At 60.9% G+C, this 56,613-nt stretch carries 53 protein-coding genes and 2 tRNA genes (2 of these 55 only partly in view); 26 read left to right on the top strand and 29 right to left on the bottom strand.

Annotation, left to right across the window (positions count from 1 at the left end):
• From FQ320_RS06505 to FQ320_RS06495, 3 genes are all read right to left on the bottom strand, one after another.
• A protein-coding gene (locus FQ320_RS06505) for a polymer-forming cytoskeletal protein (RefSeq protein WP_148470903.1) crosses the window boundary here: on the bottom strand, positions 1–59 show its start. It extends 457 nt beyond the left edge of the window; only the first 59 of its 516 coding nucleotides appear in the window; it begins with the start codon at positions 57–59; its stop codon lies off the left edge, out of view.
• Positions 49–1,383, bottom strand: coding sequence for a M23 family metallopeptidase (locus tag FQ320_RS06500; RefSeq protein WP_187393794.1), 1,335 nt, complete (start codon positions 1,381–1,383; stop codon positions 49–51). Before FQ320_RS06500 ends, FQ320_RS06505 begins: the two co-directional genes overlap by 11 nt.
• Positions 1,384–1,699: 316 nt before the next feature.
• Positions 1,700–2,173 carry a peroxiredoxin gene (locus tag FQ320_RS06495; RefSeq protein WP_148470902.1) on the bottom strand — a complete coding sequence of 158 codons (474 nt, stop codon included), beginning with the start codon at positions 2,171–2,173 and terminating at the stop codon, positions 1,700–1,702.
• Positions 2,174–2,364: 191 nt separating this feature from the next.
• Between FQ320_RS06495 and FQ320_RS06490 the strand changes: the two genes are divergently transcribed.
• The 6 genes from FQ320_RS06490 to uvrA all read left to right on the top strand — a co-directional run bounded on the left by FQ320_RS06490 (position 2,365) and on the right by uvrA (position 13,865).
• The gene (locus tag FQ320_RS06490; protein ID WP_148470901.1) at positions 2,365–5,691 is read left to right on the top strand and encodes a DUF3971 domain-containing protein; all 3,327 of its coding nucleotides are present in this window, start codon (positions 2,365–2,367) and stop codon (positions 5,689–5,691) included.
• Between the two features lie 120 nt (positions 5,692–5,811).
• A complete protein-coding gene (queA, locus tag FQ320_RS06485; RefSeq protein ID WP_148471105.1) occupies positions 5,812–6,909 on the top strand; it encodes a tRNA preQ1(34) S-adenosylmethionine ribosyltransferase-isomerase QueA in 1,098 nt (365 codons plus the stop codon).
• A 27-nt stretch (positions 6,910–6,936) separates the two neighbouring features.
• A complete protein-coding gene (locus FQ320_RS06480) occupies positions 6,937–8,202 on the top strand; it encodes an MFS transporter (protein ID WP_148470900.1) in 1,266 nt (421 codons plus the stop codon).
• Positions 8,203–8,278: 76 nt separating this feature from the next.
• Complete coding sequence (locus tag FQ320_RS06475; RefSeq protein WP_148470898.1) at positions 8,279–8,851, top strand: DUF924 family protein; 573 nt, start codon at positions 8,279–8,281, stop codon at positions 8,849–8,851.
• A 123-nt stretch (positions 8,852–8,974) separates the two neighbouring features.
• Positions 8,975–10,369, top strand: a complete 1,395-nt coding sequence (gene lpdA / locus FQ320_RS06470) for a dihydrolipoyl dehydrogenase (RefSeq protein WP_148470896.1) — start codon at positions 8,975–8,977, stop codon at positions 10,367–10,369.
• 637 nt (positions 10,370–11,006) lie between these two features.
• On the top strand, positions 11,007–13,865 hold the full coding sequence (gene uvrA / locus FQ320_RS06465; RefSeq protein ID WP_148470893.1) for an excinuclease ABC subunit UvrA: 2,859 nt from the start codon (positions 11,007–11,009) through the stop codon (positions 13,863–13,865).
• Between the two features lie 5 nt (positions 13,866–13,870).
• Here the strand turns inward: uvrA and xth are convergent, their stop codons facing one another.
• Together xth and FQ320_RS06455 are read right to left on the bottom strand one after the other, a co-directional pair.
• On the bottom strand, positions 13,871–14,650 hold the full coding sequence (gene xth / locus FQ320_RS06460) for an exodeoxyribonuclease III (protein ID WP_148470891.1): 780 nt from the start codon (positions 14,648–14,650) through the stop codon (positions 13,871–13,873).
• 232 nt (positions 14,651–14,882) lie between these two features.
• Positions 14,883–15,212: an iron-sulfur cluster assembly accessory protein gene (locus tag FQ320_RS06455; protein WP_148471104.1), complete on the bottom strand. Its 330-nt coding sequence runs from the start codon at positions 15,210–15,212 to the stop codon at positions 14,883–14,885.
• A gap of 86 nt (positions 15,213–15,298) precedes the next feature.
• Here FQ320_RS06455 and FQ320_RS06450 point away from each other — a divergent pair, with 86 nt between their 5' ends.
• The 8 genes from FQ320_RS06450 to FQ320_RS06415 all read left to right on the top strand — a co-directional run bounded on the left by FQ320_RS06450 (position 15,299) and on the right by FQ320_RS06415 (position 24,141).
• Complete coding sequence (locus FQ320_RS06450) at positions 15,299–16,522, top strand: deoxyguanosinetriphosphate triphosphohydrolase (RefSeq protein WP_148471103.1); 1,224 nt, start codon at positions 15,299–15,301, stop codon at positions 16,520–16,522.
• A gap of 31 nt (positions 16,523–16,553) precedes the next feature.
• The gene (locus tag FQ320_RS06445; RefSeq protein ID WP_148470889.1) at positions 16,554–18,518 is read left to right on the top strand and encodes a sodium:proton antiporter; all 1,965 of its coding nucleotides are present in this window, start codon (positions 16,554–16,556) and stop codon (positions 18,516–18,518) included.
• 112 nt (positions 18,519–18,630) lie between these two features.
• Positions 18,631–20,352: an arginine--tRNA ligase gene (gene argS, locus FQ320_RS06440; RefSeq protein WP_148470887.1), complete on the top strand. Its 1,722-nt coding sequence runs from the start codon at positions 18,631–18,633 to the stop codon at positions 20,350–20,352.
• A gap of 102 nt (positions 20,353–20,454) precedes the next feature.
• Entirely contained in the window at positions 20,455–21,462 is a 1,008-nt protein-coding gene (locus tag FQ320_RS06435; RefSeq protein ID WP_148470885.1) for an SPOR domain-containing protein, read from the top strand.
• A 3-nt stretch (positions 21,463–21,465) separates the two neighbouring features.
• On the top strand, positions 21,466–22,458 hold the full coding sequence (gene nagZ / locus FQ320_RS06430; RefSeq protein WP_148470883.1) for a beta-N-acetylhexosaminidase: 993 nt from the start codon (positions 21,466–21,468) through the stop codon (positions 22,456–22,458).
• Between the two features lie 15 nt (positions 22,459–22,473).
• Positions 22,474–23,262, top strand: a complete 789-nt coding sequence (locus FQ320_RS06425; RefSeq protein WP_148470880.1) for a ScpA family protein — start codon at positions 22,474–22,476, stop codon at positions 23,260–23,262.
• Positions 23,262–23,912, top strand: a complete 651-nt coding sequence (gene scpB, locus FQ320_RS06420) for an SMC-Scp complex subunit ScpB (RefSeq protein ID WP_148470879.1) — start codon at positions 23,262–23,264, stop codon at positions 23,910–23,912. The genes FQ320_RS06425 and scpB overlap by 1 nt, the downstream gene beginning before the upstream one ends.
• Positions 23,913–23,931: 19 nt before the next feature.
• Positions 23,932–24,141, top strand: coding sequence for a hypothetical protein (locus tag FQ320_RS06415; protein ID WP_148470877.1), 210 nt, complete (start codon positions 23,932–23,934; stop codon positions 24,139–24,141).
• Between the two features lie 98 nt (positions 24,142–24,239).
• Here the strand turns inward: FQ320_RS06415 and FQ320_RS06410 are convergent, their stop codons facing one another.
• The 8 genes from FQ320_RS06410 to FQ320_RS06375 all read right to left on the bottom strand — a co-directional run bounded on the left by FQ320_RS06410 (position 24,240) and on the right by FQ320_RS06375 (position 29,907).
• Positions 24,240–25,316, bottom strand: a complete 1,077-nt coding sequence (locus FQ320_RS06410) for a 2'-deoxycytidine 5'-triphosphate deaminase (RefSeq protein WP_148470875.1) — start codon at positions 25,314–25,316, stop codon at positions 24,240–24,242.
• A 41-nt stretch (positions 25,317–25,357) separates the two neighbouring features.
• Positions 25,358–25,434: transfer RNA gene (locus tag FQ320_RS06405), tRNA-Pro, on the bottom strand.
• 75 nt (positions 25,435–25,509) lie between these two features.
• Positions 25,510–26,373 (bottom strand): MerR family transcriptional regulator, encoded by an 864-nt coding sequence (locus FQ320_RS26315; RefSeq protein ID WP_255509393.1) that lies wholly within the window; start codon positions 26,371–26,373, stop codon positions 25,510–25,512.
• A gap of 6 nt (positions 26,374–26,379) precedes the next feature.
• Positions 26,380–26,682, bottom strand: a complete 303-nt coding sequence (ihfA, locus tag FQ320_RS06395) for an integration host factor subunit alpha (RefSeq protein ID WP_148470873.1) — start codon at positions 26,680–26,682, stop codon at positions 26,380–26,382.
• A 159-nt stretch (positions 26,683–26,841) separates the two neighbouring features.
• Positions 26,842–27,813: a beta-ketoacyl-ACP synthase III gene (locus tag FQ320_RS06390; RefSeq protein ID WP_148470871.1), complete on the bottom strand. Its 972-nt coding sequence runs from the start codon at positions 27,811–27,813 to the stop codon at positions 26,842–26,844.
• Positions 27,810–28,931 carry a phosphate acyltransferase PlsX gene (gene plsX / locus FQ320_RS06385; protein WP_148470869.1) on the bottom strand — a complete coding sequence of 374 codons (1,122 nt, stop codon included), beginning with the start codon at positions 28,929–28,931 and terminating at the stop codon, positions 27,810–27,812. Before plsX ends, FQ320_RS06390 begins: the two co-directional genes overlap by 4 nt.
• Before the next feature lie 38 nt (positions 28,932–28,969).
• The gene (gene rpmF, locus FQ320_RS06380) at positions 28,970–29,176 is read right to left on the bottom strand and encodes a 50S ribosomal protein L32 (protein WP_148470867.1); all 207 of its coding nucleotides are present in this window, start codon (positions 29,174–29,176) and stop codon (positions 28,970–28,972) included.
• A gap of 173 nt (positions 29,177–29,349) precedes the next feature.
• Positions 29,350–29,907 (bottom strand): DUF177 domain-containing protein, encoded by a 558-nt coding sequence (locus FQ320_RS06375; RefSeq protein WP_148470865.1) that lies wholly within the window; start codon positions 29,905–29,907, stop codon positions 29,350–29,352.
• 80 nt (positions 29,908–29,987) lie between these two features.
• Between FQ320_RS06375 and FQ320_RS06370 the strand changes: the two genes are divergently transcribed.
• A complete protein-coding gene (locus FQ320_RS06370; RefSeq protein ID WP_255509392.1) occupies positions 29,988–30,488 on the top strand; it encodes an outer membrane protein assembly factor BamE in 501 nt (166 codons plus the stop codon).
• 506 nt (positions 30,489–30,994) lie between these two features.
• On the opposite strand, the gene msrB is transcribed toward FQ320_RS06370, so the two are convergent.
• Positions 30,995–31,387 carry a peptide-methionine (R)-S-oxide reductase MsrB gene (gene msrB, locus FQ320_RS06365; RefSeq protein ID WP_148471101.1) on the bottom strand — a complete coding sequence of 131 codons (393 nt, stop codon included), beginning with the start codon at positions 31,385–31,387 and terminating at the stop codon, positions 30,995–30,997.
• Between the two features lie 110 nt (positions 31,388–31,497).
• Between msrB and FQ320_RS06360 the strand changes: the two genes are divergently transcribed.
• Positions 31,498–32,277 carry a GNAT family N-acetyltransferase gene (locus tag FQ320_RS06360; RefSeq protein ID WP_148470863.1) on the top strand — a complete coding sequence of 260 codons (780 nt, stop codon included), beginning with the start codon at positions 31,498–31,500 and terminating at the stop codon, positions 32,275–32,277.
• A gap of 145 nt (positions 32,278–32,422) precedes the next feature.
• A complete protein-coding gene (locus tag FQ320_RS06355) occupies positions 32,423–34,234 on the top strand; it encodes an ABC-F family ATP-binding cassette domain-containing protein (RefSeq protein WP_148470861.1) in 1,812 nt (603 codons plus the stop codon).
• Between the two features lie 60 nt (positions 34,235–34,294).
• Here FQ320_RS06355 and FQ320_RS06350 read toward each other — a convergent pair whose 3' ends face one another.
• From FQ320_RS06350 to FQ320_RS06335, 4 genes are all read right to left on the bottom strand, one after another.
• A complete protein-coding gene (locus tag FQ320_RS06350) occupies positions 34,295–34,786 on the bottom strand; it encodes a hypothetical protein (RefSeq protein ID WP_148470859.1) in 492 nt (163 codons plus the stop codon).
• A 426-nt stretch (positions 34,787–35,212) separates the two neighbouring features.
• Positions 35,213–35,941, bottom strand: coding sequence for an RlmE family RNA methyltransferase (locus FQ320_RS06345; protein ID WP_148470857.1), 729 nt, complete (start codon positions 35,939–35,941; stop codon positions 35,213–35,215).
• 100 nt (positions 35,942–36,041) lie between these two features.
• Entirely contained in the window at positions 36,042–36,704 is a 663-nt protein-coding gene (locus FQ320_RS06340) for an N-acetylmuramoyl-L-alanine amidase (RefSeq protein ID WP_148470855.1), read from the bottom strand.
• A 325-nt stretch (positions 36,705–37,029) separates the two neighbouring features.
• The gene (locus FQ320_RS06335) at positions 37,030–38,349 is read right to left on the bottom strand and encodes an ATP-binding protein (RefSeq protein ID WP_148470853.1); all 1,320 of its coding nucleotides are present in this window, start codon (positions 38,347–38,349) and stop codon (positions 37,030–37,032) included.
• 42 nt (positions 38,350–38,391) lie between these two features.
• Here FQ320_RS06335 and FQ320_RS06330 point away from each other — a divergent pair, with 42 nt between their 5' ends.
• Together FQ320_RS06330 and FQ320_RS06325 are read left to right on the top strand one after the other, a co-directional pair.
• On the top strand, positions 38,392–39,309 hold the full coding sequence (locus tag FQ320_RS06330) for an MBL fold metallo-hydrolase (protein ID WP_148470851.1): 918 nt from the start codon (positions 38,392–38,394) through the stop codon (positions 39,307–39,309).
• 50 nt (positions 39,310–39,359) lie between these two features.
• Positions 39,360–39,434: transfer RNA gene (locus tag FQ320_RS06325), tRNA-Asn, on the top strand.
• 143 nt (positions 39,435–39,577) lie between these two features.
• Here the strand turns inward: FQ320_RS06325 and FQ320_RS06320 are convergent.
• From FQ320_RS06320 to FQ320_RS06290, 7 genes are all read right to left on the bottom strand, one after another.
• Positions 39,578–40,333, bottom strand: a complete 756-nt coding sequence (locus tag FQ320_RS06320) for a hypothetical protein (protein ID WP_148470849.1) — start codon at positions 40,331–40,333, stop codon at positions 39,578–39,580.
• Between the two features lie 385 nt (positions 40,334–40,718).
• The gene (locus FQ320_RS06315; RefSeq protein WP_187393793.1) at positions 40,719–41,804 is read right to left on the bottom strand and encodes an N-acetylglucosamine-6-phosphate deacetylase; all 1,086 of its coding nucleotides are present in this window, start codon (positions 41,802–41,804) and stop codon (positions 40,719–40,721) included.
• Entirely contained in the window at positions 41,804–41,962 is a 159-nt protein-coding gene (locus tag FQ320_RS25555; RefSeq protein WP_187393792.1) for a hypothetical protein, read from the bottom strand. Before FQ320_RS25555 ends, FQ320_RS06315 begins: the two co-directional genes overlap by 1 nt.
• 82 nt (positions 41,963–42,044) lie before the next feature.
• On the bottom strand, positions 42,045–42,983 hold the full coding sequence (locus tag FQ320_RS06305) for an ROK family protein (protein ID WP_148470843.1): 939 nt from the start codon (positions 42,981–42,983) through the stop codon (positions 42,045–42,047).
• Positions 42,976–43,407 carry a hypothetical protein gene (locus FQ320_RS06300; protein ID WP_148470841.1) on the bottom strand — a complete coding sequence of 144 codons (432 nt, stop codon included), beginning with the start codon at positions 43,405–43,407 and terminating at the stop codon, positions 42,976–42,978. Before FQ320_RS06300 ends, FQ320_RS06305 begins: the two co-directional genes overlap by 8 nt.
• A gap of 259 nt (positions 43,408–43,666) precedes the next feature.
• Positions 43,667–44,050, bottom strand: a complete 384-nt coding sequence (locus FQ320_RS06295) for a hypothetical protein (RefSeq protein ID WP_148470839.1) — start codon at positions 44,048–44,050, stop codon at positions 43,667–43,669.
• Positions 44,051–44,155: 105 nt separating this feature from the next.
• Complete coding sequence (locus FQ320_RS06290) at positions 44,156–44,776, bottom strand: TetR family transcriptional regulator C-terminal domain-containing protein (protein WP_370513037.1); 621 nt, start codon at positions 44,774–44,776, stop codon at positions 44,156–44,158.
• Between the two features lie 179 nt (positions 44,777–44,955).
• Between FQ320_RS06290 and FQ320_RS06285 the strand changes: the two genes are divergently transcribed.
• The 7 genes from FQ320_RS06285 (at position 44,956) to FQ320_RS06255 (ending at position 51,810) form a co-directional block, all read left to right on the top strand.
• A complete protein-coding gene (locus FQ320_RS06285; RefSeq protein WP_148470835.1) occupies positions 44,956–46,218 on the top strand; it encodes a Zn-dependent hydrolase in 1,263 nt (420 codons plus the stop codon).
• Positions 46,218–46,478, top strand: coding sequence for a hypothetical protein (locus FQ320_RS06280; protein WP_148470833.1), 261 nt, complete (start codon positions 46,218–46,220; stop codon positions 46,476–46,478). The genes FQ320_RS06285 and FQ320_RS06280 overlap by 1 nt, the downstream gene beginning before the upstream one ends.
• Positions 46,479–46,546: 68 nt before the next feature.
• Entirely contained in the window at positions 46,547–47,998 is a 1,452-nt protein-coding gene (gene hydA / locus FQ320_RS06275; protein ID WP_148470831.1) for a dihydropyrimidinase, read from the top strand.
• A complete protein-coding gene (locus FQ320_RS06270; RefSeq protein WP_148470829.1) occupies positions 47,995–48,816 on the top strand; it encodes an ABC transporter ATP-binding protein in 822 nt (273 codons plus the stop codon). The genes hydA and FQ320_RS06270 overlap by 4 nt, the downstream gene beginning before the upstream one ends.
• A 54-nt stretch (positions 48,817–48,870) precedes the next feature.
• Positions 48,871–49,791 (top strand): ABC transporter permease, encoded by a 921-nt coding sequence (locus tag FQ320_RS06265; protein WP_148470827.1) that lies wholly within the window; start codon positions 48,871–48,873, stop codon positions 49,789–49,791.
• An 82-nt stretch (positions 49,792–49,873) separates the two neighbouring features.
• Positions 49,874–50,806, top strand: a complete 933-nt coding sequence (locus tag FQ320_RS06260; RefSeq protein ID WP_148470826.1) for an ABC transporter permease — start codon at positions 49,874–49,876, stop codon at positions 50,804–50,806.
• A gap of 23 nt (positions 50,807–50,829) precedes the next feature.
• A complete protein-coding gene (locus tag FQ320_RS06255; RefSeq protein ID WP_148470824.1) occupies positions 50,830–51,810 on the top strand; it encodes an ABC transporter substrate-binding protein in 981 nt (326 codons plus the stop codon).
• Positions 51,811–52,172: 362 nt separating this feature from the next.
• Here the strand turns inward: FQ320_RS06255 and acs are convergent, their stop codons facing one another.
• The 4 genes from acs to FQ320_RS06235 form a co-directional block, all read right to left on the bottom strand.
• On the bottom strand, positions 52,173–54,122 hold the full coding sequence (gene acs / locus FQ320_RS06250; protein ID WP_148470822.1) for an acetate--CoA ligase: 1,950 nt from the start codon (positions 54,120–54,122) through the stop codon (positions 52,173–52,175).
• Between the two features lie 15 nt (positions 54,123–54,137).
• Positions 54,138–54,887, bottom strand: coding sequence for an ABC transporter ATP-binding protein (locus FQ320_RS06245; protein WP_148470820.1), 750 nt, complete (start codon positions 54,885–54,887; stop codon positions 54,138–54,140).
• 77 nt (positions 54,888–54,964) lie between these two features.
• Positions 54,965–55,723 carry an ABC transporter ATP-binding protein gene (locus FQ320_RS06240; protein ID WP_148470819.1) on the bottom strand — a complete coding sequence of 253 codons (759 nt, stop codon included), beginning with the start codon at positions 55,721–55,723 and terminating at the stop codon, positions 54,965–54,967.
• An 11-nt stretch (positions 55,724–55,734) separates the two neighbouring features.
• Positions 55,735–56,613 carry the 3' portion of a branched-chain amino acid ABC transporter permease gene (locus FQ320_RS06235; RefSeq protein WP_148470817.1) on the bottom strand. Its footprint extends 318 nt past the window's final position, so the window shows 879 of its 1,197 coding nt (coding positions 319–1,197); its start codon lies beyond the right edge, outside the window; its stop codon occupies positions 55,735–55,737.

Genomic DNA, 56,613 nt, shown 5'->3' with positions numbered 1-56,613 from the left:
GGCACGGATTCGCCTCCTTGTTTTGGTCCGGGCTCGTTGATTTTGCTCTTAGAAAACATCTTTGGCTGCCTTGATATAGGTCATCGGATTGACGGCCTTTCCGCCAACGCGCACCTCATAGTGCAGGTGTGTGCCGGTCGAACGTCCGGTATTCCCCATATCACCGATCTGCTCTCCGCGCGAGACTCTTTGTCCCACTTTTACCCGGATCTTGGACTGGTGCGCATAGAAAGTCTCGATTCCGAATTCGTGCTGAACTTTCACCAGTTTACCGTATCCCGACTGGGTTCCGGCATAAGTCACGACGCCATCAGCCGTAGAGTAGATCGGCGTCCCGTGAGCGGCGGCGAAATCGGTGCCCGAGTGCATCCGGCCCCAACGCGGACCAAAGCCACTGGTATAGCGGAATGCAGATTTCAGCGGCAGGGCGAACGGCGCTTTCTGTGCTGCGATACGGTAGAGGTTCATCCGGTCCAGACGGTCGATAATGCCGTTTGCACGCAGGCTGTCGGCATCGGGTTCCTGACCCTTGGTGGAGAACCGGATCGGGGTCAGCGGGCCACCCTGGCCGGAATATCCCTTGCGCACCGCATTTAGCAGGCTCTCGGTGTTCAGACCGGCCGAGCGGAACATTTTGTCCAGCGGCGTCACGGAGATCGTCAGCGCGTCTTCGAGCTGTTCGAAAATCTGATTGTTGCGCAGTTCGACCAGCTTGCGGTCGTTGATCGCGGCTTCGGCAAAGGCTTCGGCTTCGGCGGCTTCAGCGGCCATCATATCGCGCTGCTCGGCGGTGGTATCAAGCGCGGCGGCCAAGAAATCCATGGTCGATTCTGCGTCGTTCATCCGACCTTTTTCACGGTCGCTCAACCCGGTGTCGGCCAGTTTTTCGCCCAGTGTGGAAGCTTCGTCGCGGGCGTCATCACGTTCCTTGATCGTGCGGCGCAGGGTTTCCTGGGTCAGCCCGATTCCGGTCTCCAGTTCGGTGCGCCGCGCTTCGGATTCCAGCAGGCTTGACTGCATCGTCGAAACACGGACCAGCGCGCTGTTGAAACGATCGTGGGCGTCGCGGGCATCCTGGGCACGGGAATCACGCTCGACCGACAAGGCGTTCAGGCGCTGTTCATAAGTGGCCTGCTCGCGCACCGTTTGATCGCGGACATTGCCGGATCCGATGGTGTCCATAAGCAGGATCGCAGTCGCGATGATCGACCAGCCAACCAGAACGGCGCTGCCTGAAATCGCGATCAACTGGCTCCCCGAAGACAGCCGCAAAAAGCGGGTCTCCGATTCCGACCGCAGAAAAAGACGTTGTTCCGGAAAGGCCCGTTCGACCGCCGACTTGATGAAATTCGGTTTGATTGCTTTCACGTTTTCCTGTCCCATTGTCGCCATTCCCCATGGCAGCGCGCGGTCCCCAACCGATTGCTTAGAGGTGAGTAGCGGGACAGATTAGGGATCGCAACGTTTTTGGCCAAATTCGAATGGCTGAGCGGGTTTTGCGGGGTGACTCGGCGGATTTTCGCCGAAATTTTGGAAATACAGCGGGATTTCAACGGGATGCGCGTCCGTGCCTGAATGTGGAAAACAGCGACCAATACGAATCCCGGCAGAATTTGGGCGGCGGTCCGGGTTTCTGAGTCCCAGAACAGCACGATCCGGGCTTGTCGGTGAGGGTCATTCGGGGCGGTGGATCAGCCGGTCACGCGGTGATGGCGCGCACGGCCTCCAGCACTTCTTCCATATGGCCGGGCACCTTGACCTTGCGCCATTCGCGCAGGATTTCGCCCGTGCCCGAGATCAGAAAGGTCGACCGTTCGATGCCCATGGATGTCTTGCCATACATGTTTTTCTCGACCCAGACGCCATAGTCTTCGCAGGTTGTGCCGTCCTCGTCCGACAGGAGCGCCACTTTTAATCCGTATTTCTCGCGGAATTTGTCGTGTTTCGCCACGCTGTCCTTGCTGACGCCAAGAACCACGGCGCCCGCTCCGGCGAAAGCATCGGCCAGTTCGGTAAAGCCCTGCGCCTGAGTCGTGCAGCCCGGTGTGTCGTCCCGGGGATAGAAATACAGCACGACCGTCTGACCCCGAAGTTCGGACAGGGCGACAGTGCCGCCACCGTCGCGCGGCAGGGTGAAATCGGGGGCAGGGCGGGGCAGGGTGGTATCGCTCATCTGACTGTGATCCTGTGACCGGACGAATACAGGTTTCATTCTAGAGCAGAATGATTTTGAAATGAATCGAAATCCGCCACAGGATCTGGCGGCCTTCGGTCCGTCCGTTTCCAAGTAAATTCATCTTGCTTCAAGCTGTGCCGCGCAAGGATACAGACCAGAATCCAGCCCGGTCGCCCGACAAGGACAGAATGCCAGAGCCGACCATCATTCCAGAACAGCCCGGTCCCGAAGCTCCCGGCCCGAAAAAGCGCCGCCACCCGGTCGCGCGGGCGGGCCATGCCGGGGCCTGGCTGCTGTTGCTTGCGCTGATCTTCGCCATCCTGGCCGGGATCGCCGCACTGTCGCTGACTGAACGTGCGCTGACCCTGCCCGCCTGGGTGACCGCCCGGATCGAGACGCGGATCAACGCCAGCATGACACGCGGCGCGGTTGATCTGGGGCGGATCGGCCTGTTCGTCGATCGGCGCGGCGTGCCGCGGATCAGTCTGATCGATGTTGCGCTGACCGATTCCGACGGCACCGCCGTGGCGCGGCTGGACCGGGTGCAGGCGTCGTTCGATCCGATGGCGCTGTTGGAACGGCGCATCGTGCCGCGCCGTCTGACGCTGTCGGGGGCGCAGGTGACGCTGCGCCGCGACGCCGAGGGCGGGTTCCAGCTGTCCTTCGGTCAGGGCGAGACTGCGTTTCCGGGGTTGGCGGGGGTGCTGGATGAAATGGACGCGCTGTTTGCACAGGGCGTCTATGCGGGGATCGAACGGATTGTCATCGACGATCTGACCATCATCGTCGAAGATGCCCGCAGCGCCCGGGTCTGGACCATCAACGGCGGTGATCTGACGCTGACCCAAACCTCTGAAGGGATCGAAATCGCGCTGGCCGCCGAAGTGTTCAACGGCACCGACGATCTGGCCAGTGCCGAACTGTCGATCATCAGCCGCCGCGCGGACAGTCTCGCAGAACTGTCGGTCAAGATCGACAATGTGGCGGCGCAGGACGTCGCGCTGCAATCCCCTGCGCTGGCTGTTCTGGGAGTGCTGGACGCGCCGATATCGGGGGCGTTGCGCGCCACCCTTGCGGCGGACGGCGTGTTGGACGAATTGACCGGAAGGCTGGCCATCGGTGCTGGATCACTGCTGCCGCGCCCTGATCTTGCGCCGGTAAAGTTTGACAGCGCGCGGGCGATCTTTGCCTATCGTCCGGATCTCCAGAAGATCGAGTTTAGCCGGATCGCGGTTGAGAGTGACGACCTGACTGCCAGTATTTCCGGCCATGCCTATCTGCAAGACCTCGATTTGCGCGGTGTGCCCGGCTCGCTGGTGACGCAACTGAACTTCGATCTGCTGCGTCTTGCGCCGCTGGATCTTTTTGCATCGGGGGTGTCGTTTCGGCAGGGGGCGGTGGATGCGCGTCTGCGGCTGAACCCGTTCACTCTCGATCTGGGTCAGGTGGTGCTGAGCGAACCGGATGAGGAGTCGGGGCTGCGCAGCTTTGCGGCGCAGGGTCGGGTCAGTGCAGAGCGTGACGGCTGGAACGTCGCGCTTGACCTTGACGTGCCCGAGGTGCCGGTCGGTCGGGCCTTGTCGCTGTGGCCTGTGCCGATTGCCGCGAAAACCCGTGACTGGCTGGCGAAAAACATCACGTCCGGCGTGTTGTATAACGTGCACGGCGCGTTTCGCCGGCGTCCGGGAGAGCGGCCCGAGATCGGCGTGACCTTTGCCTATCGCGATGCGACGCTGCAATTTTTGCGTGACATGCCGCCACTGACCGGGGGGGCGGGCTATGCCTCGCTCAGTGCTGCGCGGTTTGCCATTGCGGTCGACAAGGGCACCGTCATGCCCGAGCAGGGTGGCGAGATCGACATGGCGGGATCGGTTCTGGTGGTGCCGGATACCCGGCAGAAACCGGCGCGCGGCGAATATGCCCTGACCTCGGACAGCACGCTGACGGCGTTGCTGTCGTTGCTGGGAAATCCGCCCCTGCGCCTGTTGAAGGACAGTCTGCACGGGCCTGATCTGGCGGAAGCGCGCGCAAAGATCACCACGACGCTGGCGATGGAGTTTCGCAAGGGGCTGACGCCAAAAGATATCGACTATGACGTTGCCGGGAAACTGACCGGGTTTCGCTCGGGCACATTGGTGCAGGGGCGCGATCTGACCGCCGAGGCGTTGGATATTGCCGTGTCTCCCGCGGGGGTTGTGGTGTCGGGCGCGGCCATGATCGACGGTGTTGCGGTCAACGGGCGCTGGCGGCAGGGGCTGGCCCCCGATGACCGGGGCGAAAGCCAGGTGCGCGGACAGGTGGCGCTGACGGCGGATACGCTGTCGCGTTTTGGCATCGCCTTGCCGCGCGGCATGGTGTCGGGACGCGGCACCGGGGATGTGACAGTCGATCTGGCGACGGGGCAGGCGCCGCGGGTGACAGTCACCTCGGATCTGAAAGGGCTGGGCCTGCGGATTGATGGGGTTGGTTGGGCGAAAGCGCCGGACACCGGCGGCGCGCTGACGCTGCGCGCGACCATGGGCAAGACACCGGCTGTTGAATCCCTGTCGGTGAAGGCTGCGGGGCTTGATACGGCTGGGCGGATCATCCTTGCGCCCGGCGGTGGTCTGGAGCGGGCGACCTTTGATCGGGTGCGTCTGGGGGGCTGGCTTGACGCGCCGGTCAGCCTGATCGGGCAGGGCAAGGGGCAGCCTGTGGCGATCCGCGTTGCGGGCGGGACGCTCGATTTTCGGAACGCCAAGTTTGGCAAGGACAGTGGCGGCAGTGGGGGCGGCGCTGCACGCGGTCCGGTCGACATCGCGCTGGACCGGTTGCAGGTCACCGAGGGGATCGCGCTGACCGCGTTCAACGGGCGGTTGGAGCCGGGGCGCACGACCAGCGGCAGGTTTACCGCGCGCGTCAATGGCGGAGCGACGGTGCAGGGTGATCTGGTGGGCGGATCGCGCGGCGTGTCCCTGCGCCTGCGGGCCGCCGACGCGGGCGGATTGTTGCGCAGCGCGGGCCTGATCCAGAACGGCCATGACGGACCATTCGAGGCGGTGCTGGTGCCGACGGGCATCCCGGGCACCTATGACGGAACGCTGAAGGTCGGGCGGTTCCGGCTGCGCGGCGCACCGGCCATCGCCGATCTGTTGGGCGCGATTTCGGTCGTCGGACTGCTGGAACAGCTGAATGGTGACGGGTTGGTCTTTGAGGAAACGCAGGCGTCGTTTCGTCTGACACCGCGCCAGTTGATCCTGTATCAGGGCAGCGCAACGGGGTCATCACTGGGCCTGTCGCTGGACGGGGTCTATGATCTTGCCACGCGCCAGATCAACATGCAGGGGGTCATTTCGCCGATCTATCTGCTGAACCGGATCGGATCGATCTTTACCCGGCGCGGCGAGGGGCTGTTCGGGTTCAACTTTCGCCTGACCGGGGCAGCGGCGAAACCGGCGGTATCGGTAAACCCCCTGTCGATTCTGACGCCGGGAATGTTTCGCGAGATTTTCCGCCGCGCGCCGCCCGAGCGGTAAGACGAGCGTCATGCGGGCCGTCGAGCGGCGCGTCCGGGATCGGCGGTGGATTTGAGTATTTTTGCAAAGAAGAAGCCGCAGGCGTTGACGGGCCAATCCGGTCAGCGCATGACGCAGGCCATGAAGCTGAGCGATTTTGATTTCGACCTGCCCGAGGCGCTGATTGCGACCCGGCCCGTCCGGCCGCGTTCATCCGCGCGGATGCTGGTTGCCGAAGGCGGGGCAATCGCCGACGCAGCGATGATCGATTTACCTGGTTGGTTGTTGCCGGGCGATCTTTTGGTGCTGAACGACACCCGGGTGATTCCGGCGCGTTTGTCCGGCCAGCGGTTTCGGGACGGCGCCGAAGGGCGCACCGCCGCGCGCATCGGCGTGACCCTGTTGGAGCCGCGCCCGGGGGGGCTGTGGTCGGCCTTGGTCAAGCCGCTGAAGAAGCTGCGCGACGGCGAGGAAATCCGGTTTTCCGACCAGCTGTCCGCGCGGTTGGAGGGGCGTGACGAGGGCACCGCGCTGTTGGCATTCAACGTGGCAGGGGCGAGCTTCGACGCAGCGCTGGCCGAAGCGGGGGAAATGCCGCTGCCGCCCTATATCGCTAACCGTCGCCCCGCCGATGACCGTGACCGCGAGGATTATCAGACGCTTTGGGCGCGGCATTCGGGGGCGGTGGCGGCGCCGACGGCATCGCTCCATTTTGACGACACGCTGATGGCGGGGCTGGCGGCGCGGGGGGTGACCACCACCCATGTGACGCTGCATGTTGGGGCGGGCACCTTTCTGCCGGTCAAGACCGACGATGTTTCGCAACACCGGATGCATGCCGAATGGGGCGAAGTGACTGTCGAAGCCGCCGATCAGATCAACGCAACCATTCGGGCGGGCGGGCGGATCGTGCCGGTCGGCACCACCGCGCTGCGCCTGATTGAAAGTGCCGCAACCGGCGATGGGGTGATCGCGCCCTGGCGTGGGGCGACGGACATTTTCATCACTCCCGGGTTCCGGTTTCGTCTGACCGACGCGCTGGTCACCAATTTCCATCTGCCGAAGTCGACTTTGATGATGTTGGTGTCGGCTTTGGTCGGTCAGGACGAGGTGCGGCGGATCTATGCTCATGCCATCTCCGAGAGGTATCGTTTCTTCTCTTACGGCGATGGATCGCTTCTGATACCGCCCCGGCAAAGGCGACATCAGATGGTCGCGAATGACACAACCGTTCCCTGAGCTTCAGGGGCGAAAGGAATCCCCGTCATGATGAAGGTCCTTGGCAGTTCCTGGGCACTGTTGCTTGGAATGTCGCTGTTGATGCTCGGCAACGGGCTTCAGGGCACATTGCTGGGGATACGCGGCCAGCTTGAAGGGTTTTCGACCTTTTCGATGTCGCTCATCATGTCGGGCTATTTCGTCGGGTTTCTTGGCGGCTCAAGGGTGGCGCCGGAAATGATCCGTCGGGTCGGGCATATCCGGGTTTTTGCGGCGCTGGCGTCTTTCATCTCGGCGATCCTGATCCTGTATCCGACAATCACCGATCCCTGGGTCTGGACCGGACTGCGCGTGCTGATCGGGTTCTGCTTTTCGGCGGTCTATGTCACCGCCGAAAGCTGGCTGAACAATGCGTCGACCAATGAAACCCGCGGGCAGGCGCTGTCGCTGTACATGATCGTGCAGATGCTGGGAATCATCGGCGCGCAGGGTATCGTTGCGCTTGGCGATCCGTCGGGATTCGTGTTGTTCATCATCCCTTCGGTTCTGGTGTCGATTTCCTTCGCGCCGATTTTGCTGTCGGTGAATCCGACACCCGCATTCGAGCGGACCAAGCCGATGCGCCTTGTGGATCTTTACCATTCGTCGCCTTTGGGTTGCGTTGGCATGTTTCTGCTTGGCGCGGTCTTTTCCGCGCAGTTCGGCATGGCGGCGGTTTACGGCTCGCAGGCGGGGCTGAGCGTGCAGCAGATTTCGCTGTTTATCGGCGTCATTTATGTCGGCGGCCTGACCCTGCAATTTCCCATAGGCTGGGCCTCTGACCGGATGGACCGGCGGGTGCTGATCTGTGGCGCTGCCTTTATCGGCGGAGGCGCCACGGTGGTCGGTGTGCTGCTGGGGCATAACTTCGTCGTGCTGCTGGGGGTGGCTTTCGTCATCGGCGGGATGACCAATCCGCTGTATGCCCTGCTCATCGCCTATACCAACGACTACCTTGAGGTCGAGGACATGGCCGCAGCATCCGGCGGGATGATGTTCATCAACGGCGTCGGGGCGGTTGCCGGGCCGCTGACGACCGGTTGGCTGATGGGTGTGTTCGGTCCGCCGGGGTTCTGGGTGTTCATGTCGGTCCTCATGTTGCTGATCGGGTCCTATGCGCTGTACCGGATGACCCGTCGCGCGGCTCCGGGGATCAGCGATACCTCGGCTTATGTCACGGTACTTGCCAGTTCATCGCAGGTCGCGGTGGGCGCGGCGCAGGAGTGGGCAGCCGACAACACCGCCGAGGAAAGCGACCCATCCCAGGGTGGCTGAGACTTGTATTGCGACGACAAGCGGCACACGATGGAAACATGCGCCCGAGGAGCGCATGAGCGAGGGAGGACGAGGGATGGTAAACCCTGATGATGTGCTGGCGTTCTGGCTGGACGAGGTCGGTGCAAAGGGCTGGTATGGCGGCGGCAAGGCGCTGGACGACAAGGTGCGTGACCGGTTTGGTGACATCTGGGCTGTTGCGCGCGACGGTGGGTTGTCGCTTTGGCTGACCAACGCGAGGAGCGCGCTGGCCTATATTATCCTGACCGACCAGTTTCCGCGCAATATGTTTCGCGACGATGGGCAAGCATTTTCAACCGATAGCGTCGCGTTGGCCGCGGCCAAAACCGCCATTGCCCGGGGCTGGGACATGCGGGTCGACCCGCCCGATCGACAGTTCTTTTACATGCCATTGATGCATTCCGAGAGCCTTTGCGATCAGGACCGGTGCGTACGGCTGTTTCTGACGCGTATGTCAGGGGCCGGCACCAACCTGTTGCATGCCCGCGCGCACCGCGAGGTCATTCGCCAGTTTGGCCGCTTTCCATACCGCAACGAGGCCCTGTCGCGGAAAACTCGGGCCGGCGAACAGGCGTTTATGGACGACGGCGGCTACGGCGCAATCCTGCGCACGCTTCAGGCGGCCTGACCTGAACAGTCGACCGCTGCGCGTCAGGCGCAGTCACCGGATTCGGGCGGATGCATTTTCGTTTCCGCGCAGCACGGTCTTGCCCTAGCTTTGATGGCATGGGGCCAGAAGGGAGCACAGGGCATGAGCGCACAGGCATTCGACATGATCGTGATCGGCGCGGGGCCGGGGGGATATGTTGCGGCGATCCGCGGGGCGCAACTGGGGCTGAAAGTGGCCATCGTCGAGCGTGAACACATGGGCGGCATCTGTCTTAACTGGGGCTGCATTCCGACCAAGGCATTGTTGCGCAGCGCTGAAGTGTTCCATTTGATGCAACGGGCGAAAGAGTTCGGTCTGTCCGCCGACGGAGTCGGGTTTGACCTGAACGCGGTCATCGAACGGTCGCGCAAGGTGGCAAAGCAGTTGAATGCGGGCGTCGGCCATTTGATGAAAAAGAACGGCGTCACGGTGATCATGGGCACGGCCAGCGTACCGGCGCCGGGCAGGGTGTCGGTCACCACCGAAGCGGGCGAGGAAACACTTGAGGCGCCTGCCATCGTTCTGGCCACCGGGGCGCGGGCGCGCAGCCTGCCGGGGATCGAGGCGGACGGCGATCTTGTCTGGTCCTACAAGCACGCGCTGGTGCCACCACATATGCCAAAGCGGCTTCTGGTGATCGGATCGGGTGCCATCGGTATCGAGTTTGCAAGCTTTTATAACACCTTGGGGGCCGATACCACTGTGATCGAGGTGATGGAACGCATCCTGCCCGTCGAAGATGCCGAGATCAGCGCCTTTGCCAGAAAGCAGTTTGTGAAACAGGGTATGACCATTCTGGAAGGCGCGACACTGACGTCTCTGGAGCGCGGCAACGGCCAGCTGACGGCAACGATTGAAGCAGAGGGCAAGGCGCAGACCCTGATCTTTGACGCGGCGATCAGTGCCGTCGGAATCGTCGGAAATACCGAAAACCTCGGACTTGAAGCTCTGGGTGTGACGGTTGAGCGCACCCATGTGGTGACGGATGAATACTGTCGTACCGGTGTTGATGGGCTGTTTGCCATCGGCGATCTGGCGGGGGCGCCGTGGCTTGCACATAAGGCCAGCCATGAGGGCGTGATGGTGGCTGAATTGATCGCGGGCGGGCATCCGCACCCTGTCGACCCCGACTCGATTGCCGGTTGCACCTATTGTCAGCCACAGATTGCCAGTGTTGGCCTGACCGAGGCTCAGGCGGTCGCGGCTGGATACAAGTTGCGCGTCGGACGGTTTCCTTTCATCGGCAACGGCAAGGCAATCGCTCTGGGCGAGGCCGAGGGGCTGGTCAAGACGGTATTTGATGCGCAGACCGGCGCGCTTCTCGGGGCGCATATGGTGGGGGCCGAAGTGACCGAGCTGATCCATGGCTATGTCATTGGTCGAACGCTGGAAACCACCGAGGTTGAGTTGATGAATAGTGTGTTTCCTCACCCGACCCTGAGCGAGATGATGCACGAATCGGTGCTCGATGCCTGGGACCGGGCGATTCATTTCTGACATCGGCGGCTTGCTGCCTCAGGCAGGCGGCAGCCCCGGCGGTCCTGTTCCTGTGGCATCCAATCACCTTTATGGCTTTGTTGACGCTTCTTCCGTTGCAATCGGCAAGCCCACCGGACTTCGTTCTGCCAATGCACGGCGCTTCGCTCCGCAAATCGTAACCCTTGCGGGGTTCTGCGGACCGCCGGACTGGCCGCTGCGATTTGGATTTTCCCGTTCATGCAACTGTTCTGCTCCTGATACTGTTTCCAATCATTGGCCTTGTTCCTAGCGCCTGTCTTACTGCCATTCCCGCCCTGAACGAGCGGCCCGGCGACCGGGCACGGCCAATGGCACCATTGCTCAACTGGGAAATCTGTGAACGGCCATAGGTGCCCCGATCTTCGCCCTGACACTGGGGGCCTGACTGATCGGATTGATGACGTTGGCAATGGTTCTGGCGCTGCGCGGTGCTGTTACTTCCTTTCTTGTCCCCAAGAGAATCGGGCTTCCCCGCAGAAAGATCGGGACCACTGTCTGATTAAATGGTAAATGTTCTGTTAATGTTCTAAAGCGGGGCTGGCGGATCGCCGAGTGTCGCCTATGTACTTGCGACACGTCCAAACCGGCCAGTCTGGCCGAAACCAGGGGATGGCCCATGCCCGAGCTAAAGATGATCGAAGTGCGCGGTGCGCGCGAACACAACCTGAAATCCATCGATGTGGACATTCCGCGCGATCAGCTTGTGGTGATCACCGGGCTGTCGGGGTCGGGGAAATCCTCGCTCGCCTTCGACACGATCTATGCGGAGGGGCAGCGGCGCTATGTCGAATCGCTGTCGGCCTATGCGCGGCAATTTCTCGACATGATGCAGAAACCCGATGTGGATCACATCAGCGGGCTGTCACCGGCGATCAGCATCGAACAAAAGACAACGAGCAAGAACCCCCGTTCGACCGTCGGCACCGTGACCGAAATCTATGACTATATGCGCTTGTTGTTTGCGCGCGCCGGAACGCCGTTTTCGCCCGCGACCGGTCTGCCGATCGAGGCGCAGCAGGTGCAGGACATGGTCGACCGCATCATGACGATGGAGGAGGGCACGCGGGGCTATCTTCTGGCCCCCATCGTGCGCGATCGCAAGGGGGAATACCGAAAAGAATTCATCGAGTTACGCAAGCAGGGGTTCCAGCGCGTCAAGGTCGATGGGCAGTTCTATGAGCTGGACGAACCGCCGACGCTGGACAAGAAATTCCGCCATGACATCGACGTTGTGGTCGACCGTCTGGTGGTGCGCGAAGGCCTGGAAACTCGCCTGGCGGATTCGTTTCGCACTGCGCTGGACCTGGCGGACGGAATCGCAGTGTTGGAAACCGCGCCGAACGAAGGCGAATCCGAACGGATCACGTTTTCCGAGAAGTTCGCTTGTCCGGTCAGCGGTTTCACGATCCCGGAAATCGAACCGCGGCTGTTTTCGTTCAACGCCCCATTCGGGGCTTGTCCGGTATGCGACGGTCTTGGGGTCGAGCTGTTTTTTGACGAAAGGCTGGTGGTGCCCGACCAGTCTCTGAAAATCTCCGACGGTGCGCTGGCGCCTTGGAGAAAAGGTAAGTCTCCCTACTTTCTCCAGACTATTCAATCTATTGCGAAGCATTATTCATTCGATCAGAATACCAAATGGAAAGACTTGTCCGAAAAGGTCCAGCAGGTGTTTCTGCGCGGATCGGGGGACGAGGAGATCTCATTCCGCTATGACGAGGGTGGGCGAGTGTATCAGGTTTCTCGTGCCTTCGAGGGGGTGATCCCCAATATGGAGCGGCGTTATCGCGAGACGGATTCGGCTTGGATTCGCGAAGAGTTCGAGCGGTTTCAGAACAATCGCCCCTGCGGAGCCTGTGGCGGTTTCCGGCTGCGCCCCGAGGCTCTGGCGGTGAAAATCGCCGGGCTGCATGCGGGTGAAGTGGTTCAGATGTCGATCCGCGACGCATTTGAATGGTGTCAGACCGTGCCCGACCATCTGACCAAACAGAAGAACGAGATTGCCCGCGCTATTCTTAAAGAGATCCGCGAACGTCTTGGTTTCCTTAACAATGTCGGGCTGGAGTATCTGACGCTGTCGCGCAATGCCGGCACGCTTTCTGGCGGTGAATCACAACGGATCAGACTTGCCAGTCAGATCGGTTCGGGGCTGACCGGCGTGCTCTATGTGCTCGACGAACCTTCCATCGGGCTGCACCAGCGCGACAACGACCGGTTGCTCGGGACGCTGAAAAACCTGCGCGATCAGGGCAATACCGTGATCGTGGTCGAACATGACGAAGAAGCGATCCGCGAGGCCGACTATGTTTTTGACATCGGTCCCGGCGCTGGTGTGCATGGTGGTCGGGTGGTGGCACAAGGTACGCCGGCCGAAATTATGGCGAATGATGCGAGCGTCACCGGGCAATATCTGACCGGCAAGCGCGAAATTGCGGTGCCCGAAAAGCGACGCAAGGGGAACAAGAAAAAGGTGACGGTGGTCGGCGCCAGTGGCAACAACCTGCATGATATAACGGCAGAATTCCCGTTGGGATTGTTCCTCTGTGTGACCGGCGTTTCGGGTGGTGGGAAGTCGACGCTGACCATTGAAACCTTATTCAAGACCGCCAGCATGCGTCTGAACGGCGCGCATCAGACTCCGGCACCTTGCGAAACGATCAAGGGGTTGGAGCATCTGGACAAGGTCATCGATATCGACCAGCGCGCGATCGGACGGACTCCTCGTTCGAATCCAGCGACTTACACCGGAGCCTTCACTCCGATCCGCGATTGGTTTTCGGGTCTGCCCGAGTCGAAAGCGCGGGGATACAAGCCCGGACGGTTCAGCTTTAATGTCAAGGGTGGGCGGTGCGAGGCTTGTCAGGGTGACGGGGTCATCAAGATTGAAATGCACTTTTTGCCGGATGTCTATGTCGAATGCGAGACGTGCAAGGGCAAGCGGTATAACCGCGAGACTTTGGAAATTCGGTTCAAGGGCAAGAGTATAGCAGACGTTCTTGATATGACGGTTGAAGAGGCTCAGGAGTTTTTCAAGGCCGTTCCCAGCATTCGGGAAAAGATGGATGCTCTGATGCGTGTCGGGCTTGGCTATATCAAGGTCGGCCAGCAGGCGACCACACTGTCCGGGGGCGAGGCGCAGCGCGTCAAACTGTCAAAGGAGCTTGCGAAACGGTCGACGGGTCGCACGCTGTATATTCTGGACGAGCCGACCACCGGACTGCATTTCGAGGATGTGCGCAAGCTGTTGGAAGTGCTGCACGAACTGGTGGATCAGGGCAATTCTGTCGTGGTGATCGAGCATAATCTCGACGTGATAAAAACCGCCGACTGGATTATCGACATCGGCCCCGAAGGCGGCGACGGCGGTGGCATGATTGTGGCGACCGGCACGCCCGAACAGGTGGCCGAGGCGCCCGAGAGTCATACCGGGCGGTACCTGAAGCCTATGTTGTTGTCGCGCAGGGTGGCGGCGGAGTAGCCGGTTCAGGCCGCGAGTTCGATCCAGACCGGAACATGGTCTGAGGGTTTCTCGCGGCCGCGCAATTCGGACTCAATCCAGCAATTTGCAAGCAGATCAGCGCATTGCGGGGTCAACAGGAAGTGGTCGATGCGGATACCATCGTTGCGGTTCCAGGCGCCTGCCTGATAGTCCCAGAATGAATAATGCCCGCCGCCTTGGGTTCTGGCGCGGAATGCTTCGGTGAACCCGAGGTTCAGAATGCGGCGATAGGCGTCGCGCGACGCAGGCAGGCCCAAAGCATCTTCGCGCCAGGCATCGGGGCGAGCAGCGTCTTCGTCTTGTGGGATAATGTTGTAATCGCCGCACATTAGGGCGGTTTCTTCATCTTGCAGAAGTTGTTCGGCCCGGGCGTGCAAACGCTCCATCCATGCCATTTTATAGTCGTACTTCGGCCCCGGTGCCGGATTGCCGTTGGGCAGGTACAACCCGCAGAGCTTGATGGGCTTTTCGCCGATCACCGTCGCTTCGATCCAGCGGGCCTGCTCGTCTTCGTTGTCGCCGGGCAGACCAGTGGTCACATCTTCAAGCGGCAGCTTCGATAGGATCGCCACACCGTTAAACGATTTCTGTCCATGCAGGTGAACAGAATATCCCATGTCTTCAAAGTGTTCTGTTGGGAAGTTCTCGTTGACTGATTTGATTTCCTGCAGGATCGCCACATCCGGCGCGCTTTCGGCCAGCCAATCGGAAAGGGCGCCGATCCGCGCCTTGATGCCGTTGATGTTGAAGGTGGCAATTCTCATGTTGGCTCCTGTTTTGCCCGCCTTGTTGCGCAGAGCACCGGGCAAATCAAGCATTCGTGCATCAGAACCATAAGCGTTTCGATTGTGACGGCCAAGGGCAGGCCGCTGGCCCAGACGACCGCAACCCGTTGTTATCAGGTCTGTCCGCATGGAATGATGACATTCAGGTCAAACTGACTCGATCCAGCGCCGACGGCGCCGCGCGGCCCGTCGCAAGCTGGGAAAACGCGGGTTACATTGAAAACGATGTGCCGCAACCGCAAGAGGATGTTGCATTGGGGTTGTTGATGACAAACCGCGCGCCGATCAGCTCTTCGGAGAAGTCGATCACCGCATTTGACAGGAACGGCAGCGAGATGGAATCGACAAACACGCGTTGCCCGTCCTTTTCCAACACCAGATCGTCGGCCTCGGGGGCGACATCCAGCCGGATCTCGTATTGAAAGCCCGAGCATCCGCCGCCGTCGACGGCGACGCGCAGGGCTTGAGGGGCATCGGCGGATTCGTTGATTTCGGCCAGCCGGGCAAAGGCGCGGTCGGTGACTTGTGGGGGTAGGGTCAGGTCCATCGCATGGCCTTTCGCGTTTTACTTGGGCTTGGCTTGCAATATATGCTCACCAACACTGGGTCACAAGAACGGGCATGACAATGAAAGCGGTCTTTGCAACACGGCCCGAAAACAGCCGGGGCAGGCTGTACCCAGAGGAAGAGTCGGCGTTCCGCAGCTGTTTTCAGCGCGACCGGGACAGGATCATCCATGCCAGCGCGTTTCGGCGGCTGAAACACAAGACACAGGTGTTCATCGAACACGAGGGTGACTATTTCCGCACCCGCCTGACCCATAGCATCGAGGTTGCGCAGGTTGCGCGCACGATTTCCGGTGTTCTGGGGCTGAACGGCGAATTGACCGAGGCGATTGCTCTGGCCCACGATCTGGGCCACCCCCCGTTTGGCCACACCGGTGAAGAGGCGCTGGCCGAACTGATGGCGCCCTATGGCGGGTTCGATCACAACGCACAGGCAATCCGCATCGTTACGTCATTGGAGCGGCACTATGCCGAATTCGACGGGCTGAACCTGACGTGGGAGACGTTGGAGGGGATCGCGAAACACAACGGTCCTGTTGCGCCCCGCCCGGGCGACGGCGTTGTGGGCGAGCCGGTTCCCTATGCGCTGGCCGGATATAACGAGCGCCACGATCTTGAGTTGCACAGTTTCGCAGGCCCCGAGGCGCAGGTCGCCGCACTTGCCGACGATATCGCTTATAACAACCACGATCTGCATGATGGTTTGCGCGCCGAGTTGTTTTCCACCGATGAACTGGCCGCAATGCCGCTGTTGGGTCCATGTTTTGAACGGGTCGATGCGCTGTATCCCGATCTGAATTACTATAGACGTCGGCACGAGGCGCTGCGCCGGTTCTTTGGCCTGTTGGTCGAGGATGTGATCGCGCAGGCGCGGCTGGTGCTGGAAGAGGTGTCGCCGCAAAGCGCACAGGCAGTGCGTGATGCCGGGCGGCCCGTGGTGCGGTTTTCCGATCCTGTCTGGCGCGATCTCAAGGTGATCCGGGATTTCCTGTTTCACCGCATGTACCGCGCACCGAAAGTGGTGGAAATGCGCACCGAGGTGACCGCAAAGATCAACGATCTTTTCCCGCTCTATATGTCCGATCCGTCGCAATTGCCCCGGCAGTGGAGAAAAGATGTCGCCGAAGCGACGACCGAGACGGAACTGGCACGCATCGTTGTGGATTACATCTCGGGAATGACCGACCGGTTCGCGATTCAGGCCCATGTTCGCCTGTGCGGCGGGAGTGATCTGGGCGCGGGCACGGCGACGCCGCATGTGCTGGGCGGGCGAATTGTGCCTTGATCGGGCCGCGAACAGATTGAAGGGATGATCAATGGCAACCGGCACCGAGGGCGCGATAAGCCCGGTACAGGCAATCGCTCTCGTCGGGGTGCTGGGCGTCGGCGCGCAATGGCTGGCGTGGAAGCTGCGCATGCCTGCCATCGTGTTCATGCTGGCGATTGGCGTTCTGGCCGGACCGGTCACCGGAATTTTCGATCCGATGCGCGATATCGGGCCACTGACCGGGCCGATGATTTCGCTTGCCGTTGCGGTGATCCTGTTCGAGGGCGGTCTGACCCTGAACTTTCAGTCCCTGCGTGACGCTGCCGAAGGGGTACGGCGGCTGGTGTTCATCGGAGCGCCGGTTGGCTGGCTGACCAGTACGCTTGCGCTGCGCTGGGGGGCGGGGCTGTCATGGGAAAGCGCTGCGGTGTTCGGTGGCATCATGATCGTTACCGGTCCGACGGTGATCGCCCCACTTTTACGCACGGCGCGTCTGTCGCGTCGCCCCGCCGCCCTGTTGCAATGGGAGGCGATCGTCAACGATCCGCTGGGCGCGCTGGCGGCGGTTCTGGCCTTTACCGTCGTTCTGGTGCTGAACACCGCTACGACGGCAGGCGATGCGGTTGGCGCATTCTTCTTTGGTATCGGCGTGGCGACGGCCTTGGGGCTGGCCGCAGGTTGGGGCCTTGCACGGTCTTATAAACGCGCCTGGGTGCCGGAATACATGAAGGTGCCGCTGCTTTTCGTGACGCTGTTGGGCACCTTTGCCGCATCGGATGCAGTGCTGCACGAAAGCGGGCTGTTGGCGGTGACGGTGATGGGGATCGTTATCGCAAATTCGGGGCTGGCCAGCTACGAAGAGCTGCGCCGCTTCAAGGAACATGCGACGGTTCTTTTGGTGTCCGGGGTGTTTATCCTGCTGGCCGCATCGCTGGATTTCGCAGCGCTGGGGCAGTTGACTTGGCGCGCGGGGCTGTTTGTGGCGCTGGTGGTGCTGGTGGCGCGGCCACTGACGGTGATGATCGCGCTGGCGTTTACCTCTCTGCCAATGAAGGAACGGTTGCTTGTGGCGCTGACCGGGCCGCGCGGCGTGGTTCTGGTGGCGGTGGCGGGGTTGTTCGGCACACGGCTGGCCGATCTGGGGGTCGCCGATGGCGCGCTGATCGGGCCGATGTCGTTTGTGCTGGTTGCGGTGACGGTGGTGTTGCACGGGTTCACGCTGGCGCCGATGGCGCGCTGGCTCGGGCTGGTTGCGTCGGAAAAGCCCGGGCTGTTGATCGTTGGCGGATCGCGCTGGTCGGTCGGTCTGGCCGAGGTGCTGGCCAAACATGACATTCCCGTGCTGATCGCCGATCCGAACCGCAGTCATCTGGCCCGCGCCCGGGCGGCGGATATCCCGACGTTCTTTGGCGATATTCTGTCAGAGGTCGCCGAGCACCGGGTCGAGATCAACCGGTTCGACACGGTGATCACGGCAACGGACAACGACGCTTATAACACGCTGGTTGCAACGGATCTTGCGCCTGAATTCGGGCGTGAAAAGGTCTGGCAACTGACCCGTGAGAAATCCGAATTCACCCGCAATCAACTTCCCGCCTCGCTTGGTGGGCAAGAGTTCAGTGGTGGCGAAACCTATAACGGCATGAGCCGGCTCATGTGGGAGGGGTGGAAATTCCGTGCCACGCGCCTGACCGAGGAATTTGGGCTGGACGACTGGCGCGCCCTGCGCCCCGAGGCAATCATTCTGGGTCACATCGACGACGCCGGGGAATTTCATCTGTTGTGGAAAAAGCTGACCAAGGATTTCTCGGGCAAGCCTGATATGCGGCTGATCACGATGGTCCCGCCGGGAACCGAAAACATCCAGACACAGGAAACCGAAGCCGACGGCGCGCCCGCCGATGAGCAGGTCGCGGTCAAAATTGCCCGCGCTGAAAAGGGCGACACCGCGCCAAGCGGTGCGCCGGGTGCGAAAAAGCGCAAGGAGACGGACGGGGGCACCGAACAGGGTTGAGATCCGGCGATCCGGTATAACCCGGTCGGCGCAGCGTGACGGCTGGTCCGGTGACGAGTTGACCCCGTGCCGTCGCGTGATAAACCGCCGTCAACCCCTGAGGACATGACCGATGAACCTGTTTGCCGATATCCGCGCGCTTGTGATCAACTCGCTTGAAGCCATGGTTGCCGAAGGCGCGCTGCCCGCGGGGCTTGAGATGGCGCAGGTCGCGGTCGAACCGCCGCGCGATGCGGCCCATGGCGACATGGCGACCAATGCGGCGATGGTGCTGGCCAAGCCCTCGGGAATGAAACCGCGTGACATAGCCATCGCGCTGGCCGCGCATCTGCTGGCCGATCCACGCATCGAAAGCGCCGATGTGGCGGGGCCGGGGTTTCTGAACCTGCGGCTGATGCCCGAGGTCTGGACCGGGGTGGTGACCGCGATCCTTGGTGATCCGGACTATGGCCGGTCGGATATGGGGGCAGGGCGTCGCGTGCTGGTGGAATACGTCAGCGCCAACCCCACCGGCCCGCTGCATGTGGGACACACAAGGGGCGCGGTGTTTGGCGATGCTCTGGCTTCGCTGCTGGATTATGCCGGTTGGGATGTGACGCGGGAATATTACATCAACGACGGCGGCGCGCAGGTCGATGTTCTGGCCCGGTCGGTGTACCTGCGGTATCTTGAGGCGCATGACCTGAGCGTTGACTGGCCCGAGGGCACCTATCCCGGCGATTACCTGATTGAAGTGGGCGAGGCGCTGAAGGCGAAAGTCGGCGATGCCTATGTCGACAAGGACGAACAGGTCTGGCTTCAGGATGTGCGCGAATTCTCAACTGACGCGATGATGGGCCTGATCCGTGCCGATCTGGCCCGGCTGGGCGTGGTGATGGACAGTTTTTATTCCGAGAAATCCCTGTATGGGACCGGCCTGATCGAGGCGTCGATTGATGATCTGCGCTCCAAGGGGCTGATTTATGAAGGCACGCTGGAGCCGCCCAAGGGCAAGTTGCCCGATGACTGGGAGGCGCGCGAACAGACCCTGTTCCGCTCGACCGCCCATGGCGATGACGTGGATCGCCCGGTGCAGAAACACGACGGATCCTGGACATATTTTGCGCCCGATATTGCCTATCACTTTGACAAGATTCAGCGTGGCTTTGATGAGCTGATTGATGTTCTGGGCGCCGACCATGGCGGCTATGTCAAGCGGATGAAGGCGGCAGTGGCTGCTTTGTCCGATGGCCGCGTCTCGCTGGACGTCAAGCTGACGCAACTGGTGAAACTGTACCAGAACGGCGAGCCGTTCAAGATGTCCAAACGGGCGGGAACCTTTGTCACGCTTGCCGATGTGGTCGAAGAAGTCGGCGCGGATGTCACACGGTTCACCATGCTGACGCGCAAGAACGACGCGCCGCTGGATTTCGATTTTTCCAAAGTCGTGGAACAGTCCAAGGATAACGCGGTTTTCTATGTCCAATATGCCAGTGCGCGGATCCATTCGGTCTTGCGCAAGGCGGCCGATCAGGGAGTTGATCTGACCGGCGCACCGGTGATCAGCGATGCTTCGGAGTTCGCTGTGGCGCGAAAACTGGCCGAATGGCCGCGTCTGGTCGAGATCGCTGCGCGCAACAACGAACCGCACCGGATCGCCTTTTACCTCTATGAACTGGCGTCGGATTTCCATGCCCTTTGGAACCGTGGCAGCGAACAGCATGGGGTGCGGTTCCTGCAAGACGGCGATCCTGAGGCGACTCGTGGCAAAATTGCCCTGCCGCGTGCCGTTTTCGTTGTCATTTCCGCAGGTCTTGGTATTCTGGGCGTAACGCCCGTCGAAGAAATGCGCTGATCAACAGGTGCCCGGCAGGCTAGGACGCAGGCAGTTTTAAAGAAGACATCGCGGTATTCGCGCCGTTTCTGGCGCCCGACGGTGCGAGCAGTGAGGCAAATTATGGCGGACGTTTACAACGACGCGGACCGGGATGAAGTGCCCGGGACCCGGGCGCGTGCGGTGCAATCCGCAGCGAACTGGGCCGGCGGGCTGTTGTCGCTGGGCTTGATTCTGGGCGCGGGCGTCTGGGGCTACAAGTTGTTGGTGCGGGATGTGACCGGTGTTCCGGTGGTCCGGGCGCTGGAAGGTCCGGTGCGTGTCGCGCCCGAGAACCCCGGCGGAACCAATGCCGCACATCAAGGGCTTTCGGTCAATCAGGTGGCAGCCGCGGGTCTGGCGGGCGGTCCGGCTGAGTCAGTGATCCTTGCCCCTGCGCCGCTGAATCTGGCGGCCGAGGATCTGCCGCAGCCAAAACTGCCGCGTCCGGTTCTGGATCAGGCACCACCGCCCGCAAGCGACACCGCAAGTGAAACCGCAAACGACACCGCCGACGCGCCGATCGATTTTCAAGATGTGCCCGAAGACGCGCTGGCCACCGATATGGCCGTCGCCGAGGCTCTGTCGAGCGATGATGCCGACGTTGTCCTGCCCGAACTGACCGGCGATCCGCGGGCCGACGCGCTTGCCCTGGCCGAGGCGCTGTCCGAAGGCGTCGTGCCGTTAAGCGAGCCTTCGGCGCAGCGTGACGAGGCCGGGCTGCGCCGTTCGCCCCGCCCGCCATCAAGGCCCAGCGATCTGCGACTCGCAGCGGTTGAAACCCCGGTCAACGTGGCCACCGTTTCGGCCGATATGGAAATTTCCGCCGACAGCATCCCGTCGGGCACCCGTCTGGTGCAACTGGGCGCCTTCGAATCCGCCGAGGTTGCCCGCGCCCAGTGGGACAAGATCGGTGGCCGGTTCGAGGCCTTCTTTACCGGCAAGCAGCGAGTCGTGCAGCGGGCGCAATCGGGCGGCAAGACGTTCTATCGTCTGCGCGCCATGGGGTTCGATGACCTGAGCGATGCGCGGCGGTTCTGTTCGGCCCTGATGGCCGACAAGGCCGATTGCATCCCCGTGGTGGTGCGCTGATCCATGGTGCGTGCATTCACGGTCGGGGTCGATGGTCTGGCGCTTGCGCCTGACGAAACGGCCTTCTTGCGCGATGCCGCCCCTTGGGGTGTGATCCTGTTTGCCCGCAATATCGATTCACCGCCACAGGTTGCCGCGCTTTGCGCGTCGATCCGCGAGGCGCTGGGGCGTGACGCGCCGATCATGATCGATCAGGAGGGCGGGCGGGTTCAGCGGATGGCTCCGCCGCACTGGCGCCAGTGGCTGCCACCGCTTGATCATGTTGCGGCCTCGGGCGGATCAAGCCGGGCAATGTATCTGCGCGGGTTGTTGATCGGCGATGAACTGCGCCGCGTCGGGATCGACGTGAACTGCGCGCCGACCTGCGATGTGGCGACGCCGGACACCCACCCGTTTCTGCGCAACCGGTGTTTCGGCGACAACGCCCAGATTGTCACCGCCATGGCCCGCGCGCTGTCCGACGGTCTGCTGGACGCCGGTGTCTTGCCGGTGATGAAACACATACCGGGGCACGGGCGTGGCCGGGTTGACAGCCATATCAATCTGCCGGTCAGCGACGCCGATCACGACACCCTGACGGCAAGTGATTTCGTGCCCTTCCGTGCGCTGGCCGATTTGCCCATGGCGATGACGGCACATATGCTGTTTTCCGCACTGGACGCACGCGCCGCCACTGTGTCGCCGGTATTGATCGACATCATCCGCCGTGAGATCGGCTTTGACGGCCTGCTGATGACCGATGACATCTCGATGGAGGCACTGGGCGGCAGCATCACTGAACGTGCCCTTGCGGCGCTGGATGCCGGCTGCGATCTGGTGTTGCATTGCAATGGCGATCTGCCCGAGCGCCGGGTGCTGGCCGGTGTGGTGCCCGAATTCACCCCCAAGGCCGCCGGTCGTGCCGAGAGTGCGCTTGCCAGGCGCCGCTCGCCCGCCGAGATTGACATTCCGTCTGCCGAGGCCGAACTTGCGGGCTTGATGACAGGGCTGGTCTGATGGGCGGGCTGGTGAATGGCTGACAGCGCAGAAGACGACATCATTTTCGATCCTGTCGCCGAACGGCTGGCCGCCGAGGCGCTGATTGTTGACGTTGACGGGTTCGAGGGGCCGCTCGACCTTCTGCTGACCCTGTCGCGGACGCAAAAGGTCGATCTGCGGCAGATTTCGGTGCTGGCACTGGCGCGGCAATACCTGCATTTCGTCGAGACAGCCACGGCGCTCCGCATCGAACTGGCCGCAGATTATCTGGTCATGGCGGCCTGGTTGGCATTTCTCAAGTCGCGCCTTTTGCTGCCGCCCGATCCCAAGGACGAGGGGCCATCTGGCGAAGATCTTGCCGCGCATCTGGCGTTTCAACTGGAACGGCTGGCGGCCATGCGTGACTGTGCCGCGCGGCTGATGGGCCGTGACCAGTTGGGCCGTGATTTCTTTGCCCGGGGGCAGGGCGAGGCGGTCCAGCGGGTGCGCCGGGTCGAATATACCGCGACGCTGCTGGATCTGATGCAGGCCTATGCCCGGATTCGCACCAAAGACGATTTCCGCCCCTTTGTGTTGGACCGTACCAATGTGATGACGCTGGAAGAGGCATTGGAGCGTATGCGCGGGCTGATCGGATATGCGGGCGAGTGGACTGACCTTTTGTCATATCTCCCGGATGGCTGGCAGACCGATCCGGTGCGTCGGCGCAGCGCCACGGCCAGCCATTTTGCCGCCTCGCTTGAACTGACCAAGGCAGGCAAGATCCACATTCGCCAATCCGGCCTGTACGAACCGATCCAGATCCGTGCACGGGAAATCTGATGAGTAACCGCCGCCCCGTATCCGAAGAAAGCCTGTTCGAGGCCCCGCCAATGGGCGAGCAGGAACGCATGGTCGAGGCGGTGCTGTTCGCCAGCGCCAATCCGATTACGGTGGCCGATCTGAACGCGCGAATGCCGCACGGCTGCGATGCCTCTGGCGCGCTGGACAACCTGCGCCGCCGCTATGACGGGCGCGGTGTGCAGGTGGTGAAAGTGGGCGAAGCCTGGGCCCTGCGCACGGCACCCGATCTGGGGTTTCTGATGCAGCGCGAAACCGTCGAGCTGCGCAAACTGTCACGCGCCGCAATCGAAACCCTGTCGATCGTCGCCTATCATCAGCCGGTGACACGGGCCGAGATCGAGGAAATCCGCGGTGTTTCGGTGTCGCGCGGCACCGTCGATCAATTGCTGGAACTGGAATGGATCCGGCTGGGACGCAGGCGGATGACGCCGGGGCGTCCGGTGACATTCATCGTGACGCAGGATTTTCTGGACCACTTCGGGCTGGAATCGGCACGCGATCTGCCGGGGCTGAAAGAGTTGCGCGCGGCCGGTCTGCTTGAAAACCGCCCGCCGCCGGATATCTTGTCGCAAGACGACGAGGACACCGAGGGACAGGGTGGATTGTTCGACGAGGAAACGCCCGGGTGACCCGGGCCGGGGAGAGGCGATGAACCAGTTAATCAACATGATCATGCGAATGCTCACACGGCAGGTGATGAATAAGGGCATCAACATGGGCGTCAACCGGATGGCGGGCCCGCGCAAGGCGGTCGAGGACATGACGCCCGAGGAGCGGATCGAGGCCCGCTCGGCACGCCAGAACGCCAAACGCGTGAAACAGGCGGTCCGGGTGGGGCGGCGGATCGGGCGGTTCTGACCCCGTAGCGGCGGCGCATATCGGTGCGTTGGATGCGCTCCGCGCGGGAGTATTTTTGCAAAGAAGAAATGGGGAAGGGGGCGCGGTTGGGTCTGCGATTACTCTGCGCGGAAGTGTTTCGACAGCTTCAGCCCCTGACCCTGATAGTTTGACGCGATACCGCTGCCATAGAGTGTTTCGGGCCGTTCGGACATGCGCTCATAGACCAGCCGTCCGACGATCTGACCGTGCTCCAGCACAAAAGGTGCTTCGTGACACCGCACCTCAAGCACGCCGCGCGACCCGGCGCCGCCTGCTTCGGCCCAGCCGAAACCGGGATCGAAAAATCCGGCATAATGCACCCGAAATTCGCCGGCCATGGCCAGAAACGGTGCCATCTCAGCGGCATAGCAGGGCGGAATCACAACAGATTCGCGGCTGACGAGAATATAGAACGCGCCGGGGTCCAGGATGATCCGGCCACTGGCGCTGCGCAGATCCTCCCAATACTCGGCCGGGTCGTAATGGGCGAGCTTGTCGAGATCGATCACCCCGGTGTGCGGTTTGGCACGGTAGCCGACCAGCGTTCCGGTGCGGGGTTGCAGATCGACCGAAAAGCCCAATCCGTCGTCGATCACCGCCGTGCTGTCGACCAGCGGCGTTTCGGCGTGAAGGGCGCGCAAGGCGCTGTCATCCAGCCGGGCCTGACCGGCCCGAAACCGGATCTGGTTCAGCCGCATTCCCGGGCGCACCAGCACCGAGAACGACCGGGGGCAGATTTCGGCATAGAGCGGTCCGGTATAGCCATCGGGAATCCGGTCAAATTCGGTGCCGCCGTCGGTGACCGCGCGGGTCAGGAGATCAAGCCGCCCGGTCGAGCTTTTGGCGTTTGCGACGGCCTGTATTCCTGTGGGCAGGGCCAGATGCTCCATCAGCGGAACGACATAGACACAGCCCTTTTCCAGAACCGCGCCGCCCGTCAGATCGACCTTGTGCATCGCGAAATCTTCGAGCCGCTGCGCCACCGTGGCGCCGGCGCCGGTCAGAAAGGAGGCGCGCACACGCCAAGCCACAGACCCGAGTCGCAGGTCAAGGGATGCGGGCTGTATCTGTTCATCGATAATGTCGGGGGTCGCGGTGATTGCGCCATCGGAAATCATCCGGCGCAAGGATTGCGAGGGCAGAACGCCAGTCATATCGGCCCCCGGTTTGGGTGGTTCAGCAATGGTAGGGCTGTTGGTCGGGCTAGCAGGACTCGAACCTGCGACCTTCCGTCCCCCAGACGGACGCGCTACCAGACTGCGCTATAGCCCGACTGCTGGTGCTTTTAACCGATCCGTTCCCGGTGGCAAGGGCCGATCGGTGTAGATCCGGGAACTATTCGTCGAATCACCGGGAACCCATGCGTGCGCTGAGATCGGCAAGGCGGGCGACCAGCGGGCGCAGTGTGTCCGCCCTCTCGGTCAGCCGGTCACGGGGGATGGTGCGCAGGCGGTCGAGGGCCCCGGAGAGGGTAAACGGGGCTGAGTCGGGCTCTGCGTCGCTGGGAGGCACTGCGGGGGCGGGCGATTCGACCGAAAGATTCGGCACGGCGGACTCCGGCATGGAAATCCCCGGCCCGGGCGGTTCAGTCGGAGTCGGTGCAAACAGGGCGAGATCAGATTCGACCGGATCAGTTTCTGCCGTGTCAGGGTCTGCGGTTTCAGATCCGGACGCGTCCGGATGCGCGCGTGGATCATCGGGATCGTCGACGAAGGGCCAGCGGTTCAGTGATTCTTCGGACTGCGGCTCTGGCGTCCGGCCTAAGCCGCGCAGTTCGCGGTCAAAGGCCACGACCTCGGCGGTTTCGGGCTGAAGCGGCACGTCGACAGCCATCGGGCTTTCATCGTCACTGTCGTCGGGAACCGCGGAGGCGGAGACGGGCGTGATATCGCGCGCCGCACGGACGGGTTGCAGAATGGGCGCGGCCGGCGGCCCGTCAACAGCATGGGACAGGTCCGAGACATGCCGGACCCCGTCATCGCGCAGTATTTTCTGGACCCCGCGGATGGTCAGCCCATCTTCGTGGAGTAACTTCTTGATACCGCCCAGTAATTCCATATCGGCGGGACGGTAATAGCGCCGCCCGCCCGCACGTTTAACGGGTTTGACCTGCGTGAACCGGCTCTCCCAAAACCGCAGAACATGGGTCGGAACGTCCAGCCATTCGGCGACTTCGCTTATCGTGCGAAAGGCATCGGGCGATTTTACCACAGGTTCCTACCGTTTGTTGCCGTCCGCCACGCGATCACGCATCAGGTGCGAGGGGCGAAAGGTGAGAACGCGGCGGGGGTGAATTGGCACCTCTTCGCCGGTCTTGGGATTGCGCCCGACACGGGCTGATTTTTCGCGCACCGAGAACGTACCGAAAGATGAAATCTTGACGGACTCACCATTGGCAAGGGCGTCGGACATATGGCCCAGAACGCTCTCCACCAGTTGTGCGGATTCATTGCGGCTCAGCCCGACTTCCCGGAACACCGCTTCGCTCAGGTCCATCCGAGTCAAAGTCTTGTCGCTCATTCTGGTTTCTCCCCCGTTTTGACAAACATGGCGGCTGCATGAAAACAAGTCAATCGCAATGACTTGGGCGATGGTGTGAACGTCTGGTCTTAACCTTGCGGGGGGTGTTGTCTCTGATGTCCGGGGGGCTGGCGGGAAAGCGGCCGCAGATTTGGGCGCTTACCAACGCAGGATGACCGAACCCCAGGCGAGCCCGCCCCCGATTGCCTCGGTCGCAAGCAGATGACCCTCGCGGATTTGGCCGCGCTGTTTGCCGACGGAAAGGGCCAGAGGGATCGACGCAGCCGAGGTGTTGCCATGGTCCTGAACGGTCAGAATGACCTTTTCCAGCGGCAGACCCATTTTTTGCGCCGTGCTGCGGATGATCCGCAGGTTGGCCTGATGCGGTACCATCCAGTCAACATCTTCATTGCTCAGCCCGGCGCGGGCCAAGGCGCGGTGAGCGGTATCTGCCAGTTTTTCGACGGCGTGACGGAACACTTCCTTGCCTTCCATCCGCAGATGGCCGGTCTTGCCGGTGGATACGCCGCCGTCAACGTAAAGCGCTGCCCTGTGTCGCCCGTCGGAATGCAGATCGGTCGACAGGATGCCACGGTCGGTATTCGCGCCGGTTCCGGTTGCTTTTTCCAACACCAATGCGCCGGCGCCATCGCCGAACAGCACGCAGGTGCTTCGATCGGTCCAGTCCATCAGCCGCGAAAAGGTTTCTGCGCCGATGATCAGCACCCGTTCGGCCTGCCCGGACAGAATCAGAGCATTGGCATTCGCCAGTGCAAAGACGAATCCGGCACAGACGGCCTGAATGTCGAAGGCGAAACCGTGAGTCATGCCAAGGTTGGCCTGCACCATCGTTGCCGCCGACGGAAAGGTCAGATCGGCGGTCGAGGTGGCAAGGATGATCGCATCGATATCGTCGGGCCCCATTCCGGCATCGTCCAGCGCGGCGCGGGCGGCGCGGGTGGCCATCTCAGAGGTGGTTTGTCCCTCAGCAGCAAAATGGCGCCTCTCGATTCCGCTGCGCGAACGGATCCAGGCATCCGACGTGTCGATCGTCGCTTCGAATTCGGCGTTTTCGACAACCCGGTCGGGAAGATAATGACCAACCCCTCGGACAACCGCACGCGTGGTCATGTCGTCTCCTCGTTTTCGGGATTGGTAGCGAACTCTTGCCGGTGCGCCATGCCCTGCGCCACTCGCGCGGCCAGCTTTCGGTTGAAACCGTTCTGCGCCAGTTTGAACGACAGCTTGATCGCCGCCGACACGCCGGTTGCGTCGGCGCTGCCGTGAGATTTGACCACCGTGCCGTTCAGGCCAAGGAAGACGCCACCGTTCACCTGACGTGGATCAATGCGCTTTTGCAGCCGCTTGAGAGATCTGAGCGCCAGCAAGGCCGCGACGCGGGACAGAATGGTGTGGCCGAAGACTTCGCGCAGGAGTTCGCGAATCAGGGTGGCAGTGCCTTCGCCAGTTTTCAGCGCGACATTGCCGGTGAAACCGTCGGTGACAATCACATCCACCCGGTCACTGGGGATATCGCCGCCTTCGACAAAGCCGACAAAGTCGAAATCGCCCGAGGGTGCAGCAGCAGAGATCAGTTCATGGGCGGCCTTCAGTTCGGCGCGTCCCTTGTGTTCTTCGGTGCCGACATTCAGCAACCCGATGCGCGGCATTGTCAGGCCCAGACCATTGCGGGCAAAAGAGGCGCCCATCATCGCATATTGCAACAGATCGTCCTGATCGGCGCGAATATCGGCGCCCACGTCCAGCATGAGATTGAACCCGCCGGGATTTCGCGACGGCCAGAGACAGGCGATGGCGGGGCGGTTTACCCCTTCCATCTTGCGCAGGCGCAGCATGCTGACAGCCATCAGCGCGCCGGTATTGCCGCAGGACACGGCCACGTCGGCTTCGCCGTTGCGCACAGCTTCGATCGTCGACCACATCGACGTATCCTTGCCGTGCCGCATGACCTGACTTGGCTTGTCCTCCATCGACACGACACCCGGGGTGTCGCGGATGTCGCAGCGGTCGCTTAGCCCGTGGCGGGCGACAAGCGGCTGCAACACGTCGCGTACGCCGTGCAGGATAAAGCCGATATCGGGATTCTTGTCGGCCGACATCGCCATGCCTTCGACGACCGCCTTCGGCCCCTGATCGCCGCCCATCCCGTCGACCGAGATGATCGTGCGTCCCGGGGCCTTAGGGTCCGGAGCGTCGTCCGGCGGCGGGGTGGGTGCGTTCTGAGGCATCTTGCGCGGCGGGGCCGGGCGCGGAGAGTGACGCGGGCTTATGCCGCGTCTTCGTCCAGATCGACCTCAGCCGCCTGCGCGATGACTTCACGCTCGGCATAGTGACCGCATGCACCGCAGACGTGATGCGGACGCTTGAGTTCGCCGCAGTTCGGGCACTCGGCAGGATTTCCTGGCGTCAGGAAGTCGTGCGAACGACGCATGTTGCGGCGGGATTTCGTAATCTTATTCTGTGGGACGGCCATGTCTAACCTCGGGTGTCGGGCCCGAGGCAACCCGGGCGTCTGAAATGGTTCTTTGTGCTCCCGGGGCACTACGCGCTTACGGCGCGGCGTTCAAGCCCCGCTTGGGCAGCACCGGAAAAGAGCGTAAACATTATCGCGAACACACAGCAATGCAAGTGGATTCGGGCGCGGACTCAGTCTTGCTTGTCGGGTTTGCCTGCCATCGCGTCGCGCAATCCGGCGAAAGGGCGGGCGTCTTCGTCCTGCATCGGGACGCGACCCGGCTCGGTGAAGACGGCGGTTCCGAGTTCGACACCTTCGGCACGGGGAAAGTCGGGCAGGGCCAACGCCAGCGATTCGACCATGACGGCGCCAAGATCGAGCGTTGCGGGCAGCGGCTCGATGTTGTCATCGCCCGACATTTCGGTTTCGCCGCCTTCCGGCAGGTCAGGCAGCTCGGCCATGTAATAGCGGATGACCTGAGTATCGATCCGGCTGGTCACAGGGGCCAGCGTCACCACACAGGGCTGTACTCCCGTGGCGCCCAAAGTGGCCGAAAGCGCCCAATCCTGCCTACCCTGAGGCGTCAGAGTGCCGGAAAAGCGCAATTTGCGGAGCGCATCGATTCCCAGTGCCGCGGCAATTCCCTTGCGGGTGGCGGCGTCGGGGACCAATTCAAAGGATGTGGCGCGTCGTTTCGCCAGATCGGCAAGACGCACGGGATGGGACCAGATTTCAGAGGTTTCGGCCATGGCACTTTCGATTCTTGAACAGCGGGCAGCGAAACTGTAGTCCTTAAGGCGACAAGTTAAAAGCAGAGCAGGGGCGGCACATGGGTTACAGGGCCGGGAGCATCAAAGCCGGGGGCAATCGGGCCGGGAATAATCGGGCCGGAACGGTTGTGCGGGCGACAGCCATGCTGATGGTGCTGGCCGTTGCGGGCTGCACGTCGGTCTATCGCAATCACGGCTATGTCCCGAATGACGAGGATCTGGCAGAAATCTCGGTGGGGGCTGATACGCGCGACACGGTTGCGGCTGCGGTGGGTCGTCCGGCATCGACCGGGGTTCTGGATGTCGGCGGCTGGTATTACGTCCAGAGCCGTTTTCGCCATTTCGCATATCGCGCGCCGGAAGAAACCGAACGGCAGGTTCTGGCCATTTCCTTCACCCCGGACGGAACGGTGGAGAACATCGAGCGCTTCGGTCTGCAAGACGGGCGCGTTGTCGTCCTGTCTCGCCGGGTGACCGACAGCAACGTCAAGGGCGTTGGCTTTCTGCAGCAGTTGTTTGGCAACATCGGCAACCTGAATGCCGGAGAGTTCATCGACTGACGTCGTCGCCTCGGCGTCAACTCCACCTTCCGACTTTGTCCTAAGCCTAGTATCCCGGGGCGAAGTCAGCCTATTTTCAGGCTGTAAAAACCCAGCGCACCCAGACAGCGACGCAGCAGATCGGCTGCGCGTCTGTCCGGCCCACCGCTTTGATGCATCGCGAACAGATTCCCCGACAGCAAGGCCGCCGCGCGCCAATGCCCAGCGGGCCGTGGCAGCGCGTCCTGCGTCCTCTGTGCGGGTGTATCTCCGAGGGGCGAGGCGATGCAGCACAGCGAAAGCCCCGGCGCTTCGGGATCGTGGCCATGGCATGAAAGACCAACCCCGCGGGCTCCGGTGCCCGATTAAAAGTTCGGCATTGTTCATTCGCATCAGCCGACGGTTGCGAAGTCAAATCGGGTTACCCAACCACTGGCGGACTAATTAAAACAGGTTTATTGGCCGTTTCCGGATTGGTGAAGAAACTCGCTGTGCCGCACGAAAAATCACGCGGCACAGCGTTTTGGTCATGTCTTTGGCTTGAATTCGAGCGCGACGCCATTCAGGCAATATCGCAGGCCCGTCGGTTGCGGGCCGTCCGGAAATACATGCCCAAGGTGTGCGGCGCAGCGGTTGCAGTGTACTTCGGTCCGGGTCGCAAACCATGAACGATCGGTTTCCTCACCCACCATTTCGGGGTTGGACGGTTTCCAGAAGCTGGGCCAGCCGGTGCCGCTGTCGAACTTGTGCGCCTGATCGAACAGGCTCTCTCCGCAGCAGGCACAGGCGAATTCGCCGGCTTCCTTTGGAAAGTTGTCATGGGAAAAAGCGCGTTCGGTGCCATGTTTGCGCGTCACCTTATACGCCAGTTCCGACAGTTGCGCCTGCCATTCGGCATCGGTCTTTTCAATTTTGTCCATTGTCTTGTCCATTGCGTTCTCCGGTTCCTTGGGCGCTTGTCGCGCGCCCGGTGTTAGAGCATATCTAGGGTGTTTAAGCGTGGTATCCAAGCCGGAGGAGGGCAGGGCGCATGACGATCCTTGCCCGAGGCCGGCTTACCGTCCGGCTTGCCGCGACGCCTGCTGATCTTGCCGCCGTGCTGCGATTGCGCGGCTTGTGCTTTCGCGGCGACAGTTCGGCCGATGACCGTGACGGATTCGATCAGGCCTGTGAACATGTCCTGATCGAAGATGCTGCGGGCGCGGTGGTCTGCTGTTTTCGGGTGCAGGAACTGACGGCCGGGGCGATCGGTGCCAGTTATGCGGCGCAGTTCTATGGGCTGGAGCCGCTGGCGGGATTTACCGGGCGGTTGCTGGAATTGGGACGATTCTGCATCCATCCCGGCGCTCCAGACCCCGATATCCTGCGCCTGGCCTGGGGCGCGCTGACCCGGCGGGTTGACCGCGGCGGGATCGGTCTTTTGTTCGGCTGTTCGTCATTTCCTGGCACTGATGCCGATAGCTATCGCAATGTTTTCAAGACGCTGGCCGCAAAGCATCAAGCGCCTGCCGCCCTTGCCCCGCTGGTCCGCGCGCCCGAGGTCGTGTCGCTTGCCGCTGTGCCATCCCGTTCGGGGCCACTTGCGGGGCCACTTGTGGGGACAGCTGCGGGGGCTGTCGCAGAGGCGGATTTCGGAACGGTGCAACGTGGCATGCCGCCGTTGCTGCGGACCTATCTGATGATGGGCGGATGGGTCGGCGATCATGCGGTGATCGACCGGGATCTTGCCACGCTGCATGTGTTCACCGGACTTGAAATCGCCAAGGTGCCCGCAGCGCGGGCGCGCCTGCTGCGGGCAGTAGCGGGCTGAAAACACCGGCAGCGCGGGAGATGACGGCGGATGCCTCCGGCGGGAGTATTTTTGCAAAGAAGAAGCCGGGCGCGAGTGGCAGCGATCTTGGTCGGGGGTGGTTGCCCCAGTTGACGTTTCGCTCTGGGCGGCTTAGCAGGCGGCCATGGCACGCGCACCCCTCTTACAACTCTCTGATATTTCTCTGACCTTCGGAGGCGATCCGGTGTTTTCCGGGCTTGACCTTGTGGTACAGCCAAACGACCGGGTGGCGCTGGTTGGCCGCAACGGTTCGGGAAAATCCACCCTGATGAAGGTGATGGCCGGGCTGGTCGAGCCGGATTCCGGCAACCGCACGGTTTCGCCCGGTGTCGGCGTCGGATATATGGAGCAAGAGCCCGAGATGGCCGGTTTCGCCACTCTGGGCGATTTTGCCTCGAGCGGTCTTGACCCGTCCGAATCTTACCGGGTCGAAATGGTGGCTGAAGGGTTGAAGTTCGATCCGTCGCGCGCCGTATCCGTGGCGTCGGGCGGTGAACGACGCCGCGCCGCGCTGGCCAAGCTGCTGGCGGAAGCGCCGGGGCTTATGCTTTTGGACGAGCCGACGAATCACCTGGACATTGAAGCGATTGGTTGGCTTGAGGCCGAACTGGCTACAACGCGGACCGCGTTCATTCTGATCAGCCACGACAGGGCGTTCCTGAAAGCGCTGACCCGCGCCACCCTTTGGATCGACCGGGGACAGGTACGACGGCAGGAAAAGGGTTTCGATGCTTTCGAGGCATGGCGCGATACCCTTTGGGAAGAAGAAGATAGCCAGCGTCACAAGCTGAACCGCAAGATCAAGGCCGAGGCGAGATGGGCCGTCGAGGGCATATCGGCCCGGCGCAAGCGCAATCAGGGCCGGGTGCGCGCGCTGGCCGATCTGCGTGCCCAGCGGTCGGATCAGATCCGCCGGCAAGGCACGGCAGCCATGGCTTTGGATGCAGGTCCGGCCAGCGGCAAGCGGGTGATCGAGGCCACGGGTATTTCAAAGACTTACGGGGACAAGTTGATCCTTGCGCCATTCGATCTGCGGATTTTGCGCGGCGACCGGATTGCCTTTGTCGGGCCGAACGGTGTCGGCAAGACCACGCTGTTGAAGATGCTGATTGGCGAACTTGAACCTGACACGGGCATGGTAAAGGCCGGCACCAATCTGGAGCTGGCGGTGTTCGATCAGAACCGTGAACAATTGATGGGCGATCTTTCGCTCTGGGAGAATCTGACTGGCGATCCGCAGATCGGGATCTCGGGCAAGGCGGATCAGGTGATGGTGCGCGGCACTCCGCGTCATGTTGTCGGATATCTCAAGGATTTTCTGTTCACCGAAGATCAGGCACGCGCACCGGTGCGGACGCTTTCGGGCGGTGAAAAGGCGCGGCTTATGCTCGCGCGGATCATGGCGCGGCAGAGCAATGTTCTGGTGCTGGACGAACCGACCAACGATCTGGATGTCGAAACGCTGGACCTGTTGCAGGATTTGCTGGCCGATTATGACGGCACAGTCCTTTTGGTCAGCCACGATCGTGATTTCCTTGATCGGGTGGCCGATACGACCATCGCGATGGAAGGGGACGGGCGCGCCGTGACCTATGCCGGCGGCTGGTCGGATTACCGCGCCCAGCGGGGCAAGGACGATGCTGTTGTCGCAGAGGCGGCACAGAACCGCCCGGTTGGAAAACCCGAATCACAGCGCGAGTCCGCCAAGTCGGGTTTATCGTTCACCGAAACCCACCGGCTGAATGTGTTGCCCGACGAAATCGCGCGGATCGAGGCTGAGATTTCGAAGCTGGAACAGCTTTTGATGGACGCTGATCTGTTCACCCGCGAGCCGGTCAAGTTCAACAAGGCGACCGAAGCATTGATAGCGCGGCAGGAAAAGCTCGCTGCGGCAGAATCTGAATGGTTGTTGCTTGAGGAAAAGGATCAGCCATAGAAAAAGGCGCCGGGTTTCCCCGACGCCTTGCTGATCTGAACTCACTCAGACCGTTCTTACTTACTTCGAATTATCTTCAAAGATGCGCTTGGTCTGGATTGCGACCAGTTCGGAAGTGGTGTGGTCGGTTGCATTCAGACCAAGGGACGCGGCCAGTTGGACCTTGCCTGGCGAAGTGCTTTGCTGATCATTGCTGGTGGCGTTCTGTGAAGATCCCGAACGCAGGGCGATCAATACGGTGTCGCCTTCTTCAACTGCGTTTTGCAGAAGGATGGCCCGGTTGGTCGCGCTGACATCGGTACCGCTTGTCGATACGCGTACGCCTTTGTCTTGAGCCAGAATGAATGCTGTGGTGGCACGGCCTTGTGCGCCGCCATTTTCACGAGCCTGCTCCAGGCGGATCAACTGGCTGCGCGACAGGGCGCCGGGTGCGACGTCCAGCGAGCGGGCCAACTGTGCATCGCCGGCGCTGACGGATTGAGCCACGGCGGGCAGGGCTGCGGCTCCGGTTGCGGCAACGGCGAGGGCGGCGATAAATGCGTTCAGTTTCATGGTTCTAATCCTTTAAGTCGGCTCCGCGTGATTGCGGAAGAGATTGAATGTCGCGGCGGTGTGTCGTTCCCGCCGGCTCTGTTGAACAAGTGGGTTGCGCAGCGGCGAACGAAAGCCAAGGAATGATCCATGGGACTGTGCGTGTGCGCACATCACAAAAGTGACAGAAAAGAGTGCCGGAGAAGGGTGTCTGCCTGACCCGATAATACCCCGAAAACCGGGGTTTTTTGGCGGTGCCAAGTCAATCAGCCGGGGCTGTTGTAACGAAAATCGTTGGGGCAGGGCCTGAATGTTACAGGAAAAAGATTTTGGCGCCGCGCGTTAAACTGCCCAGAAAATCCATCTGAAACAGTTTGTTACGCTGGCGTGACCGCGCGTGTGGTCGCGTGACCGGATGTTGCAGTTTCGGTGTAGGTTCGGTGGGTGTCAGCCGCGAAAGCCAGTCGCCACGACGAATTTCTCGGAACTGTCTGCCCGGCTGGCGGGCGGTTTGACATTGACGACTTTTGTAAACTTCAGTTTCAGCAGCCGTTGCAGATCGCCCTCGGCTCCACCGGCCAGAACCTTGGCCACAAAAGTCCCGCCGGGTTCCAGAACGTCAAAGGCGAAATGCGCGGCAGCGTCGCACAGAGCGATGATGCGCAGGTGATCGGTCTGCTTGTGCCCCGAGGATGAGGCGGCCATGTCCGACATCACCACATCGGCGCGTCCGTCCAGCCATTCCTTGACTTGTTCATCCGCGCCCTCAGCCATGAAATCGAGCTGGTGCAGCTCGCATCCCGCGATCGGCTCCATTTCTTGCAGATCGATCCCGAGAACCCGACCGATCTTTCGACCTGACCTGTCGCCAAGAGCGTTGACCCGGCGTGCCGCCACCTGGCACCAGCCGCCGGGCGCACAGCCCAGATCGACAATCCGCGCGCCGGACACGAGAAATCCATACTTGTCGTCAAGTTCGAGGATCTTGAATGCCGCCCGCCCGCGATAGCCCATTGTGTTGGCTTTTTTCACATAGGGATCATTCAGTTGCCGCTGCAGCCAGAGTGTCGAGGACAGCTTGCGCCCCCGCGCCGTCTTGACCTTGATGGTCAGATCGCGCTGGCCACGTCCGCTGTTGTTCTTTTCGCTGGGCGCTTTGCCGGGGTTTTTCGTCATGATCGCTTCCTGTCTGGCTCCCGCCTTGTACACTGGCGGCGGGAAAAGAACCATGGGTGCAAGCCGTGCCCGACCCGGGGTCAGGGCAACCGGCCGGGGCTCACGACACCTGCAGGTCATAGGCCGGATTGCTCTGGGTAGATTCGATGCCGCGCTGGGGAAAGCCGAGTCCGGGCAGGGGTGTGTCGCAGGTCAGATGGAAGATGTCGGAGCACCACTGTCCGATGTTTACCCAGATGTCCGGCCCAGGGCAATTGTCCAGACTGCCGCAGGGATTCGAAGAGTCCCGACCGCCACAGACCGAATTGTCCGATCTCTGCCGCCCCTGCACCTGTCCGTGCGGGTGGATATGGGTGATGTTGCCAGTCTGAAGCATCAGAGCAAACACAAGGTTGCGGCCCGCGCGGATCATTTCTTTGGATATGCGCTGCGCCGGGTCGGGGAGATCGCCGTGGGGAAAGCGTCCGGCGAATTCGATGTCGATTCCCCGCCCGCGCCCGGCGCTGCCCGAACGGTAATCCTCGACGTCGTGGGTGTAATAGATGATGCCGTTTTGCAGCACCACGAAATGTGCGCTTATCCTGTCGACGCGATGCTCGCCAGAACCGGAGGACAGCCAGCCCTGATTGCGATCGTCAAGAAACGTCGAGCCGGTGGTCTGGTGCAATACGATTGCGCGCAGGTCGGATGTGTGGCGGCGTGCGAGACGCGGGCGCACATTGCGTCCCCTGCGGTCGATCAGGCCGTTGCATGAAATATCCATTGGTTTTTCTCCACTTGCTTGATGAGGCGCGCTGCGCGGGGAAGTGAACCAATCGGATTCTATGCCGAATTGCGATGATGGAAAGTCGGCAAAACCCGACCTGCGCACCCCATAATACAGGAATCGGTCTCAAGTCGGGCGTGGCTGCGACCCGAAATCCAAGGTGCGATCCAGATCGGCGCAGCCCTTTGTCGGGACAGGTGTTCTGTCTGCGAAATAGGGTGCCCATGGGATTGCGCCACGGTGGACCGCGCTCCCTTGGTCTTATCGTCCAGCAGAAACCCACAGTCGCACCGGTGAGCATCCCACGCCTTGTAGCGGAAAATTACCGTGCCAGCACCAGATCCGCGCGCAGTCCGCCCAGCCGCTCGGACCGGTCGAGCCGAAGCGTTCCGCCGTGCTGGCGTGCGATGTCCAGCGCGATCGACAGGCCCAAACCGACGCTGCCACCGACATTCTGGCTGCGTGCATCGTCCAGTCGGGTAAAGGGCTGCATCGCACGTTCGCGCGCCTCGGGGACGATGCCCGGGCCGTCATCCTCGACAGTAAAGACCACCGCGCGCTCGCTGATCTGGCAGGACAGTTCAATTCGGGTGCCGTGGCGCACGGCGTTGTTCACAAGGTTGTCCAGCGCGCGGCGCAGGGCCATCGGGCGCAGCATCACCGGCGTCGTTACCGCTGGCCCGATCACGCACACCCGGTGGCCCGCACGTCCGGCCCCCTCGGCAGCGGCCTCCAGCAGATCGGCGGGAACCACCTGTTCGAGGTCATCCAGCGAATCAAGGCGCGCAAAGTCGAGAAACGTGTCCAGCATCGCTTCCATGTCCCGCACGTCGCCCAACAGCTCGGCGGTGTCGGGCCCATCGTCCAGCATCGACAGCCCCAGTTTAAGCCGGGTCAGGGGCGTGCGCAGATCGTGGCTGACACCCGACAGCATCACGGTACGCTGTTCGATCTGCCGTTCGATCCTGTTGCGCATACCCAGAAACGCACTGCCTGCGGCCCGCACCTCGGTCGCGCCGGACGGGCGATAGGGCACGGAATGTCCGCGCCCAAACGCCTGCGCCGCCTCGGCCAGTCGCCGGATCGGCCGAATCTGATTGCGCAGGAACAGAAAGGCGATCACCGACATCAAAAAGCCGACGCCGGTCATCAGCACCAGCAATTGATGCGGATTGGACGCTGACATGCGCGAGCGCGGAAACTCCAGCCCCAACGGCCCCGGCGCGGTGTTCAGCGTCAGATGCACCTGCTTTTTGTCGCGGATTAGATCGATCCCTGTCACGCCGGGCAGGTCTTGCCGCAGGGTGGCGATGATGATCCGTCCCGACAGGTCATAGAAACGCCGACGATCCGCAACGACCGGGGCCGGGTCGGGCATCGACATATCGACGCGCAGCGCATCGGCTAGCGCAATCACACCCGCCGGCACACCGGTGCTCTGGTCAGACTCGATCTGCTCCTGAATGTAGCGCAGTTCCAGCGCGACATTCCGGCTCATCTGTTCGGTGACATCCTGATAGTGCCGCTGGACAAACACGACCGAGACAACAAGCTGGATCGAGATGATCGGCGTCAGCAGGATCAGGGCTGCCCGTCCATAGAGCGACCGCGGGGCATAGCGTTTGAGCCAGGAAAATGTCATGCCAGTTAAGTATCGCAGGGGCCGGGGCCGCGAAAGGGACGAATGGAAAATCCGCAAGACTTTGATCCGGTCCCGGGCGAAAGCGTCGTGCTGTGCGAGGGGCTGCGCCGGGTACTGGCGCCCAATCCGTCACCGATGACGTTTCGCGGCACCAATACCTATATTCTCGGACAGGGGCGGGTGGCGGTGATCGATCCCGGGCCTGAGAATCCCGCGCATCTGGCCGCGCTGCATCGGGCGTTGCGGGGAGAAACCGTCAGCCATATCTTTGTAACACACGCACATCTCGATCACTCCCCCCTTGCGCGGCGTCTGGCCCGCGACACCGGCGCGCCGGTGCTGGCCTTTGGCGGGGCAGGGGCAGGGCGCAGCTCATTGATGTCCGATCTGGCGGCGCGCGGGCTCAGCGGTGGCGGCGAAGGGGTGGACACTGCCTTTACTCCCGATATCCGTCTGGCCGACGGTGAAACGGTGCAGGGGGATGGCTGGTCAGTGAACGCGCTGCACACGCCGGGACACATGGCCAACCACATCGCACTGTCTTGGGGTGACGTCCTGTTCAGCGGAGATCATGTGATGGGCTGGTCCACATCGCTGGTTTCTCCGCCCGACGGCGATCTGGCCGCATTCATCGCATCGTGCCAGCGGTTGCAGCGTCTGTCCCACCGGGTCATCCACCCGGGCCACGGCGCCCCGGTGACCGACCCCGCGGCCCGCCTGTCCGCATTGATTGCCCATCGGCAGGCGCGCACCCTACAGATCCGCGCGGCGTTGGAATCAGGGGCGCGCAGCATCACGCAAGTGCGCGCGGCCGTATATGCCGACCTGCCACCTCATCTGTTCGCGGCAGCAGAGCGGAATATATTTGCTCATCTCATTGATCTGGCGGCTGGAAACCTGGTTCACGCCCTACCGGAGCTATCAATCCACGCAGATTTTCAACCAGTTCAGAAAAACTGACAAATCCCACTGGACGCCCGTCGCCCACATTGTTATGACCCGCCTCATGGTCCGGCGTAGCTCAGCGGTAGAGCAGTTGACTGTTAATCAATTGGTCGTAGGTTCGATCCCTACCGCCGGAGCCATATAGTTCTGTAAGTAGCTGCTCTGCAGGCGGTATCCACTGCACGCAGGCCGTTGATCCGCCGGAAGCCCAGCCCGCCATCGAGGCGCGGCTCCAGCAGCCCCTTGCTGGAGCCTGCGACAACGCATGTTTAGCCCACGGGCGTCACATCATAAGCGCCTTGCGAACCAGTGCTTCTTTGCCCTGATACTTGGAAATATCAATGCCGCGGTCGGCCAGAGATTCCTTCAGTTCGGCTTCGCTCAACGCTTCAATGGCTTGTTCCGTCATCCTCATGAAGTTGATTTTTCGCTTCAGCGCTGGGTTGGTCTCACCAAAAAAGCTCCGATTCTCAAAGGCAAATTCATCCGCGTATTTGGTCATGAAGTGGGACAGGAACGTATTGATGCTCCTGCGAACCCGCGGGTCATGCGTCATCAGGTCTTGCGAGGCGTCAAGCGTGTCGAGCATCAGTTGCGACCACCGCTCGGCGCCTTTTTCGTTCATCAACTGCATGGCGTTGTGCGTGTGATGGAAGTTCAACCGGAATTCTGCCCCGTGATAGTATGGCCCACCGCCCATCACATCGATCCACATGGACGCTTGGGTGTTGATGTGGTGGCCGATGCCGCCGACCCGCGCAAAAACCGATGTGAACCATTCTTCATCCGTAAAGACCCGCTCATAGAATCTTTGCACGATCCCTACGATTGGGTCCTGACCGAGAACCGAGTAAAGCTGCCAGAACTGAATGGGCTTGGAGATATCGCTCGGTGCCGTCAGTGATACAATTTCCGGCATGTGGTGGGCATCGACCGGCAGAAATTTCTTCTCGATTGCAGCCGCTATGTAATCCAATTGAATTTTTTCCGACATGTAGCCATGGCGGGTTGGATATTTCGGGAGATCGAATTTCGTCATGGATTGCTCCCTTTCGGTTACTTGGCGTTTGCTGTCGGATTGATCTACGTCTGCACTGGTCGTCGTCGCAGGACAGGGCACTTAAGTATTGAATGAACGGGTTTCAATCGACATCGGATTTTGCAACCAACACTGCGAACGGGTGGCAGAACGGGCCGTGTAGCTTTTGCGCGCACAAGTCCCCCTCCTTTGGGCGCGCTTGGACCCATCGCCACACTTTATGTCTTCCGACCAGTGGACGTCGCACTTCAATCTGGAGGTTGCGTATCTGGCAGTCTCGGCGACGCGGAAAGACGGCGTGAATCGGATCAGCCACTATATTTCGGAACTGTGAACGCGATCATCCTTATGGAATTCCGGGCGCGGCACCTACCGTTATCGCGTTTCAATCCGGCAGTGGCGCAAGGAACAGATCGCTCAGGGGGGTGCCCAACAGCGGCTGGCGTGGGAGGTTCATGAAGTCGCGCGGTGTGGTTGTGGCGGCCATCAATGCGTCCTGCGGCGACAACCCGACATTGGCCACCAGACGCACCACCGACGTTTGCAGATCGATATGCGCGCCGGCAAGTGCGCCCCGGGCATTGATCAGCCGACCCTTCTGGACCCGGATCGTTTCGCCATAGATTTCAAAGTGATCCGGCCCTGCGATGGTCGACATTGCATCCGAAACCAACACCATTCGCCCGGGCTGCGGGCGCGCACGCCAGCAGAGTGCGACCATCCGGTCGTCCACATGATGCCCGTCGGCGATGATGCCGCAATATGCGGTGCTGTTGAGCGCAACCGCCGCGATGCCCGGCGCCCGCGAGGTCATTGGCGGCATCGCGTTGAACAAATGGGTGAACCCGCGAAGGCCTTCGCTGAGCGCCAGTTCGGCCTGCTCGGCTGTGGCCGCGCTGTGCCCGGCGGAAACCGTCACACCCATTCGGGTGAGATCGGCGATTGTTCCGGGGGCCAGAAGTTCGGGCGCCACGGTGAACAGCACCGGCAGGCCGTGGTTGCGCAACCGCTCCAGCAGGTTGCGGGTGCGGGTGTCGAACGGGCGGATGCGGGCCGGATCGTGGGTGCCCTTGCGCGCGACGTTGATGTGTGGGCCTTCGATATGGATGCCCAGAACGCCGTTCTTACCGTGTTCGGCCAGCACCGCATCGGCGGCGCGTTCGGTTATGTCGGGCAGATCGGTAATGACTGTGGGCAGAATGAAATGCGTGCCGACCGACCGGTGCGCGGCGGCGATGGTGCGCACTCCCTGCGGCGTGGGATCATTGTTCAGCATGACGCCGCCACCGCCGTTGACCTGCACGTCAAACAACCCCGGCGCGAGGATCGCAGCGACAGGTTCGGCCGTGGTGCCGTCGGGCAGGGCCGACAGATGGCGGCGGGCGATCACCACGTCATCCTCGATACCGATGGCCACATCACGCAGCATGGTTTCGCCGTCGAATACGGCACGGGGCAGTATCCAGCGCATCATGCCACCTCTAACAGGTTGAGGGCCGGGGTGCTTTGTATATCAGCCGAGACAAATGTGGCCTGTTGTTCCAAGGGCTGCGCGCGTTGCACCACGCCGGGGGCAAAGAATTGTTCGATCATATCACGCACCCGGACAATGAAATCGGCAGGTTTCATGCCAGCGTATCCGCCGAACAGACCGAAGCAAGTGCAACCCTCTTTCCGGCGCGGTTGCGCGCGACGATAGCTTTCACGAGGTTCATGGTTCAGTCCCTGTATCAGAAGCAAGCGCCAGAAGTGCGGCCCCACGGCCACCGCTGCTGTCGCCAAACGCGGGTTTCAGGATCGCAGGCAGGCGCACGCCGGGAAGCGCGATGCGCGCCAAAGCCTCGGACAGACGTTTTTCCACGCCGTCGATGTTGGAAAGTCCGCCGCCCAGAACGATGCAATCGGGGTCGACGTGAAGCTGGATTGTATGGGCAACCTCGGCCGCCAGATCACACCAGGCGGAAAAAATGCGTGCGTTGTCGGGATCACTCAGGTTTGCGGCGATTTCGGTCGCGGGGCGGGGCGTGCCGATCAGCGCCTCGGCTATGCGGGCCATGCCGTTGCCGGAAATCAGAGTTTCGATACACCCCATACGCCCACAGCCACAGCGCAGGATCGGCAGGCCGTATTTGCGGGCGTGGTGGGCCGAAATACCATAGTGGCCGATTTCACCCGCCATCCCGTTCAGCCCGGCGATAAGTCTGCCGTCCTGACAAAACCCACCGCCAAGCCCGGTTCCAAAAATCAGACCGAAGACGCGGGCATGATCCTTGCCTGCACCGCCATGCGCCTCGGACAGCGTGAAGCATCTGGAATCATTGGCACAAACCACAATGCCGCCAACCCGGGCCCGCAGATCCGGTGACAGAGGGCGGCCAGATGAGGCAAGGTTGCCCGCAAAGACGATCTCTGTCTGGCTGTCCACAAGGCCGGGAAAGCCCATACCGACCGGCAGGTCGTCACGCCCCGCCTCGGCTCGCAGCCAGCGCACTTCTTCCTCAAGCGCGGACAGAAGATCATCGTAGGAGTCGCGCGGTGTGGGGCGGCGGCGCGACGTGATCTGCACCATATCGGCGCCAAACAACATCGCCTCGATCTTGGTGCCGCCAAGATCGATCCCGGCGGCAATGGGGCGTGCAGCGTCAGACATATAGCGGCTCACCCGAAACCACGCGGGTCAGATTTCGCCTGGCGAAAGGATTGCCGACATCCACGCCCAGCGATTTTGACCATGCCACCGAAAGCCGCTGGGTGATTAACACGGCCAGCGCTGTGAACCACCCATCGTCATGACTGCTGTCCAGAACGATATCGGGGGTGTCGCCGTTTTTGATCAGCGCACCGATGGTCGCAATCATGATCGCAGGAAACTGCGCGCGAATCTCAGTGGCGATATCCTGATCGTATTCGTGGGTCAGGTCGTCAGAGGACAAGAAGTAAAAGTCCGCATCGTTGACCACGGCCTTTGACCCATGGCTAAACGCAAGTATGCTGCCCCAAGAGGCGGCGACCCGTCCGGCCGCATGATCCAGCATATTCATGCGACTGCTGGCTTGGATCATCGCGCGTGTCATAGACGTCTCATCCTCACGATAGGTCGAAATACCTTAGCGCGGATGTAGAGTGTCGGCACCCTGAAAAGCGGCGTCAAATGTTATGGCCGACAGGTTGGATACACCCGAACAGCTCGACGGCAACGTGGAAGCGGGCCGTTTAGAAACGAGCAAGAGTAATTCATCAACTGCGAATAATGGCTGGTCGCGAGACGGACGCAGCAAGTGTTGGCGCGGTCATGACTCTGGTTTTGCAACACGTCAAACGGGCGCGGATCGATCAGGTTCGGATGTCCAGTGATCCCAATTCCAGCGCAGTGTATCCGGTGGCGCGCGCATTCTGATACTCGGTTTGCGATCTGGTGCGCGGCCCAACTGTGACCCTGTCGCCCCCACCGAAATGTCCTGCGGCGAAATCTGCGGAGGCGTTCGGCGGGACCGCTTTGCCCCAAACTTTCGCGATGCTGGATTCGCCATGCGTGGCATCGCTGCGCATCTTTTCCAACGGCGTTCTTTCAAAGCTTGGGCGTGGACCAACCAGCAATGGGTCGCGAAGAGGATGAGATAGGGAATCCGTGAACCGCACTTCGGTGTTGGCCGGTGTGGCACTGACCCGACTGGTCGCACCTGCCATGGGCGATGAGATCACCATGGATTGTGTCACGTCTGCCTCCTGAACTTTGGGCCTTTCCGCTTTGCCTTGGTTCAGCCTGCGTGGCAGAAATTTACAAAAGATGAACGCCATCGGTAAATTTTGGCGACAAACCGGTTAACGGGCGGGGGTCAGGGCAGCCCGGTACAGGCCAGCCAGAAACGTCGCAGCATCGGCAAAATGCGCATCCCGGTCGGGGCCGAGAATGCCACGGACCTGCACATCGAAATCGGCATAGTGCTGGGTGGTCGCCCAGATCGAAAAAATCATATGATGCGCATCCAAAGGTGCCAGCCGTCCCCGTTCCTGCCAAATCTGGATCAATCCAGCTTTCTCATCGACCAAACTGCGCAGATCGCCGTAAATCTGATCTTGGATCCGCGGCGCACCCTGCAGGATTTCGTTTGCAAAAAGCCGACTTTCCCGAGGCAGACGCCGCGACATTTCCAACTTTCGCAGCACATATGCGACAATCTCTTCAACCGGTTCGCCCGCAGGATCAAGCATTCGCAGCGGATCAAGCCAGGTTTTCATCAGGCCAGACAATAGGCTCGCGTGGATCGCCTGTTTTGACGGAAAGTAATACAACAGATTGGGTTTCGAGAGTCCTGCCTGCTGTGCGATCTGGTCCAGAGTCGCCCCCCCGAATCCCCGTTCGGAGAACACGTCCAGCGCGGCATCGAGAATCGCCAGCGTGTTGCGGCGCCGGATTCGTGTCTGCGGCGCGGGTGGGGGCATCGAATTTTGCATCTGTCCGGCTCACTTTCCGACGAAAACTGTCGAATTGTCTGCTATTGCGTATCGCACCCCTTGGCGTGACGCGTGAGAATTGAATTTCTTGACTGGTGGCAACCCTCTGCTAGCCTGTTCCTGACCTTTTGGTCAAACAATTCCGAAATCCTGAGTAAGGAACCCAAATGCGCCGCCCCGGAGAGAACCTGAAAATTAACGGACAGCGGCTGTGGGACAGTCTGATAGAGATGTCGCGGATCGGTCCCGGCATTGCTGGCGGCAACAACCGCCAGACGCTCACCGACGCCGATGCCCAAGGCCGCACCCTGTTCCAGAACTGGTGCAATGACGCGGGCCTGACCATGGGCGTCGACCAGATGGGCAATATGTTTGCCCGCCGCGAAGGCACTGATCCGGACGCTCTGCCGGTCTATATCGGCAGCCACCTTGATACACAGCCCACTGGCGGAAAATACGATGGCGTGTTGGGCGTGTTGGCCGGGCTTGAGCTTATTCGCACCCTGAATGACATGAGTATCAAGACGAAACATCCTGTTATCGTTGCGAACTTCACCAATGAAGAGGGGACGCGCTTTGCGCCAGCCATGCTGGCTTCGGGGGTGTTCGCCGGGATTCACACGCAAGACTGGGCCTATGCCAAGACCGATGCCGAGGGATTGACGTTCGGGGATGAACTGCAACGGATCGGCTGGCGTGGCGATGAACAGACGGGCGCGCGCAAAATGCGGGCATTCTTTGAGCTGCATATTGAACAGGGTCCGATCCTTGAGGCTGAAAACAAGATAATCGGCGTCGTCACGCATGGGCAGGGGCTCAGCTGGACGCAGATCACGATCACCGGCCGCGAAAGTCACACCGGATCGACGCCGATGCCGATGCGTCGCAACGCAGGGCTGGGCATGGCACGGGTGCTGGAACTGGTCGACAATGTTGCCTGGGGCCACAAACCCCATGCCGTCGGCGCTGCCGGACACATCGACGTTTTTCCCAACAGTCGCAATGTGATACCGGGCAAAGTGGTGTTTACCGTTGATCTGCGTTCGCCCAGCCTTGTGGTGATCGAGGACATGGAACAGCAGGTCCGTACCGGCGCTCAGAAAATCTGCGACGATATGGGCCTGCAAATCGAGTTCGAAAAGGTCGGCGGCTTCGATCCGGTGACATTTGATCTGGATTGTGTAAATGCAGTGCGTGCTGCGGCAGAACGTCTGGGGCACAGCCACATGGATCTGATTTCTGGCGCCGGGCACGATGCCTGCTGGATCAACCGGGTGGCACCTACGGCGATGATCATGTGTCCCTGTGTCGATGGTCTGAGTCACAACGAAGCGGAAGAAATATCACCCGAATGGGCGGCGGCAGGCGCTGATGTGCTGTTGCACGCCGTTCTTGAGGTGGCAGAAATTCAGGATGAAGGAAACCTCTGATGGCATTGAAGACACTTATGATTGTTGCGTTTGCGGCCGCGCCAGGCGCATGTGAAATGGCGGATACCGGCGAGGCAGCCGCGCCGACCGGGTTGAGCAATATTGCCCCCGCAGCCCTTGCCGCGCTGCCTCAGGGGATCGATTCGTCGTTCCTGATCCGTGACAACAACGGCTGCTATGGTCTCGCGGTCGAGCGGACTGAACCGCAGACCGGCGTCGCTCTGCTGGATGCGACGGGCAAGCAGGTGTGCGACGTCTGAGCACCGCGCCCGATGTCTGATCCAGAACCCTGGGCCGCTGTCTGCCCTGCAATGACAAGGATAACGTGATGAGCACGGTCATCAAGAATGGAACGGTGGTCACCGCCGATCTGACCTATACCGCTGATGTGGTTATAGAAAACGGTATCATAACCGCCATCGGGCAAGGGTTGAACGGCGACACGGTTCTGGATGCGACGGGGTGCTATGTCATGCCCGGCGGGATCGATCCGCACACCCACCTTGAAATGCCCTTTATGGGGACATATTCCGCCGACGATTTTGAATCCGGGACTCGGGCGGCCTTGGCAGGCGGCACAACGATGGTCGTGGATTTCGCGCTGCCAAGCCCGGGACAGGGCCTGCTGGACGCAATTCAGATGTGGGACAACAAATCGACCCGGGCCTGTTGCGACTATTCTTTCCACATGGCGATCACTTGGTGGGGCGAGCAGGTGTTCGACGAAATGAAGGCGGTGACCGAGCGTGGAATCAACACGTTCAAGCACTTCATGGCGTATAAGGGCGCGTTGATGGTGAATGACGACGAGATGTTCGCGTCGTTCCAGCGCTGTGCCGAACTGGGTGGATTGCCTTTGGTTCATGCCGAAAACGGCGATGTCGTGGCCGATCTTCAGGCTCGACTGATGGCGGCGGGCAACAACGGTCCCGAGGCCCACGCGTTTTCCCGCCCGCCTGCTGTTGAAGGTGAAGCGACAAACCGGGCAATCATGATTGCCGATATGGCCGGTGTTCCGGTCTATATTGTTCATACATCCTGCGAGGAAAGTCACGAGGCGATCCGCCGTGCGCGTCAGGCCGGAAAAAGGGTGTATGGTGAATCTCTGATCCAACACCTGACCTTGGACGAGGGCGAATATGCGAACCCCGATTGGGATCATGCCGCCCGCCGGGTGATGAGCCCGCCTTTTCGCGACAAACGCAATCAGGACAGTCTATGGGCCGGATTGCAGTCCGGATCGCTGAGCGTCGTTGCAACCGATCACTGCGCCTTCACCACCGAGCAAAAACGTTATGGCGTCGGAGATTTTACCAAAATTCCCAATGGAACCGGAGGGTTAGAAGATCGGATGCCGATGCTTTGGACCCATGGTGTGGCCACCGGACGGTTGACGATGAACGAATTTGTCGCGCTCACATCAACAAACATCGCCAAGATATTGAATTGCTATCCGAAAAAAGGCGCCGTCTTGGTGGGTGCAGATGCCGATCTGGTGGTCTGGGATCCAGAGAAGTCCAAAACGATCAGCGCCGGTTCCCAGCAGTCTGCGATTGATTACAATGTGTTCGAAGGGAAAGTTGTAACAGGATTGCCGCGTTTCACACTGACCCGTGGCAAGGTTGCAGTGCAAGACGGTGAGATCAAGACAGAAGAGGGGCATGGCAAGTTTGTACCGCGTCAACCGGTCACGCCGGTGGCCAAGGCTCTGTCGACCTGGAAAGAACTGACATCGCCGCGCAAGGTTGAACGCTCTGGCATCCCGGCGAGCGGGGTATGATGCAGGCTGTGGCGGTCCCGGAACAGGTGAAGGACGTGGCGCAGTGGCCTGTAATCAGTACTAAAAATCTGGACCTTCAGTTTCAGACTGCCGATGGTCCAGTGCAGGCGCTGAAGGATGTGACGCTTGATGTGACGCCCGGTGACTTTGTGTCGTTCATCGGGCCGTCAGGGTGTGGCAAGACTACGCTTTTGCGCTGTATTGCAGGGCTTGAAACACCGACCGGCGGTATGCTGTCGGTGAACGGGATGACTGCTGAAGAGGCCCGAAAATCAAGGGCTTACGGATATGTCTTTCAGGCTGCCGGATTGTATCCCTGGCGCAACATCGGGCGAAATATCAAACTGCCGCTTGAGATCATGGGGTTCGACAAGTCCGAGCAGGACCGAAGAATGAGAGACGTCCTGCAACTTGTTGATCTTCAAGGATTTGAAGGGAAATATCCTTGGCAGTTGTCAGGCGGGATGCAGCAGAGGGCAAGTATTGCCCGGGCATTGGCCTTTGATGCCGATATCCTGTTGATGGATGAACCCTTTGGCGCTCTGGATGAAATCGTGCGTGACCATCTGAATGAACAACTCCTGAACCTTTGGTCGAGAACGAAAAAAACCATCTGTTTTGTGACCCATTCAATCCCCGAAGCGGTATATCTGAGCACGCGCATCGTCGTGATGAGCCCGCGCCCGGGCCGGATTACCGAGATTATCGAAAGTCCCTTGCCTAAGGACCGACCATTGGAGATCCGCGACAGCGCGGCATTTATCGAGATTGCCCATCGGGTGCGTGAAGGGCTGCGGGCGGGCCACGGCGATGTCTGAGAGCGTTTTCCAGCTGACCTGCAGGGTCCACTCTCCCACGGATCGTGTATTTCCATGACCGACGCGGCGCAGACTGCGGTGCCGATCATCCGCGGTGCGGCCTTGCGCAGGTTTGGCGGCGGCGTTTATCCGATATTGGCGGTGCTGATCGCGCTGATTGCGGTCTGGTATCTGGCGGCGGCGTGGATGAACAGCACTTGGACGATGGATCAGGCGGCGCGGGCCGGTACCTCGCCCGGATTTAGCGAGATTCTGGCCGATACGATGTCACAGGACCGGCCCAAATTGCCGGCGCCGCATCAGGTTGCGGCCGAGTTCTATGATCTGGTGTTCAACAAACCGGTCACCTCAAAACGCAGTCTGGTCTGGCACGCCTGGGTGACGCTGAGCGCAACATTGGTGGGTTTCGGCATTGGCACCGTTCTGGGCATCGTTCTGGCCTTGGGGATCGTGCACAACCGCGCGATGGATCTGAGCGTGATGCCATGGGCGATCGCCAGCCAGACGATTCCGATCCTTGCCATCGCACCGATGATCATCGTCGTTCTGAACTCGATCGGTATCACCGGGCTGCTGCCCAAGGCGGTGATTTCCGCCTATCTTTCGTTCTTTCCGGTTGTTGTTGGCATGGTTTCGGGCCTGCGCAGCCCGGATGCGATGCAGATGGATCTGCTGCGCACATATAACGCCTCGCGGGCCGAGATCTTGTGGAAGCTGCGGTTTCCCGCCTCGGTGCCTTATCTTTTCGCCTCGCTCAAGGTGGGGATCGCGGCGGCACTGGTGGGGGCTGTGGTGGGTGAATTGCCGGTGCAGCAGGGCGGGCTGGGCGCGCGGCTGCTGGGCGGGTCGTATTACGGGCAGACGGTTCAGATGTGGGCGGCGCTGTTCATGGCGGCGATCCTTGCGGCGGTTCTGGTGCTGATCGTGACGCGGATCGAGGCCGGACTGCTCAAACGGATGGGGCTGAGACAATGAAGCGCGGGGCGATGACATTCAGCGCGACCACTCCGGGCAATCGCGCCTACGGGATATCGCCGCTTCAAAAGGGAGAGCCGGCATGAGCGCGGTGGATGACAGCGGTTCGTTTGGATGGAGCGCGCCGCGTTGGCGGTTGTTCGCGCCCGTTCTTGCGGTTCTGCTGACGGGTGCCGTGAATTGGCGGTTTGGCGCGGTGGTGGCGCTGTGGCTTGCGGCCTGGGGCGTCAACACGCTTTTGGCACGCCAGGGCGGAAGGGTGGCGCGGGCCATCGTACCGGTGTTGTTCGGGCTGACCCTTCTGGTGATCTGGGAACTGGTGGTGCGGTTGTTCGCGGTACCCTCGGTGATCTTGCCGGCTCCTTCGATGATCGCAGCGCGGATTGCGGACAGTCTGCCGCTGTTGTGGGGCGATTTCGTGCAAACGGCCATCAAGGGCGCGCTGTCGGGTTTTGCCATTGGTTGCGGCGCGGCGGTTCTGGTCGCGGTGCTGATCGACCGGTCGGCGTTCCTGCAAAAGGGGCTTCTGCCTGTGGCGAATTTCGCAGCTGCCTTGCCCATCGTCGGCACAGCGCCGGTTCTGGTGATGTGGTTCGGATTCGACTGGGAGTCGAAGGCGGCGGTGGTCGTGTTGATGGTGTTTTTTCCGATGCTGGTCAACACCATGGCCGGGCTGACCCAAGCCGGCGCGATGCAGCGCGACCTGATGCAGACCTATGGCGCCACCTATTGGCAGGCGCTGTTCAAACTTCGGTTTCCGGCTGCGATGCCGTTCATCTTCAACGGGTTGAAGATCTGTACCACGCTGGCGCTTATCGGGGCGATTGTCGCTGAATTCTTTGGCTCGCCGGTGCGCGGGATGGGGTTTCGGATCTCGACCGCGGTGGGGCAACTGGCGCTGGATCTGGTCTGGGCGGAAATTGCTGTGGCGGCGCTGGCGGGGTCGGCGTTCTATGGCATCATGGCGTTAATCGAACGATGGGTGACATTCTGGCACCCGTCGCAAAGGCACTAAGAACCTTAAAGGGAGAATAAACCATGAGAAAGACGTTTGCGGGCGCCGTGGCGCTGGGACTTATCGGTGGCACCGCTTCGGCACAGGATCTGACGCTACAATTGAAGTGGGTCACTCAGGCGCAATTCGGTGGATACTATGTGGCTCAGGACAAGGGGTTCTATGACGAGGAGGGGCTGAACGTAACGATCAAGCCGGGCGGCCCCGATATCGCGCCGACTCAGGTGATCGCCGGTGGTGGTGCCGATGTGATGGTCGACTGGATGCCCGCCGCACTGTCCGCGCGCGAAAAGGGATTGCCGCTGGTCAACATTGCGCAGCCGTTCAAATCATCTGGCATGATGCTGACCTGTCTGGCCGAATCTGGTGTAAAAACGCCCGAGGATTTCCCGGGCCGGACCCTTGGCGTGTGGTTCTTTGGTAACGAATTTCCGTTCCTGTCGTGGATGTCGCATCTTGGCATTTCGACCGAGGGCGGGCCTGACGGGGTCGAAGTTCTGAAGCAGGCGTTCAACGTCGATCCTCTTCTGCAAAAGCAGGCCGATTGCATCTCGACGATGACCTATAATGAATATTGGCAGATCATCGATGCCGGCATCACGCCTGAACAGTTGATCACGTTCAAATACGAGGATCAGGGCGTCGCGACGCTGGAAGACGGGCTTTATGTGCTTGAGGAACGGCTGCAGGACGAAGCATTCAAGGAAACGCTCGCCAAGTTCGTGCGCGCGAGCATGAAGGGCTGGAAATACGCGGCCGAACATCCGGACGAGGCCGCCGACATCGTTCTGGAGAACGACGAGACCGGCGCGCAGACCGAAGAGCACCAGCGGCGGATGATGCGTGAAGTCTCCAAACTGACCGAGGGCACAGACGGCACCTTGGACGAGGCAGCCTATGCGACGACGGTAAAATCTCTGCTGGCGGGCGGTTCGGATCCGGTAATCACCAAAGAGCCGGAAGGCGCCTGGACCCATGAGATAACCGATATGGCGTTCAACTGAGCGACGTTATGTAATGAGGGGCGTTGCCGCTGGCAGCGCCCTTTTTTTATCCTGTAGATGACGGTGGCCATCTCAAGTCCGGCTGTCTGTCGCGCCAAATGCTGCAGGATCATGGCGCAAGCGGTTGCGCCAAAAGTCGGTTGCCGCCTGACGCTGCAAGCGCCGGAATTGCGCCCCGCGTGAAAGCCCGGGACTGTTCAATATCTTGGATTTTGACGTCAAAATCCATGCGGCGGCGATGATTGATCTTGCGCCTGAATTCAAGCCAATCGTCGCGAATTGAAGGGGTCCGAATACCGCCACAGGTGCCCCAAAAACCGTCACCGCGAAGGACGATCTGGGGTCTGCCAGCGCCGGGGCTGCTAGTCCCGGTTCATGCGATTTTCGATCAGATCTTCGACGACTCCCGGATCGGCAAGGGTCGAAATATCGCCCAGAGCGTTGTGATCGTTCTCGGCGATCTTGCGCAGGATACGACGCATGATCTTGCCTGACCGGGTTTTCGGCAGGCCCGGCGCCCATTGCAGCAGGTCGGGTTTGGCAATCGGGCCGATTTCCTTGCGCACAAAATTTTCCAGCGTCTTGCGCAACTCGTCCGTGGGTTCGATCCCATTCATCAGGGTAACATAGGCATAGATGCCCTGTCCCTTGATCTTGTGCGCGTAGCCCACGACAGCAGCCTCGGCCACGGCTTCGTGGGCAACAAGGGCGGATTCCACCTCGGCTGTGCCCATGCGGTGCCCGCTGACGTTGATCACGTCATCGACACGCCCGGTGATCCAGTAATATCCGTCCGCGTCGCGTTTGCAGCCATCGCCAGTGAAATAATACCCTTTATAGTCAGAGAAATAGGTTTGTTCGAACCTCTCATGATCGCCATAGACAGTGCGCATCTGCCCTGGCCAGCTGTTCTTGATACACAGCACGCCTTCGGCCGGGCTTTCCTTGAGTTCGGCACCGGTTGTCGGGTCAAGAACCACCGGCTCGATCCCAAAAAAGGGCAGGGTGGCCGAGCCGGGTTTTGTCGGAATGGCCCCGGGCAGGGGGGTCAGCAAATGACCGCCGGTTTCGGTCTGCCACCAAGTGTCCACGATGGGGCATTTGCCCTTGCCGACCACGGTGTTGTACCAGTTCCAGGCCTCGGGGTTGATTGGTTCGCCAACGGTTCCAAGCAGTTTCAGCGACGAGAGATCGTATTTTTCCACCGGCTCGTTGCCATGGGCCATAAGTGCACGGATGGCCGTGGGCGCAGTATAGAACTGCGCGACCTTGTGCTTTTCGCAAATCTTCCAGAACCGCCCGGCGTCGGGATAGGTCGGAACGCCCTCGAACATCAGCGTGGTGGCACCATTGGCCAGTGGGCCATAGACGATATAGCTGTGTCCGGTCACCCAGCCAACATCCGCAGTGCACCAGAACACATCGCCATCGTGATAGTCGAAGGTATATTGATGGGTCATCGCGGCATAGACAATATAGCCGCCGGTCGTGTGCACCACGCCTTTGGGCTGCCCGGTTGACCCCGAGGTATAAAGAATAAACAGCGGATCTTCGGCGTTCATTTCTTCCGGGGGGCAGTCTTCGCTGACATCGGCCTGCATTTCGTGCAGCCAGTGATCACCCGTTGGACGCCATGCGATCTGCTGACCGGTGTGTTTCACCACCAGACACTTCACGTCGTGAATGACATTGATCATCGCCTGATTGACGTTGTCCTTCAGGCTGGTTACCCGCCCGCCGCGCGGCGCACCGTCGGCAGTAATCAAGACTTTGGCGTTGCAGCCTGAAAGACGCGCCGCAAGTGCATCCGGGGAAAATCCGGCAAAAACAATGGAGTGGATCGCGCCGATCCGCGCGCAGGCCAGCATGGCAAAGGCGGCTTCGGGGATCATTGGTAAGTACAGAACGACCCGGTCGCCCTTTTTCACGCCGAGCTTTTTAAGCACGTTGGCGAATTTGCAGACCTCGGAGTGAAGCTGCGAATAGGTGATCGTGCGCGCCGCATCGTCAGCGCTGTCGGGCTCCCAGATGATCGCGGGCTTGTCGCCGCGCTCGGCCAGATGCCGGTCGATGCAGTTGGCGGCAATGTTCAGGCTGCCGTCTTCGAACCAGCGGATCGAGACATTGCCTGGATCAAAGCTGACATTACTGACCGTTTTAAATGGCTTGATCCAGTCGATCCTCTTGCCGTGTTCGCGCCAGAATGCATCCGGATCCTTGATGCTTTCGGCATACATCCGATCGTATGTCGCGCGGTCGGCATGGGCGTTGGCGGCGAATTCGGCCGACGGCGGATAAATTGAATCGATCATGGTGGTCCCCGTGTCTCAGATGGCAAGATATTCGGCGCGCAGCTTTTCGTCGTCCAGCACCTCTTTCGCGGAACCGTCGTAGACCACGGAACCGGTGTCAAGGATCACCGCCCGATCAGCGAGTTTCAATGCCGCAACTGCATTTTGTTCGACAATCACCGTGGTGATCCCCTGATCACGGATGATGGCAAGAGTTTTGGCGATTTCCTGCACGATGACGGGGGCCAGACCCTCATAGGGTTCGTCAAGCAGTAACACTTTGATGTCGCGGCACAAGGCGCGGGCGATGGCCAGCATCTGCTGCTCGCCGCCCGACAGGGTGATGCCCTCTTGCCGGCGTCGTTCGCCCAGCCGAGGGAACAGCTCGTACACCCGTTCGATCGACCAACCGATCGGCGGCGCGATCTGCGCCAGTTTCAGATTTTCCTCGACCGTCAGGCCGGGGATGATGCGGCGATCTTCGGGGACCAGTGCGATTCCGTTTGTTGCAGCCTCATAGGATTTCATCAAGTGCAGCGGTTTGTGGTCCAGCCAGATTTCACCGCTCCGCAGCGCGGGATTGTCGAGCCGTGCAATGGTGCGCAATGTGCTGGTCTTGCCCGCGCCGTTGCGCCCCAGAAGCGCCAGTATCTCGCCCTCGCGAATATCAAAGCTGACCCCCTGCACGATATAGCTTTCGCCATAATAGGCGTGGATATCCCAGACCGATAGAAAGGCAGGATGGGTGGCGGCGTTGTTGGCGTGTTTGTTGAACGGGGCGTTCATGATCGGCTCCTTGTTGCGGGCGGGGCTAAATTTCTCTCAGAGAAATTTGTGGAAATTCTCATTGAGAATTTCGGTCCCTAGACCTGCGCTTCGCCCAAATAGGCTTCGCGCACTTTGGGATGGCCTTTGATATTTTCGGGCGTGTCTTCGACCAAGGGAGTGCCCTGGGCCAGCACGGTGATCCGCTCGGCCAGTGAAAATACCACATGCATATCATGCTCGATGATACACATTGTGATGTCACGCGACGCCTTGATTTCTTTCAGCAGGTCGATGGTATTATTGGTGTCGGCGCGGGCCATACCTGCCGTGGGTTCGTCCAGCAGCAGCAATTTTGGCTGTTGTGACAGGCACATGGCCATTTCCAACCGACGCTTGTCACCACGCGACAGGGACGCGGCATTGGCGTGCCGTTTGTCCTGCATGTCGACGTCTTCCAACATCGCTTCGGTGCGCATGACAATGTCGGCGTCGTTCAGCACCCGGGAAAAGGCGTGCAGGGCGAATGCGCCGTCGCGTTTGGCGAAAATCGGGATCATCACGTTTTCAAACACTGTCAGATCGCCAAAGATTTCCGGCGTCTGGAAAACCCGCGAAATGCCCATCTGGTTGATCTCATGCGGTTTGCGGCCCAGAACGGATTGCCCGTCGAACATCACCGATCCGGTGTCCGGCATCAGCTTGCCGATCAGACAGTTCAGCAGGGTCGACTTGCCCGCGCCGTTTGGACCAATGATGGCATGAACGGTGTTTTCCATCACGTTGAGGTTGACGTTGTCCAGCGCTTTGAGCCCGCCGAACCGTTTGCTCACGTTGTTGACTTCGAGAATGCCCATGGGTGTGGCTCCTATTCGGCGGGATGCTTGACAGAGACGGGCTGATCGGGCTTTCGGCGACGGAACAGCGCGGCGATCTTCTGTCCACCCTGCACCAGACCGCCGGGCAGGAAGATCACGACGAGCATGAAGACAAGGCCGAGCGTCAGATTCCATCCCTTGCCGATGAACGGATGGACGATGAACACCAGAAAATCGCTGAGACCGTCGGGGAACAGGGAAAACCACTGGTGCAGGATGGAATCGTTGATCTTGGACAGAATGTTCTCAAGATATTTGATCAACCCGGCCCCAAGAACCGGTCCGATCAGCGTGCCCATGCCCCCGAGGATCGTCATCAGTACCACTTCGCCGGATCGTGTCCACTGCATCCGTTCCGCGCCAGCCAGCGGATCCATTGCCACCAAAAGCCCGCCCGCCAGCCCGGCGAACATGCCCGAGATCACAAAGGCTGCCAGCGTATAGGGGCGCGAGTTCAGCCCGGTATAGTTCATCCGCTGCTGGTTCGATTTTACCGCCCGCAGCATCATCCCGAAAGGCGAGCGGAAGATCCGGATCGATACGTAGAACGCCGCGATCATGAATACCGCGCACAGATAGTATCCGGCGTTCAGGGTAAACTCCCATCCGCCAAAGTACAGCTCCGTGCTCGAACGCATCTCGATGCCAAAGAAATTGGGGACCGGCAGAGATCCGTCCGCCGCAGCAGCGCCGTCCAGAATTCGCGGATCATTCAGCGAAAGCTGCAACCCGGTTTCGCCATTGGTGATCGGCGTCAGCACCGAATAGGCCAGCGCATAGGACATCTGCGCAAAGGCCAGCGTCAGGATCGAGAAATAGATCCCCGACCGGCGCAGCGAGATATAGCCGATCAGCACCGAGAATAGCCC

The sequence above is a fragment of the Oceaniovalibus sp. ACAM 378 genome (genome assembly GCF_008085915.1).
In the GTDB taxonomy this organism is placed as follows: Bacteria; Pseudomonadota; Alphaproteobacteria; order Rhodobacterales; family Rhodobacteraceae; genus Oceaniglobus.
This window is presented reverse-complemented; position numbering and strand designations above follow the sequence as displayed.

What these genes read in the sequence shown, in the direction of transcription:
- FQ320_RS06315 (WP_187393793.1), bottom strand. Translation starts at nt 41,804, where the DNA reads ATGCGCTGGATACTGCCCCGTGCCGTATTCGACGGCGAAACCATGCTG.
- plsX (WP_148470869.1), bottom strand. Translation starts at nt 28,931, where the DNA reads ATGCCTCAGAACGCACCCACCCCGCCGCCGGACGACGCTCCGGACCCT.
- FQ320_RS06260 (WP_148470826.1), top strand. Translation starts at nt 49,874, where the DNA reads ATGAGCGCGGTGGATGACAGCGGTTCGTTTGGATGGAGCGCGCCGCGT.
- FQ320_RS06245 (WP_148470820.1), bottom strand. Translation starts at nt 54,887, where the DNA reads ATGAACGCCCCGTTCAACAAACACGCCAACAACGCCGCCACCCATCCT.
- FQ320_RS06355 (WP_148470861.1), top strand. Translation starts at nt 32,423, where the DNA reads ATGGCACGCGCACCCCTCTTACAACTCTCTGATATTTCTCTGACCTTC.
- FQ320_RS06475 (WP_148470898.1), top strand. Translation starts at nt 8,279, where the DNA reads ATGGTAAACCCTGATGATGTGCTGGCGTTCTGGCTGGACGAGGTCGGT.
- FQ320_RS06340 (WP_148470855.1), bottom strand. Translation starts at nt 36,704, where the DNA reads ATGGATATTTCATGCAACGGCCTGATCGACCGCAGGGGACGCAATGTG.
- FQ320_RS06285 (WP_148470835.1), top strand. Translation starts at nt 44,956, where the DNA reads ATGCGCCGCCCCGGAGAGAACCTGAAAATTAACGGACAGCGGCTGTGG.
- FQ320_RS06370 (WP_255509392.1), top strand. Translation starts at nt 29,988, where the DNA reads ATGGGTTACAGGGCCGGGAGCATCAAAGCCGGGGGCAATCGGGCCGGG.
- FQ320_RS06300 (WP_148470841.1), bottom strand. Translation starts at nt 43,407, where the DNA reads ATGACACGCGCGATGATCCAAGCCAGCAGTCGCATGAATATGCTGGAT.
- FQ320_RS06280 (WP_148470833.1), top strand. Translation starts at nt 46,218, where the DNA reads ATGGCATTGAAGACACTTATGATTGTTGCGTTTGCGGCCGCGCCAGGC.
- FQ320_RS06450 (WP_148471103.1), top strand. Translation starts at nt 15,299, where the DNA reads ATGAAAGCGGTCTTTGCAACACGGCCCGAAAACAGCCGGGGCAGGCTG.
- FQ320_RS25555 (WP_187393792.1), bottom strand. Translation starts at nt 41,962, where the DNA reads ATGAAACCTGCCGATTTCATTGTCCGGGTGCGTGATATGATCGAACAA.
- FQ320_RS06240 (WP_148470819.1), bottom strand. Translation starts at nt 55,723, where the DNA reads ATGGGCATTCTCGAAGTCAACAACGTGAGCAAACGGTTCGGCGGGCTC.
- FQ320_RS06360 (WP_148470863.1), top strand. Translation starts at nt 31,498, where the DNA reads ATGACGATCCTTGCCCGAGGCCGGCTTACCGTCCGGCTTGCCGCGACG.
- xth (WP_148470891.1), bottom strand. Translation starts at nt 14,650, where the DNA reads ATGAGAATTGCCACCTTCAACATCAACGGCATCAAGGCGCGGATCGGC.
- FQ320_RS06390 (WP_148470871.1), bottom strand. Translation starts at nt 27,813, where the DNA reads ATGACCACGCGTGCGGTTGTCCGAGGGGTTGGTCATTATCTTCCCGAC.
- acs (WP_148470822.1), bottom strand. Translation starts at nt 54,122, where the DNA reads ATGATCGATTCAATTTATCCGCCGTCGGCCGAATTCGCCGCCAACGCC.
- FQ320_RS06290 (WP_370513037.1), bottom strand. Translation starts at nt 44,776, where the DNA reads ATGCCCCCACCCGCGCCGCAGACACGAATCCGGCGCCGCAACACGCTG.
- FQ320_RS06270 (WP_148470829.1), top strand. Translation starts at nt 47,995, where the DNA reads ATGATGCAGGCTGTGGCGGTCCCGGAACAGGTGAAGGACGTGGCGCAG.
- msrB (WP_148471101.1), bottom strand. Translation starts at nt 31,387, where the DNA reads ATGGACAAAATTGAAAAGACCGATGCCGAATGGCAGGCGCAACTGTCG.
- uvrA (WP_148470893.1), top strand. Translation starts at nt 11,007, where the DNA reads ATGCCCGAGCTAAAGATGATCGAAGTGCGCGGTGCGCGCGAACACAAC.
- FQ320_RS06480 (WP_148470900.1), top strand. Translation starts at nt 6,937, where the DNA reads ATGATGAAGGTCCTTGGCAGTTCCTGGGCACTGTTGCTTGGAATGTCG.
- rpmF (WP_148470867.1), bottom strand. Translation starts at nt 29,176, where the DNA reads ATGGCCGTCCCACAGAATAAGATTACGAAATCCCGCCGCAACATGCGT.
- argS (WP_148470887.1), top strand. Translation starts at nt 18,631, where the DNA reads ATGAACCTGTTTGCCGATATCCGCGCGCTTGTGATCAACTCGCTTGAA.
- FQ320_RS06375 (WP_148470865.1), bottom strand. Translation starts at nt 29,907, where the DNA reads ATGGCCGAAACCTCTGAAATCTGGTCCCATCCCGTGCGTCTTGCCGAT.
- hydA (WP_148470831.1), top strand. Translation starts at nt 46,547, where the DNA reads ATGAGCACGGTCATCAAGAATGGAACGGTGGTCACCGCCGATCTGACC.
- FQ320_RS06410 (WP_148470875.1), bottom strand. Translation starts at nt 25,316, where the DNA reads ATGACTGGCGTTCTGCCCTCGCAATCCTTGCGCCGGATGATTTCCGAT.
- FQ320_RS06490 (WP_148470901.1), top strand. Translation starts at nt 2,365, where the DNA reads ATGCCAGAGCCGACCATCATTCCAGAACAGCCCGGTCCCGAAGCTCCC.
- FQ320_RS06255 (WP_148470824.1), top strand. Translation starts at nt 50,830, where the DNA reads ATGAGAAAGACGTTTGCGGGCGCCGTGGCGCTGGGACTTATCGGTGGC.
- FQ320_RS06320 (WP_148470849.1), bottom strand. Translation starts at nt 40,333, where the DNA reads ATGACGAAATTCGATCTCCCGAAATATCCAACCCGCCATGGCTACATG.
- FQ320_RS06350 (WP_148470859.1), bottom strand. Translation starts at nt 34,786, where the DNA reads ATGAAACTGAACGCATTTATCGCCGCCCTCGCCGTTGCCGCAACCGGA.
- FQ320_RS06305 (WP_148470843.1), bottom strand. Translation starts at nt 42,983, where the DNA reads ATGTCTGACGCTGCACGCCCCATTGCCGCCGGGATCGATCTTGGCGGC.
- FQ320_RS06500 (WP_187393794.1), bottom strand. Translation starts at nt 1,383, where the DNA reads ATGGGACAGGAAAACGTGAAAGCAATCAAACCGAATTTCATCAAGTCG.
- FQ320_RS06415 (WP_148470877.1), top strand. Translation starts at nt 23,932, where the DNA reads ATGAACCAGTTAATCAACATGATCATGCGAATGCTCACACGGCAGGTG.
- FQ320_RS06445 (WP_148470889.1), top strand. Translation starts at nt 16,554, where the DNA reads ATGGCAACCGGCACCGAGGGCGCGATAAGCCCGGTACAGGCAATCGCT.
- lpdA (WP_148470896.1), top strand. Translation starts at nt 8,975, where the DNA reads ATGAGCGCACAGGCATTCGACATGATCGTGATCGGCGCGGGGCCGGGG.
- ihfA (WP_148470873.1), bottom strand. Translation starts at nt 26,682, where the DNA reads ATGAGCGACAAGACTTTGACTCGGATGGACCTGAGCGAAGCGGTGTTC.
- FQ320_RS06265 (WP_148470827.1), top strand. Translation starts at nt 48,871, where the DNA reads ATGACCGACGCGGCGCAGACTGCGGTGCCGATCATCCGCGGTGCGGCC.
- FQ320_RS06425 (WP_148470880.1), top strand. Translation starts at nt 22,474, where the DNA reads ATGGCTGACAGCGCAGAAGACGACATCATTTTCGATCCTGTCGCCGAA.
- FQ320_RS06330 (WP_148470851.1), top strand. Translation starts at nt 38,392, where the DNA reads ATGGAAAATCCGCAAGACTTTGATCCGGTCCCGGGCGAAAGCGTCGTG.
- nagZ (WP_148470883.1), top strand. Translation starts at nt 21,466, where the DNA reads ATGGTGCGTGCATTCACGGTCGGGGTCGATGGTCTGGCGCTTGCGCCT.
- FQ320_RS06345 (WP_148470857.1), bottom strand. Translation starts at nt 35,941, where the DNA reads ATGACGAAAAACCCCGGCAAAGCGCCCAGCGAAAAGAACAACAGCGGA.
- scpB (WP_148470879.1), top strand. Translation starts at nt 23,262, where the DNA reads ATGAGTAACCGCCGCCCCGTATCCGAAGAAAGCCTGTTCGAGGCCCCG.
- FQ320_RS06335 (WP_148470853.1), bottom strand. Translation starts at nt 38,349, where the DNA reads ATGACATTTTCCTGGCTCAAACGCTATGCCCCGCGGTCGCTCTATGGA.
- FQ320_RS06435 (WP_148470885.1), top strand. Translation starts at nt 20,455, where the DNA reads ATGGCGGACGTTTACAACGACGCGGACCGGGATGAAGTGCCCGGGACC.
- FQ320_RS06495 (WP_148470902.1), bottom strand. Translation starts at nt 2,173, where the DNA reads ATGAGCGATACCACCCTGCCCCGCCCTGCCCCCGATTTCACCCTGCCG.
- queA (WP_148471105.1), top strand. Translation starts at nt 5,812, where the DNA reads ATGAAGCTGAGCGATTTTGATTTCGACCTGCCCGAGGCGCTGATTGCG.